Source organism: Blautia acetigignens (assembly GCF_025566865.1).
Lineage (GTDB): Bacteria > Bacillota > Clostridia > Lachnospirales > Lachnospiraceae > Blautia_A > Blautia_A acetigignens.
The window spans coordinates 70,381-120,295 of sequence record NZ_JAOQJM010000011.1; the positions used below are offsets into that span (position 1 = coordinate 70,381).

A 49,915-nucleotide genomic window follows, 5' to 3' on the forward strand; every position below is an offset into this window, starting at 1 on the left:
GTGAAAAGAGAACAGAAAAAGACTTCTCCGCCCAAACTTTATGACCTGACCAGTCTGCAGAGGGAAGCAAACCGATTTTTCGGATACACTGCACAGAAAACATTGGATATGCTGCAGGAACTGTATGAAGAAAAGATGGTTACTTATCCGAGAACAGACAGTCAGTATGTAACCGAGGATATGAAAGAAACGGTAAAAATGCTTGCCGAAGGCATGACAGATTTTCTTCCGTTTCTGGAATCTGGACAGATTAGGGGAAACATAGATCGTGTGGTTAATAATGCAAAGGTATCTGATCATCATGCAATCCTACCGACAAAAGAAGCAATGGAAAAAGGCATGGGAGGACTTTCCGGTGGAAAGAAAAATCTGCTGATGCTGATCGGACAACAGCTTGTTCAGGCAACAGGGGAAGAGTACCTTTATGAGCAGACAGAAATTTCCGTACAGTGCAAAGAACATGAATTTACTGCAAAAGGAAAGCTGCCTGTGCAGATGGGCTTCAAAGAAGTGGAAGAAGCCTTTCGGAAATACTGTGTAAAGGATAAGAAATCTGATGAACCGGATAATAAGACAGAACTTCCAGAAGGATATGAGGAAGGAATGACTCTTGCCTCTGTGAAGGCAGAGAAGAGTACTCATTATACTTCCCCGCCGAAGATGTTTACCGAAGATACCCTGCTTGCTGCAATGGAAACAGCGGGGAATAAGGAATTTGATTCTGAAACAGAGAAAAAAGGACTTGGGACACCGGCAACCAGAGCGAATATCATTGAGAAGCTGGTGTCTTCCGGTTATGCAGAACGTAAAGGAAAACAGATTCTTCCTACCGTAGCAGGATGTGAGCTGATTCATGTAATGCCGGAGAATCTGAAATCTGCAGGCCTGACAGCAGAATGGGAGAATCAGCTTCTGATGATGGAAAAGGGGGAAATCCAGGAAGATGAATTTATAAATGGGATTGTATCCATGATTAATGAGATTCTTTCTATGTGCAGGGCAATTTCGGAAGAAGAACGGAACCGTTTTCAGACTGCAAAGGAAGTAATCGGGAAATGTCCGGTATGCGGTTCTGATGTATATGAGGGTAAGATTAATTATTACTGCTCTGACAGAAGCTGTCAGTTTGCTCTGTGGAAGTCGAACCGCTTTCTGGAAAGTATGAAAAAGTCGATGGATAAAAAGATGGCGGTGGAGCTTCTGAAAAATGGGTGTACCCATGTGAAAGGGCTGTATTCCAAGAAAAAAGACAGCAAATTTGATGCCGATCTGGTATTAGGGTTAGAAGATGGAAAAGCCAGATTCAGTCTGGAATTTCCTAAAAAGAAGAAATAAAGCACAGACGGAAGGAGGAATGAGTTATGGCTCATTTAGATGAGATACGGGGACTTGCGGAGTATCATGCAACCCGTATCAGCAGTTCACCGAGAGATTGGATGAATTATCTGGATACTGCAGCCAGACTGTATCGGTATCCATTTATGGATCAGCTTTTGATCCACGCACAGCGTCCAAAAGCAACTGCCTGTGCTTCGCTGGAATTATGGAATGAAAAAATGCTGCGGTGGGTAAACCGAGGAGCAAAGGGAATTGCTCTTTTGGATGAAACCATGCAGAAAACAAGACTCCGATATGTATTTGATATTCAGGATACTCATAAGGTAAAAGGTGGAAGAACCCCTTACCTGTGGCGGTTGCAGGAGAAGCAACAGGAGGAGTTATTAAACCATTTAGAAGAAGTTTATGGACTGGAAGCTAAAGATACAGGAAGTCTTTCTGATGCACTGATGGCAACAGCGAAGTATATGGTAGAAGAAAATCTGGATGAATACCTGGATGGCTTGACATATGTGACGGAAGGAACGTACCTGGAGGCGCTGGAAGAAGATACCATACGCAGTGAATTTCGCAGTCTGTTGACAGACAGCATTTATTATACGCTGGCTTCCAGATGCGGACTTGATCCGCTGGAACGGCAGGAAGAAATGGACTTCGTACATATCACAGACTATAACAGTTTATCAGTGCTGACATTTATTGGAAATGCGACGAGCATGGCCAGTGAGTCTGTGCTAGTGGATATTGGAAGATTTGTACACCGTATTTCATTAGAAGAAATGAAAAAGGGTATTGAAAATTCTGAGGAAAGGAATTATAATAAATTTAACACGTTAATTCGTGAAAGCAAAGAGGACAACAACAGAATCATAGAAAACGAATATTCGCAGGAAGATGAAGGAGGAAATGAGCATGGAACTGACATATCATCGCAAAGGGGATTATCTGTTTCCGAATCTGACAATCCAGGAGACAGAGGTACAGATCGGGAAATACGGAATGTTGCGGAGGACATTTCTGAAGGAACACAAGAACAGCCTGTATCAGAGCCTGTTACTGACTGGGAAACTGAACAGCCATCTGGAAGAGATCGAGAAAACAGCACAGAAGAGATTGGAAGTACAGATAGCGAAACTGTTGGAGAAGAATCCGGCACCATCGAAAGAGGAGAACCCGATGGCGTGGACAGCACATATGAACAGTCTGACGGCAACAGCGGAAGAGAGCATCTTGACGGAATTGGTGTACAGCTAATTGAAGACACAAGTGAAGATCAGTTAAGTAAAGCAGAGGAAGAAATTGCCTCTGCTTTATCTTTGCCCGAACTTCCATCTGTAAATGAACAGAAAAGGGAAATCGAAAACAGAATAGCTGCCCTCTATGCTGGGGAGATTGCCATTCCAAGTGAGGTGGTCGATGAGGTTTTAAGAACCGGGGGAAACCGAAGTAAAAGCCAGCTTCGCATTATTTATAATTTTATGAGTGAACAGACACCGGAAGAATATACAGAGTTTGTGAAGCGGGAGTATGGGACTGGTGGAAAGGGCTTTGAAATCAATGGTATGGAGTATTCGGTCTGGTTTGATGAAACCGGATTGCAGATTGCAGTAGGGCATACGGTTGCAGATCAGATTCTGGATAAGGCGTTTTTGTCCTGGGAAGATGTGAGTGGTCGTATCCATCAGCTTTTGAAACAGGGTGAATATGCACCACAGTCCGTACTTGATGTTGCAAGGGAAAATGCGATAAAGGAACATGCCCAGGCACTTGCCTATATGAAAGCGGATATGGCAGAGGGTGTAGCGGAACTTGTCTTTGATGAAGAGGATTTACCACATCTTCGCAGTATTTATCCGGAAATAACAGATTATCTGGAAGAAAAGCTGGCAGATCCGCAGTGGCTGTCAGATATGAATGAGCGTCTGGAAGGACTGGCAATGGCTTATGAGGAAGATAAAAGCATTATGCGGTTCCGTACCTATAACCCGGTCAGAATATCCGGTCAGTTCCAGAAATTTGCTGCAGAAGTGATTCCATATAATGCCAGGGATGGGTTTGCATGGCAGGAACATAAGGTGTTTATTACCCAGGACGAAATAGACGCTTTTCTTGCTGGTGGAGGTCCGTATTCCGATGGCAGGCTTTCTACTTATTCCTTTTATCTCTTAAATGAAGATGATAAAGCCAGAACGGATTTTATTAAAGAAAGATACGGAACAGGAGGTCAGAGTCATGCTTTATGTGGCGCAGACAATTCCTATGCAGATTATGATGGAAAAGGTTTGCAACTGAAGAGAGGAGAGTTTGGAAATCCGGATACTTCGGTGTTACTTCCCTGGGCAAAAGTGGCGAAAAGAGTCGGCTACCTGATTGATAACCAGCAGTTCTTACGTTCCGCTGATTATTCCCGTATGCCAGATTATGAAAGAAAACGAATTGCAGGAAAAGTGATCAGCTTTTATGCAAGGCTTCCAGAAGAAATTGAGCGTCCATTTAAACAGGATTTCTTCAATGAAGAAGCAAGAAAAGAATTACCCGTTATGCTGAATGATTCGGAGCAGACACAGAAACTGTTACAGGCGATGGACGATGCACTGGCAATGCTGCCATTGGATTTTGAATCAGTAAATGAAACTTATGAGAAGAAATTACAGCTTTTAACAGAAGTACATCAGTATGTGGAGGGCAGCTATACGATTTTCCCGGCACAGGAAGTAGCAGAGCAGACGGAAGGCTTGACAGGATACCAGATGTCTTTATTTGACATTATGAGTAATTCTGAACCAGAGGAAATTACGGAAGAACTGGAAGTAGAAGAATCGGCTGCAGAAGTGGAAGAGATACAGAATGAAGAACCAGAGGCAGATCCGCATATGTCCTTTGAAGAAGCAAAAGAATTGTGGGAAGATGGCTTTTATGAGGATGATTATGTATTAAAAAGTCGTGTAGGCGAACTGATCTATGACAGTATGGATACAGTTGGAAAATCTGTAGAGGATTTTTCCGAGGAACAGATGGCGGTTATCCGAAAGCTGGCTGAACAGGAGCGTATGTTAGAACCAGTATTGAATCCAGACTTTTCACCGGAACAGATGCAGTTGGTTTCTGACATTTCGGAAAAACTCTGGAATGATAATGGCAGATGGCAGGAGGATATGATCGAGCCATATACAGATCATGTCATGAATCCAGAAGAAATTACCAGAGTACGACAAGAACTGGATTTACAAGAATCAGAGTCTGAGCCAGAAGATGTAGTTGTACAGGAACAGTGGGACGAGAATGTATTTGAATATCAGGGGTATCATTTTGAACCAGTGGGGATTCTTCCGCAAGGTCTGGAAGGGAAAGAACTGGTAAACCAGACAAGAGGAAATACAGAATTACATTTGACTACCTACGAGCGAGAAGATGATATTTTATATTCCTATGCAGGATTTTACGAAGCAAGTGGTTCATCAAAAGCTGATATTTTCCGGTGTATGGAAACTGGACGAAATTATATTCCAGGGGAGAACGAACTGTTTGGCTATGAGGGAGAATTTTTGCCATATCTGCAGAATGAACAGGTGCAGGAACAGGAACCTCATAACTTCCATATTACGGACGATGACCTTGGTGCTGGCGGTCCGAAGGCAAAGTTTAAAGCAAATATGGAAGCTATCCGGCTACTGAAAGAACTGGAACAGGATCAGAGATTAGCAACACCGGAAGAACAGGAAGTGTTGTCGAGGTATGTTGGATGGGGCGGTATTCCCCAGGCTTTTGAAGAAAGAAACAGTGCCTGGGCAGAGGAATATACACAGTTAAAAGGAGTCCTTACGCCAGAAGAATACAGTGCAGCAAGGGCATCAACGCTGAACGCTTTTTATACTTCTCCAACAGTCATCAAGGCAATGTATGAAGCACTTGGAAACATGGGACTGAAACAGGGAAATATCCTGGAACCGTCCTGTGGAGTAGGAAACTTTATGGGACTTTTACCGGAAAGTATGAGTACCACAAATATGTATGGTGTAGAGCTTGATCCGATTTCCGGGCAGATTGCAAAGCAGCTTTACCAGAAGAACAGGATTGCAGTACAGGGATTTGAGGAAACCAGTTACCCGGACAGCTTTTTTGACTGCGTAATCGGAAATGTACCGTTTGGGGCATACCAGGTCAGTGATCGCAAGTATGACCGATACCATTTTATGATCCATGACTATTTTATTGCAAAATCTTTAGACCTGCTACGTCCCGGAGGAGTGGTGGCAGTTGTCACATCAAGCGGTACGATGGATAAACAGAATCTGGAAGTCCGACAGTATTTTGCAAATCGGGCAGACCTGCTTGGGGCGATTCGCTTACCGAACAATGCTTTCCAGAGAAATGCCAATACCAGTGTGGTTGCGGATATTCTGTTTTTCCAGAAAAGGGACAGGGCTGCGATCACAGAGCCAGACTGGGTACAGTTAAAAACCACACCAGAAGGATATACGGTCAATTCTTATTTTGCTGACCATCCGGAAATGGTGCTTGGGGATTTTACAACAGAAAGTACCCAGTACGGAAAACAGGAAGTAACGGTAAAGGCAAAAGAGGGAGCAGATCTGGCTGAGCAGTTAAAAGAAGCGGTGAAGCATATCCAGGGAACCATCACAGAGCAGGAGATTTCGGATACGGAACTGGAAGAACAGGTGGTATCCATACCGGCAGATCCGGACATTAAGAACTTCAGCTTTGCACTTGTCGGAGAGGATATTTATTACAGGGAAAATTCTGTTATGAATAAGATGGAACTTCCCGTTGTGACAGGCGAACGTGTCAGAGGGATGGTTGCGATCCGGGATGCAACAAACAGACTTCTGGAACGGCAGTTGGAAGAATGCAGTGATGAAGAGGTTGCCAGCTTACAGGCTGAGTTGAATCAGGTTTATGACAGTTTTACTGCCAAGTATGGACTACTCAGCAGCAATGCAAATAAAAGAGCGTTCAGCATGGACAGCAGCTATTGCCTTTTGACTTCCCTTGAATTTCTGGATGAAAAGGGCGAGTTGAAGCGGAAAGCAGACATATTTACGAAAAGGACGATCCGCAGGGCAGAGCCGGTAACATCGGTAGATACTGCAAGTGAGGCACTGGCGGTATCTATCGGGGAAAAGGCGAAAGTGGATATTCCTTATATGATGGAGCTTACAGGGAAAACAGAGGAAGAGGTCACAGAGGAGCTTACAGGTGTTATCTTCAAAAATCCGCTTACAGATAAATGGGAGCCATCCGACGAGTATCTTTCCGGGAATGTCAGGGAGAAGCTGAACGTTGCAAGGCAGTTTGCAGAAAACCATCCGGAATATATGGTCAATGTGCAGGCACTGGAACGGGTACAGCCGAAAGACCTGGATGCTTCCGAGATTGAAGCAAGGCTTGGTGCAACATGGATTTCTCCGGACTATATTACAGAGTTCATGGCAGAAACATTCCATACACCACGACACCATATCAATTATGAGCGTATTAAAGTGCAGTATGCGGAAGTGACTGGACAGTGGAATGTAAAGGGAAAGAATGTGGATAGCAGCAATAATCCACTTTCCACATCAACTTATGGAACACAAAGGGCAAATGCTTATAGATTGTTGGAGGATGCGTTGAATCTGCATGATACAAAAATTTATGACACAATACATGATGCGGATGGGGAACACCGGGTACTGAACCGAAAGGAAACTACTCTGGCGCAGCAGAAGCAGGAACTGATCCGGGAGGAATTTAAAGAGTGGATCTTTAAGGATATGAGCCGACGGGAAACGCTCTGCAAGATTTATAATGAACGGTTTAACAGTGTAAGACCAAGAGAATATGATGGCAGTCATATCCAGTTTGTCGGAATGAATCCGGAAATTAAGCTGATGGAGCATCAGAAAAATGCGGTGGCACATATTCTTTATGGAAATAATACCCTGCTCGCACACTGTGTAGGTGCAGGCAAGACATTCCAGATGATCGCAGCTGGTATGGAGAGCAAGCGTCTGGGACTGGCACAAAAGAGCCTTTATGTGGTTCCAAACCATTTGCTGGAACAGTGGGGAAGCGATTTTTTACGCTTGTATCCGGGAGCAAATGTTCTGGTGGCAACAAAGAAAGATTTTGAACCGGCAAACAGAAAACGGTTCTGTTCCAGAATCGCAACAGGGGATTATGATGCGGTTATTATTGGACACAGCCAGTTCGAAAAAATCCCGCTTTCTAGGGAAAGACAGATTGCATTGCTTGAAGATCAGATTGCAGATATTACATTTTCTATTGAATCAGCAAAGACGCAGGTTGGAGAGCAGTATACCGTTAAACAGATGGAAAAGACGAAGAAAACCCTGAAAGCAAAACTGGAAAAATTAAATGACCAGACACGAAAAGATGATGTTGTGACTTTTGAGCAGTTAGGCGTGGACAGGCTGTTTGTGGACGAGTCACATTATTACAAAAATCTTTTTTTATACACTAAAATGCGGAATGTGGCAGGCATTTCACAGACCGATGCACAGAAAAGTTCAGATATGTTTATGAAATGCAGGTACATGGATGAGATTACCGGGGGAAAGGGAATTACGTTTGCAACGGGAACACCCGTATCAAACAGTATGACCGAATTATACACCATTATGAGATACCTCCAGTATGATACTTTAATGAATATGGGAATGGGGCATTTTGATTCGTGGGCAGCTACTTTTGGAGAAACTGTTACGGCAATCGAATTGTCACCGGAAGGGACGGGCTATCGTGCAAAAACACGATTTGCCCGTTTCTTTAATCTTCCGGAACTGATTTCCATATTTAAGGAAACAGCAGATATTCAGACTGCGGACATGTTGAATCTTCCTGTACCGGAAGCAGAATATATCAATGAAGTATTAAAACCGAGCGATGAGCAGAAAGAAATGGTGGAAGCATTTTCAGAACGTGCAGAGCAGGTTAGGGGAGGTGCGGTAGATCCAAGGGTAGATAACATGCTCAAAATTACCAATGATGGAAGAAAATGTGCATTAGACCAGAGGCTTTTAAATGATATGTTGCCAGACGCAGGGAAAAGCAAGGTAAATGCCTGTGTGGAGAATGCTTTCCAGGTATGGGAGGACGGAAAAGATACACAGGCTACCCAGTTAATCTTCTGTGACCTCAGTACACCGAAAACTGACGGAACGTTCAATGTTTATGATGATGTAAGAAACAAGCTGGTGGAACGGGGAATCCCGAAAGAGCAGATCGCATTTATTCATGAATACAATACGGAAGTAAAAAAAGCGGAGTTGTTTGCAAAGGTGCGGGCCGGGCAGGTAAGAATCCTGATGGGTTCCACTCCGAAACTCGGCGCTGGTACCAACGTCCAGGACAGACTACTTGCACTGCATCATCTGGACTGCCCCTGGAAACCGTCCGACTTGGAACAGCAGGAGGGACGTATTCTCAGGCAGGGAAACCAGAATGACAAGGTAAAAATCTTCCGGTATGTAACGGAAAATACGTTTGATTCGTACATGTGGGTGCGACACGAAGTCGCTTAATTTAACTGTTTGGCGGTAACTCCGACCAAACCATCCATTCCGTTGGATGAAGCCAATATCCCCGGCTTTGCCAGTAATGGCATTGTTCGGAAGCGGATATAAACGGAACCCTATTTGGAGCAAATCCCGTGAGGGAGAAGCGAAACTGCCAGCTACAAGGCGGTTAGGGTGCAGGCTTTCTGATAGCATGGTTAATTAACTGAATCACCGTAAGCTTCGTTAAGGCTGAACAAGCCAAAGTAGCTGATAGGCTTGAACCAAAAGGTGTGCAGTTGGATATTCCTCTCCACAGTAGGAATACACGGACATAAGACTGCCGGAGTAGAGGTGGAACCTAAACTATCAATAATTGTTGATTAAGTGGAACGTGTCAAGCCCGTATTCTCGCCTGCAAAGGCAAGCGGACCGTAAGGAAAGCCGTTGGGAATGCGGGTAAAGGATTGCGGAGGAAGCGAATGCCGACCTTGTAATGGGGACGGATAGGGGTTCAAAATTTGCCCCACCCGAAAAGGGAGCAGAATTCCGCAGGGTGCTTAATTACGAGAGAGTTTATAGAATTTTTGAAAGGAGTAAGGCAAATGAACATGAAAATGTGTGCGACTTCTGACGTAGCAAAAGCATGGAACAGCATTGACTGGAACAAAGCTAACGCATACGTTAAAAAACTGCAAATGCGTATCGTAAAGGCTCATCAACATGGCAGAACCGGCAAAGTAAAGTCTTTGCAATGGCTGCTTACACACTCTTTCTACGGACGTGCTTTAGCTGTAAAAAGAGTAACGAGTAACAAAGGCAAAAAGACAGCAGGTGTAGACAAAATTTTATGGTCTACTCCCAAACTGAAATATGAAGCAATTCTCAGTTTAAAACGCAGAGGCTATAAACCATTACCGTTAAAGAGGATATATATCCCAAAAAAGAACGGAAAAATGAGGCCGCTCAGTATTCCATGTATGAAGGATAGAGCGATGCAGACATTATATAAATTTGCACTGGAACCGATTGCGGAAATCACTGCTGACCCTAACTCCTATGGATTTAGAGCAAAGAGATGTGTACAGGATGCAATAGAGCAGTGTTTTACCTGTCTGAATAAAGCAAAATCCCCTAAATGGGTGCTGGAGGGAGACATTAAAGGCTGTTTTGATAACATCAGTCACGAATGGATATTGAACCATATCCCAATGGATAAAGATATTCTGCGAAAATGGTTAAAAAGTGGGTATGTCGAGACCGGAAGATTATTTCCGACAGACCACGGTAGCCCACAGGGTTCGGCTATCTCACCAACTATCTGCAACATGGTACTGGATGGTCTGGAAATCCAGATTAAGAAGAAATACCACAAAACTAAGAGGGATGGAAAAGCATACTTTCCAAAAGTGAACTTTATACGTTATGCTGACGATTTCATCGTCACAGGCGAAAGCAGAGAGCTTTTGGAAGCAGGTGTCCTCCCGATTATCCGGGAATTTTTATCAGAGAGAGGGTTGGAATCGTCAGAAGAAAAGACAGTGATTACCCATATCGAAGATGGTTTTGATTTTCTCGGATGTAATATACGCTGGTATAAAGACAAGCTTCTTACAAAACCATCCAAAAAGAACTATAAAGCCATCGTGAGCAAGGTACGGGAGATTATAAAGCAAAATCCATCTATGAAGCAGGAAGATTTGATAAGAAAGTTAAATCCGGTCATCAGAGGGTGGGTAAATTTCCAAAAGTATAATGTTTCCTCGCAGGCGTTTGAACGGTTTGATTTTGATGTATGGAGATGTCTGTGGAGATGGTGCAAACGTAGGCACCCGAAGAAAGGACACAAATGGATCGCTAAGAAATATTTCAGAAGAGTTGGCACAAGATACTGGACATTCAGTGTAAATATGGCAGACTCGTTTGAATTACATCTGATATACGCTACTGATACTAAAATAGTAAGGTGGCTGAAAACAAAATCAGAAGCGACACCATTTGATGAGCGTTTCACAGAATATTTTGAGGACAGAGACACAAAGAGAATGCTTCGGGAAATCAATGGAAGAAGGAAATTAAATGCACTGTACAAAATGCAGAAAGGCATTTGTCCGCATTGTGGTGAACCTATCACAGTGGAACGGGGATTCCGAATCCATACGGAAATGGGAGCCGACTTTAAAGAAAAGAAAATCTTATTACATGCTGATTGTCATAGAGAGCTTCATTACTCGAAAAATGTTGATGAACTGGTTCTGCTAACGCAGGGCTTATAAGTGCTTGAGCCGTGTGAGGGGAAACTCTCATGCACGGTTCTTAGAGGGGAAAGCGGTAGTAATACCGCTGACCTACTCGACCAGATTCTGGAAAACAAGCAGAAGTTTATTTCACAGATCATGACCAGTAAATCCCCGGTGCGTGCCTGTGAAGATGTAGATGATACAGCTCTGTCCTATGCAGAAATCAAAGCACTGGCAACAGGAAACGAGTACATCAAAGAAAAAATGGATCTGGATGTGCAGGTAAGTAAACTGAAACTTTTGAAAGCAAACCACACCAGTCAGATCTATCGTCTGGAATCGGATATTGCAAAGCGGTATCCGGTACAGATTACAGCATTAAAAGAGAAGATTGCCGGTATGCGTGTGGATGCAGATGTAGTAAAAGGAATAGATTTGCAGGATAATGACCACTTTGCAATGACAGTTGGTGGAAAGCTGTATACCGATAAAAAAGAAGCGGGAGTTGCACTCATTTCAGCAGCATCCGGCTTGAAGTCCGTAAAATCAGCAGGGCAGATCGGAGAATATCATGGTTTTGCACTTTCTTCAGAATACAATTTCCTGTCGAATACTTATACCCTGACGATCAAGGGAAAATGTTCTTATAAGATTGAGTTCGGAAAGGATACTCTGGGCAATATCCAGAGGATTCATAATGCACTTTCTGCAATCGAGAAAAAGCTGGCAGATACCGAGCAGAATCTGGAAACGGTACAACAGCAGTTAAAGACCGCACAGGAAGAGGTGCAGAAGCCATTCCCGAAAGAAGCGGAACTGAGTGAAAAAATGGAACGTCTGGCAGAACTAAATGCCATGCTGAACATGGATGAGAAAGGGGGAGAAAATCTTCTGGCAGATGAGGGCATTGGGGAAAATCCGGAAGTAAACGTGACAGAGGAACGACAGGACAGAATTGCTGACAGTGTTCATAAAACATCTATTCTGGAAAGACTGAAAGAACAGAAACAGCAGGAGCAGACAGGCGAAATACAGCAGAAACCAAAAAAGAAACACGAACAGGAGTTATAAAGGGTATCCCGTCAGAGTGACCATAGCTTTGGCGGGATTTTTCTATGGAGGATTTGATTATGGCAAACAGAGAAGAACAGTTAAAGCAGATTACAGAGCAGTTGGAACAGGGTGTTGCAGAAATATTCACATCAGAAAAATATACGGAATATCTGAATACAATGGCAAAGTTCCATAATTACAGTTTTAATAATACATTGTTGATCGCTATGCAGAAACCGGAAGCAACACTGGTAGCGGGGTATCAGGCATGGCAGAAGAAATTCAACCGACAGGTAAAAAGAGGGGAAAAAGGCATCCAGATTATTGCCCCGGCTCCGTTTAAAGAGAAACAGGAGATTGAAAAAACTGATCCGGAAACAGGCGAGATTGTGATTGGGAAAGATGGACAGCCGGAAACAGAAGTAGTAGAGCGTGTTATTACAAAATTCCGGGTTACGACAGTATTTGATGTCAGCCAGACCACAGGAGAACCGATTCCAGAGTTTGAGGTATCAGAACTGGATGGAGATGTTTTGATCTACCATGATTTTATGGAATCATTAAAAATGGTTGCCCCGGTTCCTATCCGTTTTATTGAGATTGATGGGGAGGCGAAAGGCTTTTATCAGCTTGTCGATAAATATATTGCTATCCAGCCTGGCATGAGTGAGGCACAAACCATGAAAACAGCGGTGCATGAAACCGCACATGCAGTATTGCATGATCGTGATCAGATGGAAGTAGAGGGCATCGTAAAAGATCAGCTTACAAGGGAAGTAGAAGCAGAAAGTGTTGCCTATGTGGTATGTAACCATTTCGGACTGGACACATCGGAGTATTCTTTTTCCTATATTGCAAGCTGGTCTTCCGGTAAAAATATGAAAGAGCTTCGTGCTTCTATGGACACCATCCGTAAGACTTCTGCTGATATGATCGGACAGATTGAGGAAAAACTCAAAGAACTTCAGATAGAAAGAGCAGAGCAGGAAGCAGATGTTGTGGAGCAGACAGAAGAAATGAGTGCCATGCAGTATGCAGAACAGACTATTAATCGTCTGGAGCAGGAACGGACGATTTTCAGCAATGACCAGAGAAATCTTATCGTGAATTTTGCTTATAAACTGGATGATAGGGAAGCAATGGAAAAACTGGCAGAGAATCTTGCAGAATCTATTCTGGATGGAAACAGAGAAGCGGTACAAAAATTGATTGGAGAAGCGGAGGAACAGATTGAAAGTCTGCCGGATTCGATGATTGGTTTATCAGAATTGCATGAAGTCGGATTTTATTCAGAAAGTATGCTTCCGCTTACCAGGGAACGGGCAGTGGAATTGCACCATGAGGGAGTAACGGTTTATGGACTGACCGGAGCAGTTGGTGGTCAGGAACAGTCGCAAAGAATTATGAATCTGGAATTGGATATTTTACAGCATGACGGGTTATTCGGAGTGACGAAATTTGAATGGGAAAATTACCGGAGAAGTCAGGAAACGATTATGACACCGGAAGAAAAAGCAAAGATCAAAGAAACGCTTCTTCTGGAAAGTGATGGAAAACGTTATGGTATTTATCAGATTAACAGTGGACAGGAAGAAAGAGGGTATCAGTTTTTAAGTCTGGAAACGGCAAAAGAAATGGGATTTACCGTAGATGGCAAAGACTATCAGATGGTTTACAGTGAAAGACTGAGAGATGCTACGACACTGGACAATCTCTTTGAGCGATTTAATATAGAGCGTCCAAACGATTTTACCGGACATTCCATGTCAGTCAGTGACGTGATCATTATGAACCGGGGTGGAAGATTAGCCGCATACTATGTAGATTCCTTTGGATTTACAGAATTGCCGGACTTTGTGGCACAGAGAGTTGAAATGTTAAATGATAATCCGGTAAAAGCATATCCAGAAGTTTATATGGGAACTTTGGAAAAAGCTATGCAGGAGAGAAATGTAGATGCTTATCTGGATTCTAGAAAACTGAACATTGATTGTAAAAATGCTATCGAACAGGCAATCGCAGAGGGATTCAACGGTATGCGTTTAAATCCAGATGTTGCAGTAGGTGTGATTGAAAAATACGGGGAAGAACGGGTTGCATTTGTTCTGGCAAATACATTGAAACAGCTTTCTTATGATGGTAGATTTTCTGATGGCAATAAACGGTGGGCAGATGGCATTGATATTCCGGAAAATATCAGCCGGGGAATGGATCTGAACAGGGACTATATTGTGGGCAGCCATCCTGCAGTCCTGAATGGATTTATTGATATGGCAAGAAAAGAAATCCGTACCCGGAAACTGGAAGAGGTGCTTGGTGTGAAAAATCAGCATATCACTGAAACTACAAGAGGGTATGAAGCAGAAGGACATACAGGCACCTGGTATGCGATGGATATGAAAACATATCATGGGGAGCGATTCTTCCAGATGCGAAATGAGGAATACGGTCAGGATGTGGCAGATATTATCGTATCGGAAAATGGGACACTGGTGGCAGAGGACATCTGGCATGGATTTGATGAAGGAGCCAGGGAAGCTATTTCAGAATATCTGGAAGAAAATGGTGCAACGGTGTATGACCTGATAGATCTTCCAGACCAGGCAACAGTCATCTTAGCAGACGGAACAGTTATGAAAATCATGGAACAGCAGCCAATCAGTACAGATACATGGGAGCCGACACTGACCGGACAGAATCTGCGGGGTGAAGAACAGAAATTCAGCTTTTTCGAGATACATAAAGTCAGAGAAAATAATGGCATTGACCTGAAAATGCCAGAAAATCATTATATTGACCAATATTATGTGATCGAAGATCTGGCAGCAAAAGGTGGGATGAAGATCGAGAGATATAAGGATTTGGGAGCTGCCCTTGGAGCATATTACTCTCTGCCTAATCATAAAATGAAAGCTCTTGGAATTGAAAATACAGCACCGTTGCGAGGTAGTCTTGATTTTATTCAGTGTAAGAATGGAATAGATACATTGATTTATGATTGCCAGGAAGTGGAAGGATGGCTGAATCCGCAGATATACAATACTTTTAAAGAGATAGGAAACAGTCTGGCAGTGCATGATACAGAGATAGCATACCAGATTGGAGATCAGTATTTTACAATTCAGACGGTAGAAGATGGTTATGATTATACATTCTATGATAAAGATTATCTGGAACTGGATGGCGGCGTTTATGATGATCCGACTATTTCTATTACTGAAGCAATGGAGAATATTTTGGAAGATGAAGGACTTTCGATAGAAGATGCAAGCGTGATGGATTATGAAGAAATGTATGCAGAAATTGAATATGCAGAAGAAGAGAGACTGGAGAAGATACAATTTGAACGTACTTGCCCAAAGGCTTTTTTTGATGGTTATGACAGGGAAGCGGCATTAAAAAGTTATGAGGGAATAACCGTACAATTTAAAATGTCTGGTATGTATTTAACAGTGCAACCGACGGAGGATGGCTATAAATACCTGGTTTATGATCAGGAACTTCATGAAATTTCAGGAGATGCCTGTGGAAATCCAGAAGATTCTATTCAGAAAGCAATGTATGCCAGCTTGAAAAATGAAGGATTGGAAGATGTTGAATGTGTAAAAGTTGATGACAGGGAGTTTCGGGATAAGGTAATCAGTCATTCTAAAGAAGTGCTGGCCAGTGGAGATGTTCGATTCACTTCGGAACTTGGCAGATGTGAAACAGCATTGAATGGGATGGACAGGGCAGAAATTGAATATGAAGTTTTATTTCATGCAAGAGCTGTTCTGGAAGAAATGGGACTGGAAAATGAAGTTACATTGATTGGGGCGAGAGTACATGGTTCCAGAAGCAGAGATGACCTGTATCGTGCAGATTCTGATCTTGATGTGGTGCTTTCTTATCGAGGAAATATTCGAGAGGATAGTTTTTTTAACGAATTGAATTCGTATGGTATGGCAATAGCAGGCATTAAAGTAGACATTAACCCAATCTTAGAAGAAAGAATTACTTTGGCAGAGTATATAAAGGAATCGGAAGCCTATCTTGATCAGCAGGAAATCAGGAAACTCGCAGTGGACTTGGATAATTTTAGTTATGAATATGATACTTATGAATATAAAGATACCGTTGAAAATAGGGAAGAACAGGTTGAGAAACTCACAGAGGATATTTTGAACAAGGAGACAGCAGGTTTAAAAGACTGGCTGACTGAGGTGACAGAAGAATCGGATATAGATAGCGATGTAGTCACTGCCCAGTCATTACTTTCACGTCTGAAAAATGCAGAAACACTTTCTGTTTTTACCAGACAGCCAGAGCAGAAACAGCCGGAAGACACGATCACTTTTTATGTTGCGGAGTGTATGGAATTTCCTGTTATGGGTGAGTACCACGAAAATCTTACTTTGGAAGAAGCCTTACACATTTATGAAACCATTCCCGCTGAACGTATGAATGGGATAAAAGGTGTTGGATTTGAACTGCATGATGGAAGCGATTATGACGGACCGTATGATCTTATGCGACTGGGAAAAGTAGACCGGGAAGGTGTGGAGATGATTAAACACTATAAGGAAAGTCCATTAGTTCAGAAAGCAATGGATGATGTGGAAAAATATTTTGCCAGGAAGCAGGAACTTACAAAAAGAACAGAACAGGTAGTTGGAGATAAGCCTATACAGAAAGAAAATGTTTCACATCCAAAGAGCAGAAAAGAATCTGTTCTTCAGGCACTCCGGGAACGTCAGGCAAAAATAAAAGAGCAGGAACAGACTGCAACGAAAGAAAAATCCAGAACACATAAGAAGGGAGAGGTGTCATTATGATGGTAAGATTTGAGGAAGATGAATATATTGCTGTTGCGATTTTTGATGCGGGTGACAGGATTCAGACAATGAATGCTATGGATGAAATTTTTTCCTATCTGGATGAAGATATGAAGTATCTGATATTTACAACAATTCAGAAGCTGTATTATCTTAGCGATGAAGGATACAAAGAGCTGGAAAGAACCGTAGAGATTTATAAAGCAGACTTGGAGGTGGATGGAGAATGAGTAGAAGTCAGTTTGCAGTTTATCAGTTAAAAAAGAAGCCGGAATTGAGAAACCTTCTTTTCCGTACCTATGAAGAACTTGCACAGGATCAGATTCCTGTGCAGGTGAAAAATTATGAACAGGTGTATCTTGGAACAATGAAACCGGGAGAAACGCCAGAGCAGATAAAAAAGGAGCTGGAGAAGAAACAACCACATAATTATAAAGGTCATGCAATCAGTACCAGTGACGTGATGATCTTGAATGATAATGGTATCACGACTGTTTACTATGTAAATAAAGATGCTTTTATAGAGATTTCTGATTTTATGAAAGTTGCATCTTCGGAAAACGGTGGACTTACGAAGGATACGGTTGGCTATGAAATAGAGGGAAAAGACGGATCATGGGAAGTAATAGATTATCTGCTGGTAGAAGGCAAGAATTATTTCCTTATGGAACATGAGCAGTATGGGAAAGATGTTGCGTATGTAGTTTTGAACCAGGACGGCAAAGTGATTGTAGATAGCACATATAATGGATTTGATGATGCGGTAAAACAGAAAATTCTTGATTCTCTGCATCCGCCAGTGCAGGAACAGACAGAAAATAGTAAACCGAAACTGGATAACTGGCAGAAGTATCTGGAAAATGGGGAATACCTGAGAAGTGCGGAAATTACAGAGGAAGCAAATTATAATATGATTGACGGACTTAGAAATAATTCTGCACCGAAAGATAAAAAGAAGCGTCCAAAAGAATCCGTTCTTGCGAAGCTGAATGAGAAAAAGGAAGAAGTTGCCAAGCGTAGTGGACAGAAAGCAATGCAGCAGATAATGGGACAAGACGTGGAGCGTACAAAAAAATAAAAATGAGAGGCTGGTCACAGTTGTGGCTGGCTTCTTTTTTTGCATAGAAAAAGACTGGCCAGTGCCGAATAATCAGTTAGGGCTAGTCTTTATAGTGTGTTGCAATATCTTCAATTTTACAATCCAGAATATTACAGAGAGTGTTGATGGTGTTCATACTGACACCTTCATTATTCTGCAAACGATGTATCAGGGACTTACTGAAATGATATTCTTTGTGAAGAGTGTATTTTGTGATACCTCTTTCCTGCATGGTAAGCCACAATTTATCATATTTAATCAACGGCTATCTCCACCTTTTTCTTGTCTTTCCCTCATTATAGGGTTAAGATAGAAAGTAACAAAGGTTCTGTTTTCGGAACCCATATCAATGAGGAGGAGATGGATTGAAAAAGCAGAGGATAAAAGGAATTGTACTGGTAGTTGTTTGTTTCATATGTGTATTGTGTATATGTAGTGGGTTTTATAGAGTGCAGTCGAAGGAACTTTCGGAAATTCCTGATGCAGTCAATAGTACGAGATTTAACACTACGGAACATTTAACAGTTGTAGCAAATCAGGAGGAAATTGCTGATAAAAAGGAACTGGCAAAACAGATTATAAAAATGTGCAGGGAAAATTCTTTTCAGTCTATAAAGTTTTCTTATGATATGGTATGCCCGACAGAATTACAGATCAATGTATATAAGACGGAAAACGACTTTAACGATAATAAGCAATTCTGTGAGATAGCGTATTTATCAGATGAAGAAAATGGGGAATATGATATTATCCACAACCCTGAAAAATTTATATTGTATGTAGATGGAGAAAAGGTAGAATAGAGAAATAGAGGTTTGCTTCCCTGGATTTAAGGAAGAACCTCTATTTTTATGAAAAAAAGTCGGTTATGATTTTTCTTGTGTATGTTCATGCTGGCGATTTTGAACTTGTGAGGTTCCAAGAATAATATCTACATTGGAACACACTGTACGGAGTTCCCGTTCATGTTCCCGTCGGGCATTAAAGTCTTCACGTTGCATCGTCTGTAATTCTGTTAAGCGATTCTTTTCCTCACGCAGCATTTTTAATGTAGGAAGTTTATTGCCCTGTGATTTTTCTTTGAGTATTCGGAGGGCAGATTCATAGAGTGTAAGTTCTGCCCGGTGATCATCATAAAATTTTTCTTTGTGCCGACTTTTGCGGTAATCAGAATATATAGATTTATTGGCAAGATACTGTCCGGTATAATGAATCTGTTCATTGACATTCTTCAAAGTATTCTCTGTGGATTTTAGTGTATTTCTTGCATCAGTGCTTTGAGCAGAGGCATCGGAAAGAGCTGCATCTAAATCTGCCTTGGATTGAAAGCCATGTTCCTGTACATAGGCAACTGTCTGAGCCATCATTTTCAGGTTAGACAGTTTTACTTTTTGAGCATACGCCTGACTTTGCTGTGCTTTAATACAATGCTGCAAATCTGTTACCAACCGTAAATCAGATTTTATAAAGAGGAAAGTATGTGGAGCTTCTGTAGTTGTAGCAGTGTAGGCAGAAACTGTTGGAGTTGAAGAATTAACAACTTGAGAAATATCAGGAACCGGATTTTCAGTAATCTGTGAGGTAGAATTTTCTTGAAATATTTGCAGAAGATGTTTTTCCTCATAAAGCGTACCAAGGCTTCTTCCAGTAATGTATTTACTGCGATTGGGATGCAGGTAGCTGTATCTGCCACGCCTGACTTTGAATGTAATATTATATTTTTCAGACAGCAATCTGGAAAAATCTTCTTGTGATATTGCCTGTGAAGCAACTGTATCAATCGCATCACGAAGATATTGCTTCTCGGTTTGAAAAGTAGTCTGCCTTGGAGTCAGCCCTTTCTTTTCAAGCTGTGCATTGTGTTTATCAAGTTTTTTTTGTCCTCTGCGTTTTGCCCAGTACTCTTTTTCAGATATTTTCCTTTCAGCAGGTGTTAGAAGGTCTACCTGGTTCAACCCATTGGCGGTACACATATCCATGACTTTTTGCTTTAAATAGATTCGGTATCTATCGGAAAGATGATGTTTATATCCAGCTTTTGAATCCCGGTCAAATTCCATATAGGGCTGAGGCTTAGTGTCATATTTGCGGATACTGTTGATTACAATATGCACATGAATATTGCCACTACCATTGTGACCGTCAGTGTGAGTACAGACAAGTGCCTGGTGTCCGGGAAAATTCTCTTTGGCATATTCTACGCCAAGTTGCTGCGCCAGTTCTCCAGTCAATCCATGTTCGTCCCGGTCTTTAGGATCGAAGCTGATGATATAGTGGTGTGACTTGATATCATTATAAGATTGGTTCTTATGAAAATAAGCATTTGTTTCCTGACATTCCGCTGCAAAGGTAAATGGGTCGCAGTTTATTCCATCAAGATAGTATTCCTCACGAATAAGCATATGACCGTTTTCATCAAGGATAGGTTTCTGTGTATATTCGTCATGTTGAAAGATCAGATAACGTTCAGCTTCTCCATAATCTGCATTTTTACTTGCTATATGTTTCAGTATTGCCATGAAAGTCACCTGCCATTTCCATTACCTTATATTTCATTTCGTATAAATCTCGAAGTCGCTTATTTATTTCTCCTCGCATTTCCTGAGAAAGAATCCCACCCTGATTAAAATATTTTGCAATCTGATTGAGGTTGCTGCCTATCTTTCCAAACTCTGCGAGCAGTTTCTTTATTTCTGGAACATCAGCAACTATTTCAATTTTGGTCTGTACTTTTCCTTTTAAAACTTGTGTTCGCACATAAGAAGCCAATGACATATTAGCTTGTTTGGCGGCAGTTTCGATAATTGAAAATTCTGTCTCAGTGAAACGAACGGTAATACGATGGTTACGATACATTTCTTCTTTTTTAGGTCTTGTCATAACTTTAATCCTCCAGTTTTTTTTGTAAGTAAAATTCACAGTCTGCTGTGAAAGTTAAGTAATAAAAAATTATTACGCTGTGACCATGCAAATGGGAACCAATGAAACAATCATTGATTGTGCTTGAGGGTATGGGGAGCAAAATCCCCATCAAGTTGCCTGCTGTCAAAATCCGGAAACCGGGTTTCTGGCAGCCAGGGCGAAACTTGCTCTAAGAAAGAAATCCCTCTACTAATAAGGCTTTGGAAAGCCTGTTTACCAACCCTCAAAATGAAAAAAATAAAAAAACAGGAAATGCAGGTTGGTAAATAGCCTCTGCCGAGCTTTATAGGTAGAAGTAGTTTTTTCCGGGAGGTGTAAAAATGGCAGAGAAAGAATTACCAACACCAGAAGAAATGCAGGAGATGGCAGAGATAGATATTAGAACGGTAGACACAAGCAGTCTGGTAGATATAGAGCAGGTGCAGATACAAACAGAACTGCCACAGGAAGAACGGATTGCAGATTATATCAGGCAGATTAAAAATCCGTATTGCTATATCTCTCATGGAGTAGCGGTAAAAATAAGTTTTACTGGAAAATGTACACTGGAAGAAAGCCTGAACAGGTGTATCTCGTTGTGAAAATGAAGAAAAACAGGATGGAAAGAAATTTAAAAAGAATGAAAAAAGGTATAGCAGTGAGCCAGAAGTTATGTTAATATGGTGTTGGGTCAAAATTTAAAAGCATTCAAGAAGCCATGAATTTCTTGGTTTACACTGCCGGACGGCATAGTAAATTAGGAGGTTGATGGCTTTATGTATTTCAATCAAAAGTCTATATTAGCAGCGGACTATCTCAGACTCTCCAGAGAAGACGGAGATAAATTGGAAAGTGATAGTATCCGCAATCAAAGAAGTCTGATTAACGATTTTGTAAAACAGCACCCAGAGATCACATTGGTCGATGAATATGTTGACGATGGTTACAGTGGAACAAATTTTGAACGTCCTGCATTTAAGCGATTGATTGAGGATGTGAAGAAAAAGAAAATCAACTGTATTATCGTCAAGGACTTATCCAGACTGGGAAGAAACTATATTGAAACAGGAAGATACCTGGAAAAGATATTCCCGTTTCTTGGAGTAAGGTTTATTGCAGTTACAGACCATTATGACAGTGCAGCAGAATCGGATGATGCAGACCAGATCATTGTTCCTTTTAAGAATCTGATAAATGATGCTTATTGCAGGGACATCTCAATTAAAATCCGAAGTCAGTTAGATGTAAAAAGAAAAAATGGACAGTTTATTGGCAGCTTTGCTGGGTATGGCTATCAGAAAGATCCAGAGAATAAAAATCATCTCATTATAGATGAATATGCAGCAGATATAGTCCGATATATTTTCAATCTGAAAATGGACGGTTACAGTTCTCAAAGGATTGCAGAGAAGCTGAATGAAATGGGAGTGCTTCCACCAATGGAATATAAACGAAGCTGTGGTATGAATTATAATAGTGGATTTCGTTCAGGAGCCAAGCCTAAATGGGCGGTCACAACTGTAAATCGCATTTTGACAAATGAGTTATATACAGGAACAATGGTTCAGGGAAAGAATCGTAAAATCAACTATAAAGTAAAAGAGTGCAGACCAGTAGCAGAAGAAAACTGGATTCGTGTAGAGAAAACGCATGAAGCGATTATTGCAGAGGAAATATTTCAGTATGTACAGTCATTGATGGAACTGGATACCCGCACAGCACCAGAGGAAGAATCCGTATATATTTTTTCGGGATTTTTGCGATGTGGAGATTGCGGGCAGAACATGGTGAAGAGAAGCACAACAAAAAATGGAAAGCGGTATTATTACTACCATTGTTCTACATATAAAAACGGAGATGGATGTAGTTCACATCTGATTAGTGAAAAGACGGTTCATAAAGTTGTTTTGGATGCTATACAAAGGCAGATTGCCTTATTGGTAAATGCGGAGAATATCATTCAGAACAGTGGAATGAAAAATTATAAAAAAACAGAACTGGATTCACTGGAAAAGCAGTTGGTGGTTCTGCATGAGGAAGTAGAGAAGTATAAAGATTTAAAAACCCGGTTGTATCAGGATATGTTAGATAACATTGTGACGAGAGAAGAATACCATGAGTATAACCGGAGATTTACAGACAAGCTACATAATGCGGAAAAGGCAGAACGTGAATTAGAGCAGAGGAAAGAAAAGGCATCTGCGGAGGGAAAACGGGAACACCCTTGGATTGAGGATTTCAAGTGCTATCAGAATATTACACAGCTTGATCGTAAAGCGGTAGTTACTCTAATTGATAAAGTCATTGTGTATGGAAAAGACCGTCTGGAAATTTGCTTTAAGTATGCAGACGAAATACAGGAAATGACAGAAGCAGCTCAGAATATTCGGGAAATGGAAGAAAGGGAAGGTAGATTTAAATGCGGTGCGTAAGTTATACAAGGACTACATCGTGCAAAAATACAAAGAAAATTCCATCAGATATTATCCAACAGCAGAATGAACATATTCAGAACTATATACAATCACATGGTTGGAAGCTGGTAGCAAAATACAGTGACCGGAAAAAGGATGAAAATGAAAATACAGCTTTTGAAGAAATGACGGCAGATGGGATTAACCGTAAATTTGATATGGTGGTAGTAGATAGTGTTGACCGTTGCGGAAAATATATTTCCTGTGCGGAAGATGTACTGGTTAAAACATTCTTTCCGGCGGGACTTCACTTTGCGATAGTACAGAGCGATTTTTGCAGTATTGGAAAAAGCAGGGAAGAAATAGACGAGTATTTCAGAAAAGAGAAAATTGCGGTACAGGTAAAGAGTATGCGTGAATATGCGATTCGTGAACAGGTAGAGGGATATTATACAGTTCACGATGAAAAATATGGATACATACTTTCAGAAGATAGAAAAGAATTAATTGTCGAGGAAGAGGCTGCGAAGATTGTACGGGAGATATTTCAAATGACATTGGCAGAAATCTCTATAAAAAAGATAGTAGCCATTCTGAATGAGCGAGGAGAAGAATCTCCAATGGTACATAATGCGAGAGTGGGGCATAAGCACTGGCCGCATTATGAAAATAAGTGGAGCGAAGGTGCTTTGCGGAGGATTTTAGAGTGTACAGCATATGATGGCTATTGGCAGAAAACAATCAACGGAGAAGTTTGTACGCTTTCAATAACACCAATACTAGATGAAGGAGTTTTTGAACAGGCTAGAAGACTTATTAAAAGTCGAACAACTACAGATAATATCATAGGTGGGAAGCCGGGGCCATATGTAAGAAAAATCTATGATGAAGCAACTGGAAAGCCGTTGTACCTGAGAAATTTCCGAAGTGGTGACGTTGCTTTTGTGTTCAATCCGCAGATGAGTGAATTACCAAAGAAAAGAAAAATTTATATAGAAGAAGCTAAGGTTACAGAGGCAGTAAAAAATGCAATTTCTCTGGAAATGGATATGGCTGAAAAAATGAAAGCATATTTGCAGACAGAAAAAATGCAACAGCTATTACAGAAAGAGACTCAGCAATATTCAGAAAAGGCATGGATGATATTCCAGGAAATGGAGCAGGTAGAGAAAGATCGTATTCCTTTATATGAAAAATTCCGGGACTATGAGATTGGTCAGACAGAATATCAGGAGAAAAAAGAAGAAATACAGGCGCAGTTGCAAATGTATGAAAACGATTTTGAAGGACTGATGGACAGGCTTGCAAATATGAAAAAGGCTTATAGCGAGGAAAATGAATGGATAAAAACATTTCAAAGGGAAGAGTTACCGGAGAAGCTGGAAAGTCAACATGTTAAAAAATGGGTAGATAAAATAATTGTTTCAGATTTAAGAGATGTGCATGTATACCTGACAATGCAGAACTGGAAGAATTATTTTCCAGAAGAATGGATGGAGGAATAGCAATGGCAAGGAAAAGCAGAAGAAATAAAAATGTTGAGGCTGTTAGTAATCAGATTATAGAAAACTGTGAGAATCTGATAGATACCGGAGCGTATATTCGATTATCTGTTGAAAATGGTGGAAATGAAACGGACGAAACTTTAGTTGTACAACAAATGCTGGTTGAAAAGTTCATAGAGGAGCATCCGGATTTAAAATTGGCAGGTACATATATAGACAATGGATTTAGCGGAACTAATTTTGAACGACCAGGCTTCTTGAAACTCATGGAAGATGTCCGGTCAGGAAAGATTCAGTGTATTGTTGTAAAAGACTTATCACGTTTTGGCAGGGACTATCTGGAAACAGGATATTATCTGGAAACGATTTTACCAAGGTTAAATGTAAGGTTTATCGCAATTACAGATGATTATGACAGTTCCAGAAAAGAGGACAGGGAAAACATCAGTGTTCCATTAAAAAATATGGTTAATGCCATGTATGCAAAAGATATGTCAAAAAAGATTCTGGCTGCAAAAGATGCACAGCGAAAAAAGGGAAATATTACTTTATCAAAAGTAGCATTTGGATATGTCCGTTCAGAGGACAGGCACAGACAGATTGTTGATGAAGAGGTTGCACCATTTGTAAGGATGATATTTCAGTGGTATATGATGGGAGTCAGCAAAAAGAAAATTGCAGATAGATTAAATCTCATGGGAATTGCAACACCTGGACAAAGAGAAAAAACTGGTGTATTGACTGTTCCGTTAGAACAGACAAAGTGGAGAACGGATACAGTAGATAAGATTGTGAATAACCCTACATATGTTGGAGATATTGTAACCGGAAAGTTGAAGCAGTCATTGTATAAAGGGATAAAGCAGTATAGAACTTCGCCGGAGGACTGGAATGTTCAGAGAGATATGCATACGCCGATGATCGCAAGGGATGATTATGAAGAACTGCAGGAAAGGTCAAATAAAATAAAAAAGGTCACAAGAAACTGGCATTTAAAATATATGGAGGACAGAGAAAAATACAAAGACTGTTTTCCAGGTATGGTTCGATGTGGAGATTGTGGACGTCCAATGTATTGTGTCCGCTATACCCATAATTATAAGACAATGGAGAAAGTAGGAATTTATTATACCTGTTCTGCTCAAAATTATACGAATAATTATTGCAGTCAGAAGATAGAAGAAAATCTGCTGAAGATACTTGTGATGGATCAAATTCAGATTCTTATAAGAAGTATGTGTGACAGAAAAAAGCTGTTACAAAAATTGAAAAGTGATTCCAGTGAGAAAAATGCTTTTTATGAAGCAGGTGCAAAAGTGCGAATGTTGGAAAGAAAAATAGCGCAGGCAGAAGAAAAGAACACTGTATTGTATGAGGACTATGTAGGTGGGATTGTAGAAAAAGAGGACTTCGATATGATGAAAGAGCGTTATATCCGGGAGTTACAAAATCTGAGGGATGATTTGCAAATTGCAAAACAGAATCAAAGAATGTTGGAGAAAAAAACTGACAGATATATGAATATGGTCAGCAACTTGGAGCAGTATCTTTCTGACAGGAGCTTCAATGAAGCACTGGTACAGGAACTTGTAGAATATGTGGAGATATATAAAAACGGAAGCATTCATGTGTGCTTCAAGTGTGATGATAAATATAAACAGATAACAGAATTGATAGAGGGTGTTAAAAGTGCGTAAGAATGGATTGTATCTGAGGTTATCTATTGCAGATGGAGATTTGGGAAAAGACAATAAGGATGAAAGTAACAGTATTGATAACCAGAGAACGCTTCTTGTAAATTTTGTTCAGGACAGGGATGATCTGTCAGATGAATATATAGAGTATGTGGATGACGGTTATTCGGGAACTAATTTTGAACGTCCGGCGTTTAAACGCATGATAGAGGATGCGAAAACTGGGAAAATAGATACGATTATTGTAAAAGATTTTTCACGATTTGGCAGAGATTATATTGGTGTAGGAGATTATCTGGAGCAAGTACTTCCAATACTGGGAATCCGTTTTATCTCATTAAACAATAATTATGACAGCAATGATTATTTAGGAAAAACTATGGGAATGGATATGGCAATTCACAACTTGGTCAACAACCTTTATAGCAAAGACATTTCTAAAAAGCTGAAAAGTGCATTGAGAGTGAAATGGAGAAATGGTCAATGGACTGGTGGGAAGCCTCCATTCGGATATTTGCGAAATAAAGAAACTGGAGAATGGCTGATAGATCCGGTAGCTGGAAAGTATGTAAGAATGGTTTTTGAAAAAGCAATTGAGGGATGTAATACTTCTCAGATTTCATATTACATGAATGAGCAAAAGATTCCTACGCCGGGAAGATATAATAAAGAGAATGGTCTTACGCATTATGGATATAATCAAAAAATGCCAGAGTCGGAAATTCTGTGGGATTGTGGCATGGTTCGAGCCATTCTTGGAAGATATGAATATACAGGAGCTTTAGTGCAGGGAAAACGACAAAGTATTGCGGTTGGCAGTAAAGTAACCAGAAAATCGAGGGATAAAGATGTGGTTATTACAAAAAATGTTCATCCGGCAATCGTGTCAGAGAAAGAATATGAAATAGCAAAGGCAACTATCGCATTTATGAAAAAACCAGATTACCGGGGTACAAGAAAGTTTGCATTGAAAGGAAAAGTCAGATGTGGGAATTGCAGACGATCAATGGTATTGATGGAATCCGGTGCTAATGACAGGGTATATTGTCCACATAAAAAGATGACAGGAAAATTTGCCAAGTGTTCAGACGAAATGGTTTCTGTTTCAATTATAGAAGGGCATGTATGGTATGCTTTAAAACGTGTCCTTTATGTATTGGATGCTATACAGTTGGATTTTGAGGAAAAGACAACTAATTTAGATAGTGTCAGAAGAAAAAAGATAAAACAGCTAGAGGCTGAGAGTAATGTGTTAAAAAGTGAGAGAATACGTCAGTATGAATCGTATGCGGAAGGTATTATAACGAAAGAAAAGTATATGATGAAAAAAATGCAGATTACGGATCGAATGAATGGCATACAGGCAGAGATAGAAACACTCACACGTTTATCGGTGGAGGAAGAAGCATATAAAAGTAAAGTGGCATCTGCTGTTGAATTACTGGAAGGGGAAATGCAGCATGAGAAGATTACAAAAGAACTTGTAAATGCCACGATTGATACAGTTTATGTATATGATAAAAAGAGGATAGAGATAGTATTCAGTTTTGATGATGTTCTGATGAAAGCAATAGAAAAATACCAGAAAGGGGTAAAGGAAGCATGACATTTAAAAATTTTGTATGTAAAGGAATCTTAGTATTTGCAGGGCTGCTTCTGCTTGGATGGATTGGAAAATATATTTATATGGTGGATGGGGAAATTGACTGGTTCAGATTTATGCTGGTTTACGGAGTGCCAGTGGGAATCCCACATATGTTTATTATAATTCCCTGGCATTGGGATTTATCCGGTATCCTTGGAATGGTTGCTCTGTGCGTAATTGTAGGCGGGATATTTGGTTGTGTGATTGCAGCATGGCTTGGAATCCGGGCGGTATGGTATATGGTGGGATTTCCAATTAGCAAGATTGTGGCGATACATAAAAGGACTTGCTAAAAATAATAGTATGAAATATGACCACAGGTGTAAAGTGATATGCCTGTGGTTTTATTTTGCCATTTATATGATGCGGAAGATGTGATAAAATATCAATCAATAAATCAATGGGAGAAATGAGATATGTTAGATGATGAAAAATGCCTGTGTGGTTCAGGACGCTTGTATTCCATGTGTTGTAAACCGTTTAGTGGACAGGGAATAGAGAATTATAAAAAAGAAATCGACAGCAAAAATTATATTAAAGCGTATTATGTAGCTGTGGCGATGCTTTCTGATTATCTGGAAGATGTAAGAAAGCATACGAACAGAATATTGAAGGATAACCCTGTAATTGGAAGATTTGTGTTACATAAAGATGTAAATGCACTATCGGAGTTGGCAGATCGTATTTTTCACTGCATACCAAAAGGAAATACAGATAACTGGGGAGAACGATTTGAATTTATAAAAGGATTGGTGGATGCAGAGGACTGGAAGAATGAATGTGAATATTATCAGCTATTGTATTATGAACTGAATAATGATAAGGGAAAATTCTCAGAGCAGATTGAGGCTATTGTAAAAAATACAAAAGTGGATGTACATACAGACCAGAGAATGTTGGAACTGTTGCGGTCTGTCATTTTACCGTCAGGACAATTAACGGAGCTGCTTAAATTGGATGATATTTTGATTGAAAAGACGGATAGTTCCTTAATGAAATTGAAATATAAATTTGATAAGGCAATACAGCTTGCATTGGTTTCTGATAATACAAGTGCGAAAAAGATTGCAGATGAAGTGATGGCAGAACTGGAAAAAGAAGATTTATATACAGAAGATGAAGTGTATTCGCAGGATGTTATTGCAATGATGTATGAAATGTATCATAACTTTGATCCAGACGTAAAGTGGCTGGAAAAAGCATTGCATGTGCGTGAAAAAATGAACATTAAAAAGTTTACTGAAGCCGGAAAGGTAAAATATTATTCTGACATTGCCTATACATACTGGAAAATGGGAAATTATGAAGTTGCAGAACAGGATTTTTGCACAAGTCTTGAGTATGCAAAAACAGCATTTGCACAGATATATTTGTTGGATTGTTTGGTAGAACAAAAGAAAATCAAAAATCTGAAAGAGTATCTGGAGAGTGTGGAATTTGAAGATATGGGAGCCGATAGCATAGACTTTCTTATAATTGTAGGCAATGCAGCTATACAGCTTAATGATAACGACAGTATAGAACTGATCAAGCGTTATATCAAGGAAACAAATATAGAAGTTCCATATTATAAGTTTTACTTGAAAGAATTAGAGTTAGAATTAGAAAAGAAAAGTGGTAAAATCATGCGACTGCTTAATAAGCTAAGTCCATTGAGAAAGTATCTGATCCTGCAACCACAATTAAACGGAATTGGAATTAATGTAGAAAAAATTTTGGAAGATCTAAAAAAATAGACTATACATGATGAGTGAGGGAAACGTTTTGTGACGCTTCCCTCAAATTTTTTTCTATAATCATTTTCTGTAATAGTGATAAGGAATCCTCCGAAAATTATTTAGTGTCACGCAGACAGTCTTTTATGAGTTGAACAGATTTTAAGATCCATTCCATTTCTTGCGGTGTGCAATCAGATAACAGGTTTTGTATTTTCTGATAAGACGGATCTGAAAAAGTGGAATCCGGTATGTTATTAGTGGAATTACTCGCAGGAGCAGTCTTGTGAATTTCTGTATTGTCATTAAGAAGCTGATTCTCTAATTCCTGAAGCGTTTGAGTATATTGTTCCCTTTCAGAGCCGGTCATTTTGTTTAAGAAAGAAACGTAAGTGCTGAGCTTCTGATTGATTATTTGATTTTTGAATGAAAGAGTAAGGGTGTCAGGAATGATATTTCCGTTTGTATCTTTCTGAGAATCAAAGTTTAAATCCAGTTGCTCGTTCATTTTAAATATAAGTGAGAGCAGATCGGAAACTGTATGAATATCAAAATCCATAAAAATATTGATACTAATGCCCAGGGCCTGTGATATTTTCAAGAGTTGCTCCGGCTTGGGCTTGCGTTCATCAGACTCGTATTTTTGCAAAGTGCTTATGCTTAAACCAGTAGCCTGTACAAGTTGTTCCTGAGTGAACCCATGCATAGTTCTAAAGTATTTGATTTTTTCGCCAACGGTCATTATCGCTACCTCCATAAAGGGATTATAACATATTTTTTACTGTTAAATACACAAAAATATATAAAAATGTATTGACACATACAAATGTATGGTATATATTAAAAACACATACAAAAGTAATATTTAAGTAGAACAAGACATACAAAAGTGATAGCAAGAATGAGCTAAGTGATACTTAAATAGAAGCAATTTTGGAACAAAAATATATGTTAGTGCAACTTAAAGTACAGTTAAAAAACAGGAGGAAAAAGCGATGGCAGAAATCATTTTTGGAATTGATCATGGAAATGGAAATATGAAGGGAGAGAATGTATGCTTCCCATGTGGACTTGTCAGATATGTGTCTGAACCGGGACGCTTTATGAATGAAGATATTTTGGAGTATCAGGGAACATATTATACCCTGTCAGATACAAAAATGCCGTTTAAAGCTGATAAGACAGTAGATGATGATTACTTTATTCTCACATTATATGCTCTTGCAATGGAAGCTCGTAATAAAGGAATTACATTAACGGGAAAAGATGTAGTGCTTGGCGTGGGATTGCCACCCGCAGATTACGGTCAGCAGGCAACTTCATTTAAGAAATATTTCTTAGATCATGCAAAACATGGAATCAGTTTTAAGATGAATGGAAAATCCGTTAATTTCTATTTAAAAGATGTATTTGTCAGCCCACAGAATTTTGCAGCAGTCATGTGTTTTAAGGCAAGTCTTTTGAAGAAATATAGAACGGTAAACTGTATTGATATTGGGGATGGAACAGTTGACCTTTTGGTAATCAGAAATGGAAAACCGGATTTATCAGTTCGTGTCAGTGATCGTTCCGGTATGGCTGTTCTACGGTCTGAAATATCCAATGCGATTCAACAGAACTATGGCATTCATTTGGATTCGTCAGATGTAGAACAGGTTTTAATGCAGGAAGAAACCATATTAGATGAAAAAATCATACTGGAAATTCAGCGAATGGCAGAAAACTGGTTACAGAGAATTATCAATAAACTACATACCCATGTAACCGACTTTAGAACAAATCCGGCGGTCTTTCTTGGTGGAGGAAGTCTTTTACTCAGAAAACAGATTGAAAATTCCCCGGAATTTAAATATGTGGAATTTATTGATGACGTCCGGGCGAATGCGATTGGATATGAAAAACTGACAACAGCACGTCTGCGGAGAGGGTAGGAGGTGCTGGTCATGGGACAGATTAAGGTTGTATTGATATTTAATGAAGATGATGAACGTCAGAGAGAAGCAGGAGAATACTTAAAAACCAAGAAAAGATGCAAGACAGCACTTGTGACAGAATTGGTTCAGGCGTGGATGAAGAATGGAGAAGCAGGAACAGGAACATACACAGGAGCAGTGAGCATAGACGCTATCAAAAAACAGTTACTTCAAGACAAGGAGTTTTTGTTAGAAATAGAAAAATCAATGGGCGGAACGAGTTGTCGAGAAGTCGAGGAAACAGAGCCAGAAGATAGTGATAATCTGGATATGGACGAGGATATGATGCTTGCAGGAATGTCAATATTTGAAAACGAAATTTAAAATGTATCGAAGTACCGCTGAACATAGAATAAGTCTGTTTGGCGGTATTTTTATGCTTTTTTGTTATAGTGGGATATGATAGAATAAGTTTAAATCCTTTGTAACTAAGGGGACCTTGGAATTATAGAAAGAGGAAGTTGCATATGAGAGAAGCTGATTTTTCAGAACGTATTAAGACAATTCTTTGTGAACGTGTTGGGGGCAGATGTTCAAATCCAAATTGTAGAAGGGAAACATTAGGTCCTCATAGAGAGGGAGATAAACGATTATCAATAGGTGAAGCCGCCCACATTTTAGGAGCATCACCAAAGGGCGCAAGATATGATGCGAGAATGACAAAAGAAGAAAGAGAATCTATAAATAATGGAATATGGTTATGTAGTGCTTGTCACACATTAATTGATAAAAATCCAGACGAATATCCAGTAGAAGAATTGCTAAAGTGGAAGATGATAGCGGAATATGAACAAGAACGACGTCTGAAGGGAGAAGATATAGTTTCTTTTCAAAGCCAGCAGATGGAAAGGAAAAAGGAAGCATTAAAGCAGGTCAAGTATGCAACTGATTGCTTCCATGATTTGTTGGAATATTCATATAAATATTGGAAAATGAATTTTGCACAATCTTTTTCTAATCCGATTGATTTACAAAATGAAATAGATGATCATCATTTTATGTATGAAGAAGAATTGCTTCACATAAATAAATATCTTGAAAAAAGGGATGATCTTTATGAGGCGCTAAATCAACATTCTCTTGAATTGGGAAAACAAGTAGTAGAATTGTTGAATGAATATATAAATTTGACAACATTCCAATATTATGATGATGGTATAGGAATGGCTAATAATTATTGGTCTTCATTTTTTAATATGATTTCTAAGAATATAGATAATTTAAGAAAGATTAAAAAGGAAACAGATGATATACTATATTCTATGTATTCAGCTTAAACTGACGGAATAAACTACAATATAAAATCGTAATGGACAACATCGCAAGGAAGCAAGACCGCAAAAGTATAAAAGAAGGGTGCAGAAATAATAAAGTTTCTGCGCCCTTAAATTATTTGCCTGGTTTGTAGTTGCGTAATGCAGTTTTGGTTGATTTTATAATTTCCAGTAAAAATTCTTTTTCCTGATTGCTACAATCAGAAGTAAGCTCTTTTATATCGGCATCAAATTTTGAAACCAGTACAGGCGTATTGTCATATAAAAGCTGATCTACAGTAGTATCAAGGCTTTGAGCAATGCCGAGCAATGTTGCAAGGCTTAATTTGGTATGTCCGTTTTCGATACTGCTGACATAGGTAGGGGCAACGTCGATCATATTTGAAAGTGTTTCCTGAGTCATTTTTTTTGACAGACGTGCAGTGCGGATCCTTTTACCGATAGCAAGATAATCAATTTCTACTTCCAAACCTGTCACCTCCTAGACTTTGACTATTAGTTAAGATTTATTGCGAAACTCCACACACATTTGATATTCCTTATTGTATTCCCAAAAAAGATATATTATAATGAAACATAAGTAGAAGTTTAATGCAATTATTCACATGTAGTAGAAAAAAGAGCAAAAGACACCGGGGGCATCAAATTTGGAAAGTATAAATACGGGTGTTGAATTTTATTCAAATGTGAAAGCCTCGGAGGTGGAATGGGTATGGTACCCATATATTCCCTGTGGGAAGATTACAATGTTGCAGGGAGATCCGGGAGAGGGTAAGTCAACACTGATTATTCATGTTGCAGCGATACTAACAAAAGGCGGATATTTGCCAGATGGACAGAAGATAAAAAAGCCAGAGATGGTAATATATCAGTGTTCAGAAGATGGAAAAGGAGATACGATAAAACCAAGGCTGGAACAGGCTGGGGCTGATTGTAGTAAGGTTGCATTCATAAAGGAAGATAATGATGAATTGACACTGGAAGATGAACGTATAAGAAATGCTATTATACAGATCAGTGCGAAAATGGTTGTGCTTGATCCGATACAGGCATTTATCGGTCACAATGGAAATATGACAAATGCAGTAAAAATGCGAGAAATCTTATCAAAGTTATCCAAGGTGGCAGCAGAAACTAATTGTGCAATAGTATTAGTTGGACACATGAACAAAAGTGGTGGTGGAAACCAATTATACAGAGGATTAGGCAGTATTGACATTGCGGCAGCAGCGAGAAGCATTCTTATGGTATCCAGAGATAAAGAAGAACCTTGGAAACGGTATATGTTTCCGGTAAAATCAAGCCTTGCACCAGAAGGAGAACCAATAGGGTTTGAACTGGATAAGAAAAAAGGGTTTCGATGGATTGGAAAATGCCAGATAAATGTGGAAGAGTTGCTTAATGTTGAGAAAAGCACAGGAAAGAAAGATATTGCTGTAGAATATCTGCAAAAACTGTTATCAGTAGAAGATTTAGCAAGTACCTATATTTATGAAAAAATGAAAGAGTATGGTATTGCAAAAAGAACGGTACAGGAAGCAAAGAAAATTGCTGAAATAAAAGCATATAAAAAAGGTAAAATCTGGTACTGGCATATGGAAGTGGGGGACAGCATATGAACGAACAGGAAAAACATGCTGCAAGCCAGGAAGAACGGAAAGAAAAGATTCGTGCAAGGTATAAGGGCGTGGATCGCAGCGAATTAGAGTTCATTCCTGCGAAACAGAAAGAAAAATTATTTGAAGATGCAGGCACCAAAAGGGTGTGTGCTTATTGCCGTGTGTCTACAGATGATGCCAATCAGACATCTTCATATGAACTGCAGAAAAATCATTATGAAGATATGATAAAGGAACATGCAGGGTGGACACTGGTTGGGATATATGCGGATGAGGGAATTTCCGGCACATCTTTACAGCATAGGGATGAATTTAATCGTATGATCGAGGATTGCAAAGTAGGGAAAATAGATTTAATAGTTACCAAAAGTGTATCACGATTTGCCAGAAATATTGTGGATTGTATTGCTAAAGTTCGTGAATTAGCAAATATGAAACCGCAGGTAGGCGTATTTTTTGAAACAGAGCATATTTACACCCTTGATAATACGAGCGAAATGATGCTTGCAGTGTTATCGGCAGCAGCACAGGAAGAATCACATACGAAAAGTGAAATTATGAATATTTCTATTGAACAACGGTTTTCAAGAGGAATATTTCTGACACCCAAACTCTTAGGTTATGATAAGGACGAGGATGGGAATTTAGTTATTAATGAGTCGGAAGCAGATACGGTTCGCTTGTGTTATTATCTGTTCCTGAGTGGCTTTCCTACTTCTGAAATTGCTGAAATTTTGATGGATTTAGGACGTAAAACTAAATTAGGAAATACAAAGTGGACAGGAAGTACAGTTGTAAATGTTCTACGCAATGAAAGGCATTGTGGGGATGTTTTATCAAGAAAAACTTTTACACCTAATTACCTGGATCATAAATCAAAGAAAAATAACCATGATCGGAACCAATATAGACAGACCGATCACCATGAAGCTATTGTGAGCCGGGAGATTTATAATGCAGCGCAAAAAATGCTGGATGCAAGCAAATATATGAAAAAAGGGTATCCATTGCCAACTTTACAGGTAGTGGATCAGGGAGCTTTAAAAGGCTTTGTGCCTGTAAATCGTGCATGGAATGGATTTTCGTCAGCAGATTATGAAAAGGCATCATTAAGTGCTTATTCTGAAAATAATAATGAAATTTGTGCAGAGAAAACGGAAAACCGAGGATTTGATTTAAGTGGTTACGAAATTGTGAGGGCGCAGTTCTTTTCAACAAGATTTGATCCGGCAGTAACGATTTCTTCGGGGAAAATTGTATTTAATACAGCTTGTTTGAAGAAATTTGAAGATGTAGAGTATGTAGAATTGCTTTTTAATTCTGTGGAAAAGTGTATTGCAGTTCGTCCATGCGAAAGAAGCAGCATAAATGCTATAAAATGGGGAACTATACGAGATGGACGATGGGCGGTGCTTCCAAAAAGCTGTAAAGGATTTTCAGAGCCATTATATGAGCTTATGGGATGGAATAAAGAATGCAAGTATAAATTGCGTGGACAGTTTTGTGGTAGTGCAGATGAGCAGGTAATGATTTTTGAGTTAGAAGAACCAGAAGTGCTTGTACAGGAGAAAAATGCAGAACAATCTGCGGAAGAAGTGGAGAAAAAGCCAGAAGAAGCTCAAAAGCCAGTAAAGAAGATACTTTATCCGGAAGCCTGGACATATAATTTTGGAGAGTCTACAAATAGAACAGTATTTTTACAGAGAGTGGCATATAGAGGAAACTGGGATATACTGCGCCCTGCAACAACTGTTGAAGGGATGGAGATTATAACCAGAGAAGTTCTTGATGATCTGTTGGAGTCAGCAGAGAAATTGATAGATAAAATGAGGTGTGCTAATTATGCATGATACAGCGGAGTATACGGACGAAAAAGAAATTGTTGATCAGAAAGCAATCGAGTTGGCAAAGGATTTTAGTTATGAGGGGTATCAGGTTGTCAGACGAGAACTGTTTGCTCATTTAAGGGAACCGGCTGTCGTGATCCGGAGAGATAGTGTGACATTTAATACAGCCTGCATCGCTGGTTTAGAGGATGCAGTTTACATACAGATACTTGTGAACCAGGATAATAAGAGAATGGTTGTCCGAAAATGTGAGGAAAATGATAAAGATGCACTTCGTTGGTGTGTGGCAAAGCCAGATAAGCGTAAAAGCAGAAAAATGACAAACAAAATCTTCTCTGCAATGATGTATGAAATGATGGGATGGAATCTGGATTGCCGATATAAGATTTTGGGACACAAGATTACTTTTGAAGATGAAACAATTTATGTGTTTGACTTGATGGAAACGGAGATATTCCTGGATATTAAAGGGAAAAGAGCGAAAAAAGACACAGAAAGTCAGACTACTATTGAAAATGCTAATAATATAGAAGAAACAGCATCAAGTGATACAGATACTGAATGTTCAGTAGAAGAAATAAAGAGAAAGAACCGTATACCATTTTATCCAAAGGAATGGAAAGATTCTTTTGGTTTACCAGTGGAAGAACATAGGAAAGCACTGGAAATAAATATGCTGGATGGTTATGCAGAATTTACAACAGGAAAATAGACAAAGGGGAAAGTCTGCCCTAAAGATGGGAGGTATCAGTGTGCAGGAACATAATATTGTGATACCAGGGATTTCGCTATGCCAAAAATGGGGGAAAATACGGATTTTTCATTCAACGATAGTGGCATTGGGCGAACCAAAGTACATACGATTTTTGTTTAACCCTGAAAAGCGGGGATTGGTGGTACAGGCATGTGCCAGAAAAGAAGCAGAGTGTTTTCGTGTGCCTAAATATAACCCGGAAAATTGGGAATTTAAGATCAGCAGTGTGCCAATGCTGCGAATGATATGGAAAACGTGCGAATGGGATACAGAAAAGACGTATCGTTTGACGGGTATATGCCATTCAGAGTACAATCTGGTGGAATTTGATATGAAGCAGGCAACGGTGCTGACAGTGGAAGAATTTTAAGAAAACAGCGTAAAATAGGGACTTCTGAGAGATCAGAGGTTCTTTTTTTGTGCTGTTTTTGAGGGTGATTGCATGGTGTGGTGATGAAAAATTTTCTCTGAAAAAAAGTTGTTTCTATCTTTACATCAGGAGGGACTACTGCCAGAACCAGAGAAAATATCTTGAGACATTTCTGGAAGATGGCCGCATCCCGCTTAGCAACAATTATTGTGAGGCGAATATAAAACCATTTGCAACCGCAAGACGAGCCTGGCTGTTTGCAGATACTCCCCCTGGAGCATTTGCAAACGGAGTATTATACACTCTGGTGGAAAGTGCCAGAGCCAATGACAGTGGTGCAAATGGCCAGCCGTTTACGAATGCAGGAAATTTTGGATTCCAATATTGCAGAGCTTTTAATTCAGGTGGTAAAGATTACCAATCGAGGAGTTCATGGAGAAATCGTAGATCAGAAATATATGGATTTTGCTTCACAGGCGTATCCTCAGATTATGAAGGGATTAAATGAATGCAAAACAAGAGAAACGCGAAAAATATATCCGGCAGATTTCGAATATTTCAGCAGTTAGTACTATCTGTTTTTTTGCAAGACCTTTGTGCACCCAAAATCCACTATTTTCGTACCAGATACAGAGAAATGTCCATTCCTATGGCTCCTTCTTCAGAGATATTTATTGATGAAACGCTAAAAAATCCTTGATTTTCAAGGAAAAAAGACTTGACTATATAGGAAGGCAATTATTTATGTATATACTTGTTCCGTTTATATTTTTTATTTGGGGAAGTCTGATTCTGGCTTATTTTAAATTTAATTTTCGTCCAGAATGGCTTGCAGATATTTTGAATGTTACTTCGGCAAATGATAATCCATCTAATGATAGCAAATACACTAATTGGAGTTGATTGAGGAAATTATAAAAAATATGTTTGATACATCTATCAAAGCGTAATTGAGTGAAGGCCTAACGAAGTTTGTATGTTGACGATTTTTCTATTAATAAGTATAATAAAGTAAACATACAATTTCGGGAGGGCTTTTTTTATGAAATACACATACCGACAAACCAAAAATCTTTTCATGCAGCAGAGTTACCTGGACTCATGGGAAGATTATGAGCGGAGTTTGAATAAATCTAATTTTATCCGATGGGATTATATTATTCTGACAGCGTCTAATGAGGCGCAGGCGGAGGTTTACCAAAGCCAGATTGAATATCGGCTGCAGAATCGTCGTTTGCCGGCAGACACCCATTATGCAGTTCTTCCGGACCCGGAAGGTAAGAGAGTGGGATCCGGTGGAGCTACCTTTAATGTTATGCGTTATATTGCACAGCAGGAAGGTACTGATGTGGGGAATCCGTTTAAAGGAAAGAGAATTCTTGTAATTCATTCTGGGGGGGATTCCAAGCGAGTTCCTCAGTATTCCGTATGCGGAAAGCTGTTTTCTCCAGTACCAAGAGAGCTTCCTGATGGGCGCGGTTCTACATTGTTTGATGAATTTGTGATTGGAATGTCTGGTGTTCCATCCAGAATCCGGGAGGGAATGTTGATTTTATCAGGGGATGTACTGCTTCTGTTTAATCCTCTTCAGATTGATGCAATGTTCCATGGGGCAGCGGCAATTTCCATTAAGGAGAGTGTAACTACCGGGAAAAATCACGGTGTGTTCCTGAATGATGGTCATGATCAGGTGAGTTTATTCCTTCACAAGCAGTCAGAAGAGCATTTGCGGGAAATGGGTGCTGTCAATGAGCACAACTGCGTGGATCTTGATACAGGAGCTGTGCTTTTTGACTGTGATCTTTTGCAGGCCTTGTTTTCACTGATATCTACAGATGGAATTGTGGATGAGAAGAAATTTAATTTCTTCGTTTCGGAAGAGGCACGAATCAGCTTTTATGGGGATTTCCTCTATCCTCTGGCATCACAGTCCACGCTGGAGCAGTATTACAGAGAGGCTGCGGAAGGTGTGATCAATGATACCCTTCTTGCCTGCAGAAAGCAAATCTGGGAAGCTGTTCGTCAGTTTAGTCTGAAGCTGATTTGCCTGTCTCCAGCAGAATTTATTCATTTTGGCACAACGACAGAGCTCCGTAATCTGGTTACCAGTGATGTGGATGATTACGAATTCTTAAACTGGAAAAAGAAAGTTTTGTCTACCGGAGCAGAGGAGAATGATTCTTTTGCCGCTCATAATGGCTATATTGGGCATGCTGCTGTGATTGAGCCGGACTGTTATATTGAAAACAGTTATGTCCTTGGCAAAAGTATAATACATAAAGGCGCAGTGATTTCTAATCTGCATTTACGTGACGTGGAGGTGCCAGAGAATACAGTATGGCACGGGATTACTCTGCAGAATGGGAAAAGACTGATTCGTGTATATGGTGTCAGCGATAATCCTAAAGGACGATTATCCGAAAAGGCTGGATATTTGCATACCACCTTGGAGCATTTTATTCAGTTAAATAGACTGGACTATTCGGATTTGTGGGCAGATCAGGAAGACTATCTCTGGTTTGCAAAGCTTTATCCGGTGTGTGATTCCGCCGAAGAAGCAGCAGAAATGGCTGAAATTCTGTGCCGTATGGCAGCTGGTACTGCGCTGACAGAAGAAATAGAAAAGTGGCGCAGTATGCCAAGGGAAAGTCTGTGTTCCAGCTTTAACCTGGCAGATGCGGCTGTTGACTGCAAATGTCAGAGAGAACTGGAAAGTCGTATTTTGGCAAACAAATTTGTATATCGGCTGGAACAGGGAGCCTATTACAAAGATGCTCTGGAGGTATTTGGACAGAGAGGCATTACAAAGAATATTTATGAGGCTCTGATGAATGATGCCCTGGAAGCAGAAGAACCTTTACGTATCCGGATTTATTATGCACTTTCCCGTTTTATGAAGGAACATAAAGCGGTTTTTGAAAAGCAGACCTATGATGTGCTGGAATCCTTATGCTTTAATGAGATTCTGGATATGATTTTCCAGGATGCGGTGAAGAATCTTCCAGACAGCTCGGACTACCGGATTCAGCAAAACGAGGTTCATGTAGAGCTGCCAGTACGTGTAAACTGGGGCGGCGGTTGGACGGATACGCCTCCTCACTGCAATGAAAAAGGCGGCGTTGTTCTGAATGCAGCAATTAAGCTGAATGGAATTTATCCGGTACAGGTTTCTATCCGAAAGCTGGATCAGCTTCATGTAGAGTTTGAAAGTCAGGATGTAGGCGTTTCCGGAAGCGCAGAAACAGTAGCAGAAATTCAGGACTGCTATAATCCGTATGATTATTTTGCATTGCACAAAGCAGCTTTGATTGCATGTGGAATCATTCCCCAGAAGGGTGAGGCGAATCTGCAGGAAATTCTTGAGAAACTGGGCGGCGGAATCTATCTTTCTACCCAGGTGATTGGTATTCCAAAGGGCTCCGGTCTTGGAACCAGCAGTATTTTATCCGCTGCATGTGTAAAGGCAATTTTCCAGTTCCTTGGAAAAGAAGTGGATGACAGCCGTATTTCCGAAATCGTTCTTTGTATGGAGCAGATTATGAGTACTGGCGGTGGCTGGCAGGATCAGGTCGGCGGTCTGACAGAGGGAATTAAATTTATCCGCAGCAATCCGGGAATCCACCAGGAACTGAAGGTGGAATATGTTCAATTAAGTGAAGAGACAAAGAAGGAACTGAAGGAGCGCTTCGCATTAATCTATACCGGACAGCGAAGACTTGCCAGAAACCTGCTGCGTGATGTAGTAGGAAGCTACATTGGTGCCAGACCAGAAAGCGTACAGGCTCTGGAGAAGATGGCATCTGTTGCAGCCCTCATGCGTTTCGAGTTGGAGCGTGGAAGCGTAGATGATTTTGCAGAGCTTCTGAACGAACATTGGGAGCTTTCCAAGCAGCTGGATGCAGGAAGCACCAATACCTGTATTGATCAGATGCTTATTGCCTGCCAGGATCTGATCTGCGGTCAGTTTATCGCCGGAGCAGGCGGAGGCGGTTTCCTTCAGGTAATCCTGAAGAAGGGTGTTACCAGGAATCAGTTGAAAGAGAGAATGCACGAGATTTTCCAGGATAGTGGAGTGGATGTCTGGGAGTGCGAGCTGTTGGTGTAAAAGTAACCTGTTTGTAACATACGAAAGGGTCAGACCCGTGCGCCCAGCAAAGGGCACTTCACCAAGCAGGCGGAAATCCTGCACGAAAAGAGAATAACCACCTCATTCGTTAGTGAGTCTTGCATGACTCTGGGTAACTGGAATCATGAAGTGTAGACAACGAGGTAGCAGGGTGAGTATTGAGCACCGAAATCCCCTTAATCTAGGAAGCCGACCAAGTGGGTCTCTGGGAAGGCAACTGTATATTCCATTTAAATAGTGCATCTTTTCCGGAAATTCCGAGCACCTAAATCCGATATTTTAGAGCAGGCATTTCCACCCTATGGTGCAGTCGCCTATAATGAATCCAGGAGACACACATTGGTGCCAGACCCCGGTAAAAAACAGATATAATCAGGTTTTGCAGGATGGAAAAGTAAGAGAACGTAAAGTGAAAAGAAAATAGTAAGTTAAAGTTGTAGCAGAGTTTGATATAAGGATAGGATAAAATGATAATAGTAATCGAAAATTCTGATGAGGAATTAATGCTTAAAATAAAGCAATATGCAAAAGAAAAACAGTTGCCATATTACAAAATAGATGGCTTTTTTGGTGTAGAGCAATGGACGCTGCTGTTGCAGGGAATTGAATTGGCTTTAATTTTAGCAGAACCATTAATAGAACAAGTATTTGAAAAAGGAACAATTACTATTAAGGATACTGATAAGATGGAAGACACAGCTTATCATATAATTAAATATTGGGATAAAAACCCTGAGAAACTACAAAAAGCACAAAAATATTTTCAGGCAGGAAAATTAAATATAGAAGGAAGTATAAAGTTTATAACGACAATAGAACAAAAGCTTAAAGATTAAAAATGAGAGAGTATGAACATACCGAAAAATATTAAATTAATTATTGAAAGCAATTATATGCTGCGCAATCAGAATATAGGTGAAGAATTAAAGGACATACAGGATAGCGTTATTGTAGAATTTGAAAAATTAAAGAAGAAATTTGATATACCCGAAATGGAAATTGTATGTATCGATTCATTTAATAAGAGTAGTATTGTGATAACGGATATGGAAAATGAAAAAAGGTATTTGATATTTGATCTTTATTTAATAGAAATATTGAATATTTTTGAAGCGAGTTCTTATAATATTATTAATATTACGATTCCAGGGATTGTTCCATTATTATTTACAGATGAGATGATGATAAGAAAAGACTACAATGTTGCGTATGAGTGTGCAAAAATTTTAGAACAACAACTAGAGTTTGACAGACAGTGGTTACCTCAAAGATTTGATCACTACAAAGAATTTGATATGTATTCTCAAGAAGAAAAGAAAATTATAGAAAAAGGTTATTGGGAATATGCGGTAAAAAATTTTTCTTTATATACATCAACTGAAATATCATTTGTACTTTTACACGAAATAGCGCATTTTTTTTATGAAAAAGGAGAAGTGGAAATAAAAAAAATCAAAAAGCAAGTTACAGAAATATATAATATAGCAGCTGAGTTTGAAGAGGTATCTCATTTGGCTAGGCTTAACGTGGATGATCAGATAAAAAGTAAATGGAAATCTATTATTGAAATGATAGATGAAAATCAAAACATATATTTTTCCAGAAAGTTTATGGAGACATTAGAAAATAAAGCAGAAAGAGAATTATTTATACAAAGTATAATAATGTATTATGCGAATTTAAAGGAATCAAGTGTTTATACAATGTCAAATAAAAAAAAGTACATAAGAGAATGTACTTGTGATTTATATGCATGTATACAGCTTATAGATCAATATTCTATCAAAAAATACTATGAAAAAAGTATAGAAAATTTAATGATAAATGTAATGACTTATATCGGATATATGGCATTTATAGATTGTATAAGGTATGTAGCAGAAGAAGATAATATTACAGAGAATAAATTTGAAAAAATATGCGATGAAATGATAGAAAGATTAAATATTGTTGGATATGCTTTGAGAGAAAGAATGCCAGATTTAAGATATTTATTGGAAGATGCACGAAATCATTTTTGGGATGAGTTTGAAGTATATTATAATAAATTTAGAGAATCTTATTATTGTATTATCGCATATAAAAATGAGATTTCCAGTAGTAATAATAAAAAGAAAATGACAAATGAAATGTTACTTGAACAGATTATGACTATATTACGGAGATGTGGGGTGTAGCGGAACTCTCAGGGTCAGACCCCAATGCTAGCAATATAGTGTCAACTTAAAATCGTTATGATTCTGCTTATTTAATTTCGCTCCTTGAAAACTAAATAGTAAAAATAGTATCTCGCCTTATTGCCGGATTTATGGTATAGTTAAACAGACCTATACGGGATAGGCCTTTAAAAATGGTCTTCTCTTGTGTAGGAGTTAGAGTACCGATTTTCTTGTGCGAAGATGTTTTCGGTCTCTATTCTTTTTAGAGCGTTCATAGCATCTGCCAGGGTGAATCTGTGAACGCTTTTTTGATGCTTTTAGGATCAGATTTGTAATGACTGGCAGAATTTCTATGGACATAAAAAGTAATTGTGGCACCAGGGCTTTTACCTCACCGATAATGAAAGTCCGTTTTGACTGGTAGGCCCACTTGTTTTTGATAAATGCTTTCTGTTTTACTATGCTGTCTGCTTCTGTTTTAACAAGCGCAGCAAGATTGGAGAACAACAGGTTTATGTATAATTCCTGCTCAATGGAATTACAGCTTGTTCCTGTGAATTCTTCCAGTTCCCACCATTCCTTGAGTTCCCGGTATTTTGTTTCGATATTCCATCTTTCAAAATAAAGGTTATAAAGCAGTGCAGGAGAAATAGACGGATCTGTGATATTAGTGACCAGATATTCCACTTCCTCGTTTGATTGTTCTGGCAGTGGTACTCTTACAACTCGGTAAAGGACCGGTTTGCCATCTGCTGAAGCAGCAGTCCATGAAAAATCATCAGAGCCTAACCGGGTAAGATGATTCCCCTTGTTTAAACGCATCAGAACATGACAGCCATCAGAAACCAGATCCTCGTATAATTCTTTTGAATAATAACCACGGTCAAAGACGAGCAGTGTGCATTCTGGGCAAGATTTAATTCATGTAACCTGGTCCAATGTTCCCTCGCAGGATCACGCTCTCCAGTTCCTTTTGTATATATCTGCCCATCGACTATCTGATCAAGAAAGACATCATAGATAGTGGAAAGAAGCCCCTCCACCCAGCAAATATCCTGGTTATTACAGCTGGTAATCGTTCCAAATTCAGAGGATGTGTCGTTGGATAATGGGATTTCCAGCGTAGATCCATCAACAGCGAAAACACGGTATCCAAACCAGTTTTTTGAACAAGCGGCATGTTTGTATACCGTTTCAACCTGTTCATTGAATATTACGATGTGGTAGAGCCACCTGTCCGGCTATCTTAGAGCCAGTGTTCCAGTGGCATAGAGCCACTATGATTTTGCTTGATTATTACTTATTTGGCAGGATAGTACTTGTCAAGGCCGAAGCCGCTTTAGCGGTGTATTAGCAGCCTTTACAAGTACGGTTCTGACAAATATTATTAATCATCCAAAATCAGAAATTTTAACTGGCTCTCATTTCCCGGAATAGTGGCTCTCAAAGTCCGGACAGGTGGCTCAGAGAGCCCCGGAATAATCAATAAATTTTCTTTCTCATAAAATCTGATATTATAACTTGTAATTCCAGTTCGTTTTTCAACATCTTTTATCTTCATTACAGCCTCTTTTATGTTTCGTATTTTTTTATTGCATACAATGTCCCTGACTGCTATAATTTACATCATGGGTGCTATCATAACGGTAGGCGGTTAGTCCTTCAGCAGAGGGACTGTGACCCTCTGATTACATAGAAACTCGAAAGAGAATCCACTGGAAAGGAGGGCTAAGCCATGAGTATTGTTGATTTTATAGCAGTAGTGAGCTTCGGCTTAACCTGCTTTGGTCTTGGATATACCTTTGGCAAGGATAATAATAAACCACAAAAATAGCCGCCCTGGTCTGGTAAACTAAGCGGCAATTTTTGTCAAAACATATATCGGACTAACCGTCTATCGGTAGCACTCTTTATCTATAATCATATTAGCACGCATGTGTGAAAATGTCAAAATTTTTTATTCTATATAGCCCAAAACAAGCTAGCCCGTTACTGTTCGACTGTTGTATCTTCACTTTCCGTTTTTATAATGGCCTCTAGTTTTTTTATAAAATTTTGTGTATGCCCAGCCGCAATGTTCTTGCCTTTTTCTTTATATTCCTGCATTACAGAATTCAAATCATCTCTTAACTTTTTGAGTGATACCGTTGTGCCATGCCCCTCAATCTCTGGTGAATTACTGTACTGTCCCCAAATCCCAACAAACCACCCTGAAAAATGATTTTTATCCATATTATCAGCATTCTTAAATGCATTAATTGTTGCTGCTTCCATCTCAAGAGAAAATTTATTGTATCTTTTATTACTCAACTCTCTAAATGCAACATTCAAGTCTGAACTAATCAAATCAATATAGAGCTTTTGATTTTTTTCATAAATCCACACATTATTATCTCTAAATTCCTTTATAATCTGGTATGCTGACCATTCATCTTCTGTGAAATGTTGTTTACTGTCATCCCCAATCATTCTGTGAGAATGGCTGTCTTTTTCATCAGATTCAACTAAATATTTTATTTGCTTTCTAATACCCTCTCTCACTTTTTCCCAATCGATTGTAGGTAAATCAAAGTCATACATTCTAGAATAGCAACAATTATAAAGGAAAAGGATATACTCATCTAAAGATAAATTTCCTGCATATACTTCTATTAATAAATCTTTAAATCCTTCATCAATTATTTCTTCATCAACTTCAGGTAAATTATATGTTCTAAGAATTTCAAGTGGGGTAGCCGCTTTCTCTTTTTTCAAAAACAACTGTATCTCTTTCGAAATAACATCCTCATTCCACTCCCCTTGAATAACCCACTTTGAGAATCCATCCACTATAAAATTATCGTCAAACAATTCGGGATAAAGTTTTTCTACATTAAGATACCAAAACAAATGTCCGTATCTTGTAATTTTCTGAAGCAATCCTGCTTTATTCGTCATCATAAGACATATAAAGGAAAGAAGCCAATTACTACAGTCTTGAATGTCCTCTTTGACCAACTTATTATATACACGTTCAAAGTCTTGAATAGCACATTTAAAACTTCGTATATTATGTGGTCTTTGTGCTAACAGTTTTCGAAGTTCTTCCTCTTCTTTTTGATATTCTTCTCTTTCCTTGTTACTACCAAGTTTGTAATTTTTAGCCTTATACTGTTCAATGATTGCGTTATCATTAAAATCACCTGACAAAATTTTAACTAATAATTTCTCATTTTTTCTGAGAAGCCCTTTATATTCTATACCACAAGACATTAATTCTATAGAATTAGAAACTACTTCTTCATAGTCAGGAACAAATGGAATAACTCTTTGCACTATTTTTTCTTTAATTTCACGATATGATAATTCATTATCTGATCTATCTTTTATTTTTTCTTCATTTGCAACAATAATCGTATTAAAGCCCTGATTTTCACAATAATCATTAATGCATCCCAGAAGATCTGTACAAGAAATATTAGTTCTCTCTAAATCATCAAAAACAAGTATAACTTTTTTTTCAAACATTCTATTACTTATAGGCATAAAATTAATCAAGTCCATAATAGAAGAAACTACTTCTCCTTTTTTTTGCCAATTTTCAGGCAACCTATCCTTGATTGTGTCAAATATTCTTCTACAAGAATCTGCTACTCTTGAAACCTTTGTTCCATTCAGACTATCAAATTCGCTTGCTTTCTCCAACCATTTTTTCTTTACCTCAACTCTTAATTTATCTAAAGAGTCTATACCAAATAAACTAATACATACAAAAACATATGTATCTTTCACTGATGGTATAAATTTGGTTTTAATAAGATATGTTTTACCACATCCCCACTCTCCAGACAACATTAGTGCACCAACCGGATTATTTATATCACAATAATTTTTTAATTCTTCAATAAGATTCATTCTTTCCTCCGAATACCAAAATGTTTCTTAATTATCATATTATCTAAACAAATTCATTCTATTGAAAATTTTTCATCCCCACATTGTTAATAAATATTACCCTATACCAAACTCTTTAATTTTACCAGTCTATATCCCAAATTTCGAACTTGCCTTCACCTTATTTTACCATAGTGCTTTCTAAAGTGCTATTCTAATAGATACAAAAGTGTAAATGAGCGATCTTATCGACCGCCCTTCACAACTTACACATATACCATATTTTTCAATACAATTTCTTCTGCACTGGCTTTTATATTATTCATTAACCTAACCCACTTCATCTGATCCTGTACCTTTAATTCCTCAGTTACACCTTGTCTTTCTACCATCTGTACCATAAGCATTTCCATCTGTTTTCTGGATTCTTGATCAATCTGATTCAGATGTTCATTCAGCTTTCCAGTCAATAACAAATACTGATACCTTGCTGATCTGTGTTCTTTTAAGAACTGCTTTCGTAACATTCCATATTTTCCATATGTCGGTTCTTCTTCTCTTAAAACCAGATCCGGCAAATAGTAATCTCCATGCAACGTATAGCTCATTCCATTTTTCTCATCATAAATCTGTTTTTTCATAGTCTAAATCTCCAATCCTTTGTATTTTGTTTTATTTTTCTTACGTTGTTGGTTTTCAATCTGGCTCTTTTGAGTTGCCCATTCCAACTGTTTCAGAACGCTTCCCTTTGGCATTTGCTCCATTCGCCGTTTTTCTTCCAGTGTCCTTTGTTCTTTAATATCCTGCTGCACCACATCCTCTACAGTTTCTGATCCCAAAATACGCACCACTCTGTCATATCTGTCCGAAATCTCTTGTAAACGTTGATTATCATTTGATAATTTTCCATTTTCTTTACGCACATCATCTAACTGTTTTTGGATATCATCACATTTCTCCGTAGATTTTTGATATTTGTTTTTCCAGCTTTCTATCGTTTTGTTAAGTTCTACAACCTTTCCAGCTAATGCAGCAATCTGATTCTTCATCTTGATAAACAATGGCTTGATTTTATTCTCCCTGTAAGGTGCTGCACGTTCAAATGTTCCTGCCTCCGGTAAAAACGTCTTAATCATTCCATATTCTTTTATTTCCTTACTGGCATTATCCATAATTGGTTGTAGCACATTCCGACGATCTTCCAGACTTTTTAGTTCTTTTTCTGCGTCCTCTGCCCTTTGTTCTGCTTCTTGCTTCTCCCTGATTGCCTGTTTCTTATCGTCTTTTAAAATCTGGATATCTGCTCTGGATTCCGCAATTTGTGCTGTCAGTTCTTCGTTTTCTACAGTTAGATACTCTTTCTCCTTTTCCAACTCCTGCACTTCCTTTTTTCGTTCTTTCCTCTTGAAGTTATAAACATCCAGATGTTCCTCATGAGTACCTTTCTGTTCCCATTCAATTCCATGCTGTTTTGCGATTTCAGCCAGCACTTCCTTTTCATGATTTATCCACTGATTCAGTTCTGTATCATGCTTATTTCCACCTTGAAATCCAAGACTTTTCAATGCCTGTTTCAGTGAAACTCTGGTATCCATTCCTTTTCCCTTCCAGTTGGTCACATAAGGAACAAAGTCAATATGCAAATGCGGAGTAGCTTCGTCCTGATGCAGATAGCAGCTAAATACCCGAAGTGTCGGATTCCGTTTCTGGAAGTCTTTCACATATTCGTCCAGTACCTTTACAGCCAGATTTCCTTCTAACGTTCCCACTGCCATATCCTCACGATTACCAATCTGGAATATTACTTCATGGAACAGCTTCTCCTGTTTGCCCTGTCGGATTTTTTCATAATAATTTGCAATCTGCCGGTCCTTTCTTTTCCCGACATTGTATCTCTCCGCAGCATCGTCAAACAGTTCCTTATAAACTTCTTTCAGATTCTCATTCTTATAACAAATGTTCAATTGCACTCTGTCCGGATCTAC

At 39.1% G+C, this 49,915-nt stretch carries 35 protein-coding genes and 3 pseudogenes (1 of these 38 cut by a window edge); 28 read left to right on the forward strand and 10 right to left on the reverse strand.

The window, feature by feature from the left end; translation table 11 throughout:
* The 7 genes and pseudogenes from OCV70_RS13155 to OCV70_RS13190 form a co-directional block, all read left to right on the forward strand.
* On the forward strand, positions 1-1,335 hold the 3' portion of the coding sequence (locus OCV70_RS13155) for a type IA DNA topoisomerase (protein WP_262579752.1). It extends 759 nt beyond the left edge of the window; the window shows 1,335 of its 2,094 coding nt (coding positions 760-2,094); the start codon falls outside the window, past its left edge; the stop codon is at positions 1,333-1,335.
* A gap of 26 nt (positions 1,336-1,361) precedes the next feature.
* Positions 1,362-8,882 (forward strand): N-6 DNA methylase, encoded by a 7,521-nt coding sequence (locus OCV70_RS20340; protein WP_330385733.1) that lies wholly within the window; start codon positions 1,362-1,364, stop codon positions 8,880-8,882.
* Between the two features lie 578 nt (positions 8,883-9,460).
* The gene (gene ltrA / locus OCV70_RS13170; RefSeq protein WP_118037227.1) at positions 9,461-11,131 is read left to right on the forward strand and encodes a group II intron reverse transcriptase/maturase; all 1,671 of its coding nucleotides are present in this window, start codon (positions 9,461-9,463) and stop codon (positions 11,129-11,131) included.
* 81 nt (positions 11,132-11,212) lie between these two features.
* Positions 11,213-12,166, forward strand: a pseudogene (locus OCV70_RS13175) (DNA methylase); the annotation flags it as partial.
* Between the two features lie 59 nt (positions 12,167-12,225).
* Complete coding sequence (locus OCV70_RS13180) at positions 12,226-16,962, forward strand: DUF3849 domain-containing protein (RefSeq protein ID WP_117650086.1); 4,737 nt, start codon at positions 12,226-12,228, stop codon at positions 16,960-16,962.
* A complete protein-coding gene (locus OCV70_RS13185) occupies positions 16,959-17,192 on the forward strand; it encodes a transposon-transfer assisting family protein (RefSeq protein WP_029730849.1) in 234 nt (77 codons plus the stop codon). The genes OCV70_RS13180 and OCV70_RS13185 overlap by 4 nt, the downstream gene beginning before the upstream one ends.
* Positions 17,189-18,040: a YodL domain-containing protein gene (locus OCV70_RS13190; protein ID WP_117650084.1), complete on the forward strand. Its 852-nt coding sequence runs from the start codon at positions 17,189-17,191 to the stop codon at positions 18,038-18,040. Before OCV70_RS13185 ends, OCV70_RS13190 begins: the two co-directional genes overlap by 4 nt.
* Positions 18,041-18,122: 82 nt before the next feature.
* Here OCV70_RS13190 and OCV70_RS13195 read toward each other — a convergent pair whose 3' ends face one another.
* Positions 18,123-18,323 (reverse strand): helix-turn-helix domain-containing protein, encoded by a 201-nt coding sequence (locus tag OCV70_RS13195; RefSeq protein ID WP_029730851.1) that lies wholly within the window; start codon positions 18,321-18,323, stop codon positions 18,123-18,125.
* A gap of 103 nt (positions 18,324-18,426) precedes the next feature.
* Here OCV70_RS13195 and OCV70_RS13200 point away from each other — a divergent pair, with 103 nt between their 5' ends.
* Positions 18,427-18,864 carry a hypothetical protein gene (locus tag OCV70_RS13200; RefSeq protein ID WP_055282517.1) on the forward strand — a complete coding sequence of 146 codons (438 nt, stop codon included), beginning with the start codon at positions 18,427-18,429 and terminating at the stop codon, positions 18,862-18,864.
* 63 nt (positions 18,865-18,927) lie between these two features.
* On the opposite strand, the gene OCV70_RS13205 is transcribed toward OCV70_RS13200, so the two are convergent.
* Positions 18,928-20,580: a relaxase/mobilization nuclease domain-containing protein gene (locus OCV70_RS13205; protein WP_118237796.1), complete on the reverse strand. Its 1,653-nt coding sequence runs from the start codon at positions 20,578-20,580 to the stop codon at positions 18,928-18,930.
* The gene (locus OCV70_RS13210) at positions 20,552-20,941 is read right to left on the reverse strand and encodes a plasmid mobilization protein (protein WP_055282513.1); all 390 of its coding nucleotides are present in this window, start codon (positions 20,939-20,941) and stop codon (positions 20,552-20,554) included. The genes OCV70_RS13205 and OCV70_RS13210 overlap by 29 nt, the downstream gene beginning before the upstream one ends.
* A 362-nt stretch (positions 20,942-21,303) precedes the next feature.
* Between OCV70_RS13210 and OCV70_RS13215 the strand changes: the two genes are divergently transcribed.
* The 8 genes and pseudogenes from OCV70_RS13215 to OCV70_RS13245 all read left to right on the forward strand — a co-directional run bounded on the left by OCV70_RS13215 (position 21,304) and on the right by OCV70_RS13245 (position 29,956).
* A complete protein-coding gene (locus tag OCV70_RS13215; RefSeq protein WP_055282511.1) occupies positions 21,304-21,564 on the forward strand; it encodes a DUF6870 family protein in 261 nt (86 codons plus the stop codon).
* A gap of 174 nt (positions 21,565-21,738) precedes the next feature.
* Positions 21,739-23,394, forward strand: coding sequence for a recombinase family protein (locus OCV70_RS13220; RefSeq protein WP_055282509.1), 1,656 nt, complete (start codon positions 21,739-21,741; stop codon positions 23,392-23,394).
* A pseudogene (locus tag OCV70_RS20220) lies at positions 23,382-23,576 on the forward strand (hypothetical protein); the annotation flags it as partial. The gene OCV70_RS13220 and the pseudogene OCV70_RS20220, both read left to right, overlap by 13 nt.
* Before the next feature lie 18 nt (positions 23,577-23,594).
* The gene (locus tag OCV70_RS13225) at positions 23,595-24,881 is read left to right on the forward strand and encodes a recombinase family protein (RefSeq protein WP_262579755.1); all 1,287 of its coding nucleotides are present in this window, start codon (positions 23,595-23,597) and stop codon (positions 24,879-24,881) included.
* Between the two features lie 2 nt (positions 24,882-24,883).
* A complete protein-coding gene (locus tag OCV70_RS13230; protein WP_029730858.1) occupies positions 24,884-26,578 on the forward strand; it encodes a recombinase family protein in 1,695 nt (564 codons plus the stop codon).
* The gene (locus OCV70_RS13235) at positions 26,571-28,181 is read left to right on the forward strand and encodes a recombinase family protein (RefSeq protein ID WP_262579756.1); all 1,611 of its coding nucleotides are present in this window, start codon (positions 26,571-26,573) and stop codon (positions 28,179-28,181) included. The genes OCV70_RS13230 and OCV70_RS13235 overlap by 8 nt, the downstream gene beginning before the upstream one ends.
* Positions 28,178-28,513, forward strand: a complete 336-nt coding sequence (locus tag OCV70_RS13240; protein WP_029730860.1) for a DUF6050 family protein — start codon at positions 28,178-28,180, stop codon at positions 28,511-28,513. Before OCV70_RS13235 ends, OCV70_RS13240 begins: the two co-directional genes overlap by 4 nt.
* A 123-nt stretch (positions 28,514-28,636) precedes the next feature.
* Complete coding sequence (locus OCV70_RS13245) at positions 28,637-29,956, forward strand: hypothetical protein (RefSeq protein WP_029730861.1); 1,320 nt, start codon at positions 28,637-28,639, stop codon at positions 29,954-29,956.
* A gap of 97 nt (positions 29,957-30,053) precedes the next feature.
* On the opposite strand, the gene OCV70_RS13250 is transcribed toward OCV70_RS13245, so the two are convergent.
* Positions 30,054-30,677 carry a helix-turn-helix domain-containing protein gene (locus OCV70_RS13250; protein ID WP_173745063.1) on the reverse strand — a complete coding sequence of 208 codons (624 nt, stop codon included), beginning with the start codon at positions 30,675-30,677 and terminating at the stop codon, positions 30,054-30,056.
* 253 nt (positions 30,678-30,930) lie between these two features.
* Here OCV70_RS13250 and OCV70_RS13255 point away from each other — a divergent pair, with 253 nt between their 5' ends.
* From OCV70_RS13255 to OCV70_RS13265, 3 genes are all read left to right on the forward strand, one after another.
* Positions 30,931-31,866: a ParM/StbA family protein gene (locus OCV70_RS13255; RefSeq protein ID WP_021860389.1), complete on the forward strand. Its 936-nt coding sequence runs from the start codon at positions 30,931-30,933 to the stop codon at positions 31,864-31,866.
* A 12-nt stretch (positions 31,867-31,878) separates the two neighbouring features.
* Positions 31,879-32,232, forward strand: a complete 354-nt coding sequence (locus tag OCV70_RS13260) for a hypothetical protein (RefSeq protein WP_021860390.1) — start codon at positions 31,879-31,881, stop codon at positions 32,230-32,232.
* 143 nt (positions 32,233-32,375) lie between these two features.
* On the forward strand, positions 32,376-33,185 hold the full coding sequence (locus OCV70_RS13265) for an HNH endonuclease (protein WP_173772208.1): 810 nt from the start codon (positions 32,376-32,378) through the stop codon (positions 33,183-33,185).
* Positions 33,186-33,297: 112 nt separating this feature from the next.
* Here OCV70_RS13265 and OCV70_RS13270 read toward each other — a convergent pair whose 3' ends face one another.
* Complete coding sequence (locus OCV70_RS13270) at positions 33,298-33,651, reverse strand: helix-turn-helix domain-containing protein (RefSeq protein WP_021860392.1); 354 nt, start codon at positions 33,649-33,651, stop codon at positions 33,298-33,300.
* 178 nt (positions 33,652-33,829) lie between these two features.
* Here OCV70_RS13270 and OCV70_RS13275 point away from each other — a divergent pair, with 178 nt between their 5' ends.
* The 9 genes and pseudogenes from OCV70_RS13275 (at position 33,830) to OCV70_RS13315 (ending at position 44,075) form a co-directional block, all read left to right on the forward strand.
* Positions 33,830-34,801, forward strand: a complete 972-nt coding sequence (locus OCV70_RS13275) for an AAA family ATPase (RefSeq protein ID WP_021860393.1) — start codon at positions 33,830-33,832, stop codon at positions 34,799-34,801.
* Positions 34,798-36,651: a recombinase family protein gene (locus OCV70_RS13280; protein ID WP_049946457.1), complete on the forward strand. Its 1,854-nt coding sequence runs from the start codon at positions 34,798-34,800 to the stop codon at positions 36,649-36,651. The genes OCV70_RS13275 and OCV70_RS13280 overlap by 4 nt, the downstream gene beginning before the upstream one ends.
* Complete coding sequence (locus OCV70_RS13285) at positions 36,644-37,360, forward strand: integrase (protein ID WP_262579757.1); 717 nt, start codon at positions 36,644-36,646, stop codon at positions 37,358-37,360. Before OCV70_RS13280 ends, OCV70_RS13285 begins: the two co-directional genes overlap by 8 nt.
* Positions 37,361-37,400: 40 nt before the next feature.
* A complete protein-coding gene (locus OCV70_RS13290) occupies positions 37,401-37,772 on the forward strand; it encodes a hypothetical protein (protein WP_114001415.1) in 372 nt (123 codons plus the stop codon).
* A 64-nt stretch (positions 37,773-37,836) separates the two neighbouring features.
* Positions 37,837-38,040: pseudogene (locus OCV70_RS19860) on the forward strand (IS66 family transposase); the annotation flags it as partial.
* 91 nt (positions 38,041-38,131) lie between these two features.
* Positions 38,132-38,341 carry a hypothetical protein gene (locus tag OCV70_RS13300; protein ID WP_262579765.1) on the forward strand — a complete coding sequence of 70 codons (210 nt, stop codon included), beginning with the start codon at positions 38,132-38,134 and terminating at the stop codon, positions 38,339-38,341.
* 473 nt (positions 38,342-38,814) lie between these two features.
* A complete protein-coding gene (locus OCV70_RS13305; protein ID WP_195587376.1) occupies positions 38,815-41,877 on the forward strand; it encodes a fucose pyrophosphorylase domain-containing protein in 3,063 nt (1,020 codons plus the stop codon).
* A gap of 488 nt (positions 41,878-42,365) precedes the next feature.
* The gene (locus tag OCV70_RS13310) at positions 42,366-42,734 is read left to right on the forward strand and encodes a hypothetical protein (protein ID WP_173768524.1); all 369 of its coding nucleotides are present in this window, start codon (positions 42,366-42,368) and stop codon (positions 42,732-42,734) included.
* 12 nt (positions 42,735-42,746) lie between these two features.
* Positions 42,747-44,075, forward strand: coding sequence for a hypothetical protein (locus OCV70_RS13315; RefSeq protein WP_262579759.1), 1,329 nt, complete (start codon positions 42,747-42,749; stop codon positions 44,073-44,075).
* 195 nt (positions 44,076-44,270) lie between these two features.
* On the opposite strand, the gene OCV70_RS13320 is transcribed toward OCV70_RS13315, so the two are convergent.
* From OCV70_RS13320 to OCV70_RS13340, 5 genes are all read right to left on the reverse strand, one after another.
* Positions 44,271-44,978, reverse strand: a complete 708-nt coding sequence (locus OCV70_RS13320; RefSeq protein ID WP_317259471.1) for a transposase — start codon at positions 44,976-44,978, stop codon at positions 44,271-44,273.
* A 466-nt stretch (positions 44,979-45,444) separates the two neighbouring features.
* Positions 45,445-45,618 (reverse strand): MerR family DNA-binding transcriptional regulator, encoded by a 174-nt coding sequence (locus OCV70_RS13325; protein ID WP_173768570.1) that lies wholly within the window; start codon positions 45,616-45,618, stop codon positions 45,445-45,447.
* A 428-nt stretch (positions 45,619-46,046) separates the two neighbouring features.
* Positions 46,047-47,951, reverse strand: coding sequence for a P-loop NTPase fold protein (locus tag OCV70_RS13330; protein WP_173768571.1), 1,905 nt, complete (start codon positions 47,949-47,951; stop codon positions 46,047-46,049).
* A gap of 245 nt (positions 47,952-48,196) precedes the next feature.
* On the reverse strand, positions 48,197-48,571 hold the full coding sequence (locus tag OCV70_RS13335; RefSeq protein ID WP_173768573.1) for a TnpV protein: 375 nt from the start codon (positions 48,569-48,571) through the stop codon (positions 48,197-48,199).
* A gap of 3 nt (positions 48,572-48,574) precedes the next feature.
* Positions 48,575-49,915 (reverse strand): plasmid recombination protein (locus OCV70_RS13340; protein ID WP_262579760.1); only part of this gene is annotated, 1,341 nt, incomplete at its 5' end.

What these genes read in the sequence shown, in the direction of transcription:
- OCV70_RS13240 (WP_029730860.1), top strand. Translation starts at nt 28,178, where the DNA reads ATGACATTTAAAAATTTTGTATGTAAAGGAATCTTAGTATTTGCAGGG.
- OCV70_RS13280 (WP_049946457.1), top strand. Translation starts at nt 34,798, where the DNA reads ATGAACGAACAGGAAAAACATGCTGCAAGCCAGGAAGAACGGAAAGAA.
- OCV70_RS13250 (WP_173745063.1), bottom strand. Translation starts at nt 30,677, where the DNA reads ATGACCGTTGGCGAAAAAATCAAATACTTTAGAACTATGCATGGGTTC.
- OCV70_RS13335 (WP_173768573.1), bottom strand. Translation starts at nt 48,571, where the DNA reads ATGAAAAAACAGATTTATGATGAGAAAAATGGAATGAGCTATACGTTG.
- OCV70_RS13180 (WP_117650086.1), top strand. Translation starts at nt 12,226, where the DNA reads ATGGCAAACAGAGAAGAACAGTTAAAGCAGATTACAGAGCAGTTGGAA.
- OCV70_RS13245 (WP_029730861.1), top strand. Translation starts at nt 28,637, where the DNA reads ATGTTAGATGATGAAAAATGCCTGTGTGGTTCAGGACGCTTGTATTCC.
- OCV70_RS13260 (WP_021860390.1), top strand. Translation starts at nt 31,879, where the DNA reads ATGGGACAGATTAAGGTTGTATTGATATTTAATGAAGATGATGAACGT.
- OCV70_RS13285 (WP_262579757.1), top strand. Translation starts at nt 36,644, where the DNA reads ATGCATGATACAGCGGAGTATACGGACGAAAAAGAAATTGTTGATCAG.
- OCV70_RS13310 (WP_173768524.1), top strand. Translation starts at nt 42,366, where the DNA reads ATGATAATAGTAATCGAAAATTCTGATGAGGAATTAATGCTTAAAATA.
- ltrA (WP_118037227.1), top strand. Translation starts at nt 9,461, where the DNA reads ATGAACATGAAAATGTGTGCGACTTCTGACGTAGCAAAAGCATGGAAC.
- OCV70_RS13215 (WP_055282511.1), top strand. Translation starts at nt 21,304, where the DNA reads ATGGCAGAGAAAGAATTACCAACACCAGAAGAAATGCAGGAGATGGCA.
- OCV70_RS13325 (WP_173768570.1), bottom strand. Translation starts at nt 45,618, where the DNA reads ATGAAGATAAAAGATGTTGAAAAACGAACTGGAATTACAAGTTATAAT.
- OCV70_RS13225 (WP_262579755.1), top strand. Translation starts at nt 23,595, where the DNA reads ATGGTGGTAGTAGATAGTGTTGACCGTTGCGGAAAATATATTTCCTGT.
- OCV70_RS13265 (WP_173772208.1), top strand. Translation starts at nt 32,376, where the DNA reads ATGAGAGAAGCTGATTTTTCAGAACGTATTAAGACAATTCTTTGTGAA.
- OCV70_RS13230 (WP_029730858.1), top strand. Translation starts at nt 24,884, where the DNA reads ATGGCAAGGAAAAGCAGAAGAAATAAAAATGTTGAGGCTGTTAGTAAT.
- OCV70_RS13315 (WP_262579759.1), top strand. Translation starts at nt 42,747, where the DNA reads ATGAACATACCGAAAAATATTAAATTAATTATTGAAAGCAATTATATG.
- OCV70_RS13255 (WP_021860389.1), top strand. Translation starts at nt 30,931, where the DNA reads ATGGCAGAAATCATTTTTGGAATTGATCATGGAAATGGAAATATGAAG.
- OCV70_RS13210 (WP_055282513.1), bottom strand. Translation starts at nt 20,941, where the DNA reads ATGACAAGACCTAAAAAAGAAGAAATGTATCGTAACCATCGTATTACC.
- OCV70_RS20340 (WP_330385733.1), top strand. Translation starts at nt 1,362, where the DNA reads ATGGCTCATTTAGATGAGATACGGGGACTTGCGGAGTATCATGCAACC.
- OCV70_RS13305 (WP_195587376.1), top strand. Translation starts at nt 38,815, where the DNA reads ATGAAATACACATACCGACAAACCAAAAATCTTTTCATGCAGCAGAGT.
- OCV70_RS13300 (WP_262579765.1), top strand. Translation starts at nt 38,132, where the DNA reads ATGCAGGAAATTTTGGATTCCAATATTGCAGAGCTTTTAATTCAGGTG.
- OCV70_RS13185 (WP_029730849.1), top strand. Translation starts at nt 16,959, where the DNA reads ATGATGGTAAGATTTGAGGAAGATGAATATATTGCTGTTGCGATTTTT.
- OCV70_RS13205 (WP_118237796.1), bottom strand. Translation starts at nt 20,580, where the DNA reads ATGGCAATACTGAAACATATAGCAAGTAAAAATGCAGATTATGGAGAA.
- OCV70_RS13190 (WP_117650084.1), top strand. Translation starts at nt 17,189, where the DNA reads ATGAGTAGAAGTCAGTTTGCAGTTTATCAGTTAAAAAAGAAGCCGGAA.
- OCV70_RS13330 (WP_173768571.1), bottom strand. Translation starts at nt 47,951, where the DNA reads ATGAATCTTATTGAAGAATTAAAAAATTATTGTGATATAAATAATCCG.
- OCV70_RS13220 (WP_055282509.1), top strand. Translation starts at nt 21,739, where the DNA reads ATGTATTTCAATCAAAAGTCTATATTAGCAGCGGACTATCTCAGACTC.